This window comes from Sphingomonas sp. (genome assembly GCF_042096255.1).
GTDB lineage: Bacteria > Pseudomonadota > Alphaproteobacteria > Sphingomonadales > Sphingomonadaceae > Sphingomonas.
Genome location: NZ_JBELLZ010000006.1, coordinates 1 through 56,159 on the forward strand (window position 1 = coordinate 1; position 56,159 = coordinate 56,159).

Below are 56,159 nucleotides of genomic sequence, written 5' to 3' on the forward strand. Positions count from 1 at the left end.
GATGTCGTCCCCGTCGGGCGCCGCCTCGCAGCGGCCGAGATGATCCCAATGCGCGGTGTAGAGGACGTACTCGTCCGGCCGTACCTTGCCGGGCAGCAGCGCGACGACGTTCTTGGACTGGTGGCGGCGGACGTTCTGGTCGAACGACACCGACGCCCTCACGTCCAGCGGCACCGCCTTGAAGCCGGGCTTCTTCGCCGCGGCGGTCAACCTGGCAAGGTCGTGCCCGCCCAGCGCGAACAGCGCCTGCGCCTTGGCGTTGCTGATCCAGCCGATCGCGGGCGACTGCTTCGCCCCGCCGTCCCCGTTGTCCGCCACCTGCTGCGCCCCGGTCCAGCTCGACTGGACGACGTTCCAGCCGTAAGCGGCCGGCGCGGTATCGTGGACGATGATCGCCGCGGTGGCGCCCTGCCTCGCGGCCTCCTCGAACTTGTAGGTCCAGCGGCCGTAATAGGTCATCGCCCGGCCGTTGAACGGGCCGGTCAGGTCGGTACGCTCGTAATCGGGGTCGTTGACCAGGATGACGACGGTCTTCCCCTTCACCTCGAGCCCGGCATAGTCGTTCCAGTTCTTCTCCGGCGCGACGATGCCATAGCCGACGAAGACCACCGGCGAGTCCTTCACCTCGATCCGCGGCTGCGACCGATAGCTGCCCACCACCATCTCGGGGCCATAGGCCGCCGACAAGCTGCCCTTGGCGCCGGTGAAGACCAGCGGCGACACGTTCTTCGCGGTCAGCTCGATCAGCGGCACGGTCTGTGTCCAGCTGCCGTTGTTGCCAGGCTTGAGGCCGAGCTTCGTGAACTCGTCGACCAGCAGCTTGACCGTCTTCTCCTCGCCCACGGTGCCGGGCGCGCGCCCCTCGAACGCGTCGGTGGAGAGCGCCTGGGTGACGCGCTTCTCGGTCTCGATATTCACCTGCGCGGCGGCGGGGGTGGCGGTAAGAAGCAGGAGGGCAGCTAGACGCATGGGGAACTCACTTTCGACAAGGTGAACCCCACCCACCGTTCGTCCTGAGTAGGGACTGAGCGTCAGCGAAGGCCCGTATCGAAGGACCGCGCCAGGTGCTTCGATACGCCACTTCGCATTCGCTCAGGGGCTACTCAGCACGAACGGGTTGAGGAGAACAAGCTTCACGGAACAACAGATTACCGTGCCAACGCCGCCACCCCCGGCAACTCGCGCCCTTCCATCCACTCGAGGAACGCGCCGCCAGCGGTGGAGACGAAGGTGAAGTCCCCCGCCACGCCCGCCTGGTTGAGCGCGGCGACCGTGTCGCCGCCGCCCGCCACCGAGACCAGCCCACCCTCCTTGGTCAGCGCCGCGGCGGTCTTCGCCAGCGCCACCGTCGCCGCATCGAACGGCGGCGTCTCGAACGCGCCCAGCGGCCCGTTCCACACCAGGGTGCGGCAATTCTTGAGCACGTCGCCCAGCGCCTCCGTCGCAGCCGGGCCGATGTCGAGGATCATCTCGTCCGCCGCGACCTCGTGGACGTTGACGGTGCGCGTCTGTGGGTTCGCACGGAATTCCTTCGCCACCACCACGTCATAGGGGAGGTGCACCGTACAGCCGGCCTTGTCGGCGGCGTCGAGGATCTCCTCGGCGGTGCCGGTCAGGTCGTGCTCGCACAGCGACTTGCCCACATTCACCCCGCGCGCGGCGAGGAAGGTGTTCGCCATGCCGCCGCCGATGATCAGGTGATCCACCTTGCCGACGAGGTGCTTGAGGACGTCCAGCTTGGTCGAAACCTTGGCGCCGCCGACCACCGCGGCGACCGGATGCTCGGGATTGCCCAGCGCCTTCTCCAGCGCGTCGAGCTCCGCCTCCATCGCCCGGCCCGCGAACGCCGGCAGCGCATGCGCCAGCCCTTCGGTCGAAGCGTGCGCGCGGTGCGCGGCGGAGAAGGCGTCGTTGACGTAGAGGTCACCCAGCGCCGCGAAGCGCGCCACGGTGGCGGGATCGTTCTTTTCCTCGCCGCCGAAGAAGCGCGTGTTCTCCAGCACCGCGATGTCGCCGGGCTGGAGCGTCGCGACATTGGCCGCATCGCCCTCCCAGTCGACGTAGCGCACCGGCCGCCCCAGAACCGCCTCGTAGGGCTTGACGATCTGCGCCAGGCTGAGGTCCGGCGATGGCACCTTGGGCCGGCCGAAATGCGCCAGCACCAGCACGATCGCGCCCTTGTCGGCCAGCTCGGCGACGGTGGCGACGGTGGCGCGCAGCCGCGTGTCGTCGGTGACCGCGCCGTCACTGAGCGGAACGTTTAGATCCTCGCGGACGAGGACGCGCTTGCCGCGAATGTCGCCGATATCGTCGAGCGTTCGGAATTGCCGGTCCATGTTGCCTCGATCTCCACCCTGTCGCCGACGGCGATCTCGCCGCCCGTAATCACCCGCGCGCAGGCACCGCCGCGCCAGTCGGGCAGCAGCGCCGCCTTGAGGCCGGGTGCCAGCGCCTCCATCCGCTCGCACGGATCGCACTCGCGGGTGATCTCCAGCACCACGTCGCCGATCCGCACCCGCGCGCCCGCCGCCTGCGGCAGGTCCACGTCGACCAGCAGGTTCGCCCGCCGGTCCGACCAGGGCAGCACGTGGCCCACCTCGGCCAGCGCCGCCTGCCAGTCCGCCGCCTCGATCAGCGTCACCTGCCTTTTGTACGGCCCGCGCCGCATCGCGCCGCGAAAGTCGCCGGCGATGCCGCCCTCGCACGTCACCGCCACCCGCTCCACCGTTTCCATCGGCGCCTTCGAGAACGGATGGCGCGCGATGCCGAGCAGGGTGCCGACCCCACTCACCGCCGTTCGCCCTGAGCGCAGTCGAAGGGCACGCGCAGCGCTTGTGCTTCGACTGCGCTCAGCATGAACGGCTGTGGCGCCATCGACTTAGCCGAGCTTCGCCATCACCGTGGCGGTATCCACCATGCGGTTGGAGAAGCCCCATTCATTGTCGTACCAGCTGACCACGCGCACCAATTTGCCGTCGATCACCGCGGTCTCCAGCCCGTCCACCGTCGAGGAGAACGGCGTGTGGACGATGTCGATCGAGACGAGCGGTTCCTCCGAATATTCCAGCACGCCCTTGAGCGGGCCGGACTCCGACGCCGCCTTGAGCAGCGCGTTCACCTCGTCGCGGGTCACGTCGCGGCCGGGCATGAAGGTCAGGTCGACCAGCGACCCGTCCGGCACCGGCACGCGCACGGCGGAACCGTCCAGCTTGCCCTTCAGCTCGGGCAGCACCTCGCCCACCGCGCGCGCGGCGCCGGTGGTGGTGGGGATCATGCTCATCGCCGCGGCGCGGGCGCGGCGCAGGTCCGGGTGGATCTGGTCGAGGATCTTCTGGTCGTTGGTATAGGCGTGGATGGTGGTCATCAGCCCGCGCTCGATGCCGATCGCGTCGTTGAGCACCTTGGCCACCGGCGCCAGGCAGTTGGTGGTGCAGCTGGCGTTGGAAACGATCGTGTGGCCCGCCTCCAATATGTCGTGGTTGACGCCATAGACGACGGTGAGGTCGACGTTCTTGCCCGGCGCGGAGATCAGCACCTTCTTCGCGCCCGCGTCGAGATGCTTCTGGCACGAGGCGCGATCGGTGAAGAAGCCGGTGCATTCCAGCACGATGTCGACGCCCAGTTCCTTGTGCGGCAGGTTGGCGGGATCGCGCTCGGCGGTGACGCGGATGCGCTTGCCGTCGATCACCAGGTCGCTGCCCTCGGCCTCGACCGTGCCGGCATATTTGCCGTGGACGCTGTCGCGGCTGAACAGCCAGGCGTTGCTCTTGGCATCCGCCAGGTCGTTGATCGTCACCAGCTCCAGCTCGCTGCCGCGCTCGATCAGCGCGCGTGCCACCAGCCGCCCGATGCGGCCGAAGCCGTTGATCGCCACCTTCGTCATCGCTGTCTCCTGTCCCACCCGTTTCCGCGTTGCGGCACGCTTTGCGAGCCGAACGCGCGCCCGTCAACCGCGCGAACCCGCTTGCCGCGCGGGTGCGGAATGCTATCGCTGGCGGAATGGCCGAGCCCGAGACCCCGCCCGCCGTGATGGCCCGCATCGATGCCGCGCTGGAGCGGATCGAGGCCGCCGCCGCGCGCAAGGCGGAGGCGGCGGCGGCGATCACCCGCCGCCATGGTGCGCTGCGCACGCGCATGGCGGAGGCGGTCGCCGCACTCGACGAGCTGATCGCGAAAGGCGACTGATGGCGCAGGTGACGCTCACCATCGGCGACCGCAGCCACCTGGTCGCCTGTGCCGATGGCGACGAGCCGCGGCTGGAGCGGCTGGGCGCGATGCTGGACGAACGCTGGCCTGCCGCGCGCCGCGCCGCGGGCGCCGGGGCGAGCGAGCGCGCGATGCTGCTGATCGCGCTGATGCTCGCCGATTCGCTCGACGAAGCGCAGAACGCGCCGCCGCCCGCGCCGGACGGCAACGATCCCACCCTGCTCGCGCTCGCCGAACGGCTCGAAGCGCTTGCGGAAACCCTTGAGCAGGACGCGCCGGGCGCCTAGATTGCACGGCGGCGGGTACTGCCCGGTACGAGCTACGAGACATCCCTGAGGCTATTCATCATCCAAGGGGGCTGTCCCTGCGCAGATCCTGGTCTGACGTACATGGTCCCCATCTGACGTATTGGGCGTCAGTGGATAATCCGGCAAACGGCCAAGGCGGTCCCGCCACCGCGCAGCGCGAGGGAGAAGCAGCAGAGCTGCTTCCACTGCGCGCAAGCGCGGCCGGCGTGCCGGCGCAGCCGGACACGTCCGACGTCCCGACGCGGCTCCGCCGCGGCGCCGCCCGCTAAAATGACCGACAAACGCACGCTCCGCACCGCCGCCCGCACCGCCCGCGCCGCCTTCGTTGCGCGCGGCAAGCCCGAGATCGCGGCCCCCGCGGAGTTCCTCACCCTCCTCTCCGCAACACCGGCAAAGGGCACCCTCGCCACCTACGCCCCCCTCGGCGACGAGGCCGACCCCGCCCCCCTCGCCCGCGCCGCAATCGCCGCCGGCTGGACCCTCGCCCTTCCCCACGTCATCGACCGTGCCACCCCGCTGCGCTTCCTCGCCTGGCACCCGGAGGACGCGCTCGCCGCCGGCCCCTTCGGCCTCAGCCAGCCGGAGCCCCACGCAGCGGAGGTGGAGCCCGCCATCATCCTCACCCCCCTCGTCGCCTTCGACGCGGCGCTCAACCGCATCGGCCAGGGCGCCGGCCACTACGACCGCGCCTTCGCCGCCCGCCCCCGCGCGCGCCGCATCGGAATCGCCTTCTCGGTCCAGCAGGCGCCCGCGATCGCCGCGGACCCGTGGGACATGCCGCTCGACGCGATCGTCACCGAAACAGGATGGATTTCCCGATGACGCCCAGCTGGCGCAAACCCGCAGGCATGCTGATGATCCTGGCGCTGATCGCCTTGTGGTGCGTGCTGATCGCCAGCTTCTCCGCGCAGCTGGCGCGGCTGCCCGGCTGGGCGCAGCTGCTGGTGTACCTCGTCACCGGCATAGTCTGGATCACCCCGATGAAGCCGCTGCTGCGCTGGATGGAGACGGGCCGCTGGCGGGCGTAGGCCGAGCCGCCCCGCCGTCACCCCGGGCTTGACCCGGGGCCCCGCTGCCTTGCTCCGCCAAGAACAGCAACATCACGCCTGATGGCTCGCTTCGAAGCACCGCTCCTATCCCGTCCTTCGACACGCCCCCGGCGGGGCTGCTTAGTCACCCCTCAGGACGACCGGGAGGAGGTTGCGAGTGTTCGCTAGCGGGGGAGCTGCCGTTCACCCGAACCGTCATCCCGGCCCCTTCGGCGAAGCTCAGGACAGGTCATGTGCCGGGATCCACCGCGCACGGAGAGCAACCGTCCGAACCGCTTGCCCTCCGCCGCCTCCCAGTGGACCCCGGCACGGGGCCGGGGTGACGGGATGGCCGGAACTGGGGGATTGCTGTCAGGCAGCTTTTCGCGGAGGCTTTGCGCCGAGCAGGCATAGTCGACTGACGAAGGAGCGTTATGACCAGGGCAAGACTCACCCGCGCGTTCCTTTGGCTCGCAGTGCTGGCTGGAGGACCACTCCTCGGCGCGAAGCTCTTCGATCTTCTCGTCCTGGCCGGAGCCTGGAGCGCCCATCCGCCCGCGTCTTTGGCGATGATGCCATATGGCAAAGCCTGGCCGGTCGACACTGGCATGTTCTTCATTCCGTTCTCGGCGCTGATGCTCGTCGCGGGTTTTGGCGCCCTCATCGCCGGATGGCGCACTCCTTGGCGCTATCGCTGGCTACTGTGTCTTCCCTCCGTCGGCATTCTCCTCCTACTTATTCTGACGGTCGGCGCGTTCTGGCCGATGAACGCCGCGCTCTATTATCACGGGGTCGCATCGCCGAAGGACACGATCACGGACGCCCAATCGATCGCGATGGCGCGAACGTGGGTGACGCTGGATTGGATCCGAGTTGCCGGAGCGACCGCGGCCTTTGTCGCCCCATTGCGGGCGCTCACCACACCATGGCCGAGCGAAGTCGCTCCACGAGACCCGATCGCTGTCCGCTTGGTGCTCGCAATCGCGCTCGCCGGAGTGACGGTCTTCTTGATTTGGTTCGTGGCAAACCTTTGACCGCTTATGAGCAAAGCCGGTCATCAGGCGAAGTCGCCGCAGAAACCCAGCCAAATCCTGCCGCCCCCGCTTTCCTACACGGCCCGAGTCAATTATACGCTATGTCGCTCTTTCCACCGCCGAATCATGTCGCCGCGCCCGCTCCGGTCAGGCAAGGTGCGCCTGTGGCTGTTCCGCGTCCAGGGTCCGGCTCGGCGGGCCGAGACACACGCCGATGGTGTCAACTTAGTGTCAACTTCCGCGCCGCGGCATACGCCCGCCGTGGGCGAAGCCCACGTCGTCGGACGGGTTCGGCCCTGCCGACCCGCCGGCCGGGCTGGGGCGTTTCGCCCTGAGCTTCGCTCAGGCGTGCGCCCCGGCGCCCTACTTCTTCCGCTTGAAGTCCACGCTCACCACGTTCGAGCCATCCTCCGCGGGCTGCGCGACCGGCTCGTCATTCTCCGCCGGGTCATGCCCGCCCGGGCCATCCCCCGGCCCTTCCTGCGCCTGGAAGCGCAGCTCGAAGTTCACCGCGGGATCGTGGAAGCCGGTGATCGCCGAATAGGGGATCACCAGCTTGGAGGGCACCTGGTTGAAGCTCAGCCCCACCGAGAAGCGCTGCTCGTCCACCGCCAGATCCCAGAAGCGGTTCTGGAGAACGATCGTCATCTCGTCCGGGAACCGCTCGATCAGGCGGCGCGGGATGTCCACGCCGGGCGCCTGGGTCTTGAAGGTGATGTAGAAATGGTGCTCGCCGGGCAGCGCGCCGCCGCCCTCCGCCACCGAGCCGAGCACGCGGCCCACCACGGCGCGCAGCGCCTCCTGCACGATCTCGTCGTATGGAATCAGGCTGTCGGGCAGCGCGTCGTTCATGTGCCTTGGGTAGCGCACGCCCGCCCCCCGTCAAGATTGCATGGCGGCCGCAACCCGCTAAGGCCGCTTGCAATGCGCACCGCCACCGTCACCCGAAACACCTCCGAGACCCGGGTCGCCGTCACCCTCGATCTCGACGGCACCGGCACGTTCGACGTCCGGACCGGCGTCGGCTTCTTCGATCACATGCTGGAGCAGCTCTCGCGCCACTCGCTGATCGACCTCAACGTCCGCACCGAGGGCGACCTGCATATCGACCAGCATCATACGGTGGAGGACACCGGCCTCGCCATCGGCCAGGCGCTGGCGCAGGCGCTGGGCGACAAGCGCGGCATCCGCCGCTACGGCCACGCGCTCTCGCCGATGGACGAGACGCTGACCCGCGTGTCGCTCGACATCTCCGGCCGCCCCTGGCTGGTGTGGAAGACCGCGTTCAGCCAGAAGCGGCTGGGCGAAATGGATACCGAGCTGTTCCAGCACTGGTTCCACAGCTTCGCCCAGACCGCCGGCATCACCCTCCACGTCGAGACGCTGCACGGCGAGAACAACCACCATATTGCCGAGAGCGCGTTCAAGGGGCTGGCGCGCGCGCTGCGCGAGGCGGTGGAGATCGATCCGCGCCGCGCCGATGCGATCCCCTCCACCAAGGGCACTCTGGGAGGTGCGGGATGATCGTGATGCTGCTGAGTTACGTCGTCCCGCCCGAGACGATCACCGCCCACCGGGCGGCGCACCTCGACTGGCTGCGCGACGGGCTGGAGAGCGGCCGGCTGCTGTTCGCCGGGCGCAAGGTGCCGGTCACCGGCGGGATGATCGTGGTGCGTGGCACGCAAGCGGAGGCGGAGGCGTGGGCGGCAACCGACCCGTTCGCGGTCCACGGCCTCGCCGAATACCAGTTCATCGAGATCGAACCCTCGGTGGTCGCGCCGGGGCTCGAAGCACTCAAGGGATGACGCTGGCGCTGATCGACTTCGGCGCGGGCAACCTCCATTCGGTCGCCAACGCGCTCGCCGCGGCGGGGTGCGCGGACCTGGCGGTGACCGCCGACCCGGACGTTGTCGCGCGCGCGGACCGGATCGTGCTGCCCGGCGTCGGCGCATTCGGCGCGTGTGCGGCGGCACTGCGCGGGATCGACGGCATGGTCGCGGCGCTGGAGCGGCGCGTGCTGGAGCAGGCGCGGCCCTTCCTGGGCATCTGCGTCGGCATGCAGCTGATGGCCGAAGCAGGCGAGGAACTGGGCACCTACCGCGGGCTCGGCTGGCTCGCCGGCACCGTCCGCCGGCTGGAGCCCGCCGACTTCGCCGCCAAGGTGCCGCACATGGGCTGGAACGATGTCGTCCCCACCATGGATCACCCGCTGATCGTACCCGGCGAGGCCTATTTCCTCCACAGCTTCGCCTTCGAGGGCGCGGGCGTGCTGGCGACCACCGACCATGGCGGCGCGGTGACCGCCGCGATCGGCCGCGACAATCTAGCCGGGGTTCAGTTCCACCCGGAGAAGAGCCAGCGCTACGGGCTGGACCTGCTGGCACGTTTCCTGGAGTGGCGGCCGTGAGCCTGATCGTCTTCCCCGCCATCGACCTCAAGGCCGGCCAGGTCGTCCGCCTGTCCGAAGGCGACATGGATCGCGCCACCGTCTACGGCGAAGACCCCGCCGCCCAGGCGCGGCTGTTCGCCGATCAGGGCGCGGGATTCCTCCACGTCGTCGACCTCGACGGCGCCTTCGCGGGCGAGAGCCGTAACGGCGAGGCGGTGCGCGCGATCCTCGAGGCATTCGACGGGCACGTCCAGCTCGGCGGCGGCATCCGCACCCGCGAGAGTGTCGAGCGCTGGTTCGATCTCGGCGTCAGCCGCGTTGTGATCGGCACCGCCGCGCTGGAGGACCCGCAGTTCGTCCGCGACATGGCCCGCGCCTTCCCCGGCGGCATCGTCGTCGCGGTGGACGCACGCGATGGCTTTGTCGCCACCAAGGGCTGGGCCGACGTGTCCGATGTCGAGGTGGTGGACCTCGCCCGCCGCTTCGAGGATGCGGGCGTCGCGGCGCTGCTGTTCACCGATGTCGGCCGCGACGGCCTGCTCAAGGGCTGCAACGTCCCCGCCACCGTCGATCTTGCCCGCGCGGTGGACGTACCGGTGATCGCCAGCGGCGGCGTCGCCGGCATCGCCGACATCCACATGCTCGCGCTCCACGCGCGGGACGGGATCGAGGGGGTGATTACCGGCCGCGCGCTCTACGACGGCCGTCTCGATCTCGGCGCGGCGCTCAGCGTGGCGGCGGCCGCGTGACCGTCCGCGCTCGCGTCATCCCCTGCCTCGACGTGGCGAACGGCCGCGTGGTCAAGGGCGTCAACTTCGTCGACCTGATCGACGCCGGCGATCCGGTCGAGCAGGCCCGTGCCTATGACGCCGCGGGTGCGGACGAGCTCTGTTTCCTCGACATCGGCGCCAGCCATGAGGAGCGCGACACGATCCTCGACGTGGTCCGCCGCACCGCCGCGGTGTGCTTCATGCCGCTCACCGTCGGCGGCGGGGTGCGCAGCGCGGAGGATGCGCGCGCGCTGCTGTTGGCGGGCGCCGACAAGGTCGCGGTCAACTCCGCCGCAGTCGCCCGGCCGGAGGTGGTGGCGGAGATCGCCGAGCGGTTCGGCGCGCAATGCTGCGTCGCCAGCATCGACGCGCGGCGGGTCGGAAACCTCTGGGAGGTGTTCACCCACGGCGGCCGCCGCGCCACCGGGATCGACGCGGTCGAGCATGCGCTGCGCCTCGCCGATCTCGGCGCGGGCGAGCTGCTGGTCACTTCGATGGATCGCGACGGCACCCGCGACGGCTACGACCTCGACCTGATCCGCACCATCGCCGACCGCACCAGCGTGCCGGTGGTGGCGAGCGGCGGAGTCGGCACGCTCGACCATCTGGTCGAGGGAGTCACTCGCGGCCATGCCAGCGCGGTGCTCGCCGCCTCGATCTTCCACTTCGGCGAAGCCTCGATCGACGACGCCCACGCCGCGCTGGCGGCGGCCGGCGTGCCGGTGCGGCGGCCGGCCTGACCGCTCAGCTCGCCAGCGCTTCAGCTTCCAGCGCATAGAGCTGGCTCGCCGGCGCCTCGGCGGCGGCGCGCAGGCCCAGCGCCTCGGGCACGATCTGGTCGAGATAGAAGGCGACCACCGCGCGCTTGTGCCGGCCGAAGGCGTCGTCCTCCACCGCCGCCGCCTCGCGCTCCAGCAGCCAGCCGCACGTGGCGACCGACAGCATGGTCAGGAACGGGTAGCTCGCCGCCAGACGGTCGTCCGCATCGGCAGCCTGGAGCCGCCGCCCCACCGCCTCGCACGCCTCGACCAGTTCACCCAGCCGCGGATGCGCTGCGCCGCGCAGGTCGGCGATCAGCGCGCCGAACACTGCGCCATTCTCCAGCGTCAGCTTGCGCCCCACCAGGTCCGCCGCCTGGATGCCGTTGGTGCCCTCGTAGATTGGCGTGATCCGCGCATCGCGGAAGAACTGCGCCGCGCCGGTCTCCTCGATGAAGCCCATGCCGCCATGTACCTGCACGCCCAGGCTGGCGACCTCGTTGCCGAGATCGGTGGCATGCGCCTTGGCGAGCGGCGTCACCAGCTCCAGCCGCGCCTTGGCGGCGGCGTCCCCCATCCCGGCACGATCGACCTGCCCGGCGGCATAATAGATCAGCGCCCGCGCGCCTTGCGTCTGCGCCTTCATCCGCATCAGCATGCGGCGCACGTCCGGATGCTCGACGATCGCCGCCGGCGAACCCGCCCGTACGCCCTGCACCCGCTCGCGCGCGAAGGCGACGGCCTTCTGCGTCGCGGCCTCGGCAACCTGCACGCCCTGGAGGCCGACGTTAAGGCGGGCATTGTTCATCATAGTGAACATCGCGCGCATGCCGCCGAACTCGGCGCCGATCAGCTCGCCGACGCAGTCATCGTCCTCACCGAAGGCCAGCACGCACGTCGGAGAGGCGTGCAAGCCCATCTTGTGCTCGATGGAGACGACACGCACGTCGTTCGGCGCCCCGTCCAGCCGCACCTTGGGCACCAGGAACAGCGAGATGCCCCGCGTCCCCACGGGCGCGTCGGGGGTGCGGGCAAGCACGAGGTGGACGATGTTCTCCGCCATGTCGTGGTCGCCGAACGAGATGAAGATCTTGGTGCCCTTCACCAGAAAGGTGCCATCTCCGCGCGGCGTGGCGGTGGCGCGCAGCGCGCCGACGTCGCTGCCCGCCTGCGGCTCGGTGAGGTTCATCGTGCCGGTCCACTCGCCGGTGGCGAGCTTCGGAAGGTAGATCGCCTGCTGCTCGGGCGTGCCGTGATGCGCCAGCGCCTCGATCGCGCCCACCGTCAGGATCGGGCAGAGCGCGAAGCCCATGTTGGCGGTGCCGAGCGTCTCCAGTACCGCGCATTGCACCGCGAACGGCAAGCCCTGCCCGCCATGCGCCTCGGGCACGCCGATCGTGCCCCAGCCGTTCTCCACGAAGGCCCGATAGGCCTGCGCGTAGCCCTCCGGCATCACCACGCCCTCGGCCGTCCATTTCGCACCGACGGTGTCGCCGGCGCGGGCGAGCGGCGCCCATTCGCCGTCCGCGAACTGCGCCACGCCCTCCAGCACCGCCTCGATTACGTCGGGAGTGGCGGCGGCGAACCGCTCGGTGTTCGCCAGCTCCGGCAGGCCGGCGATGGTATCCAGAACGAAGCGCTGCTCGGCGACGGGGGCCATTGTTCTCTCTCCTGCTCCGCGCCGCTATAGCCCTGCGCGATGGCGCCTCAACCTCCGCTAGTCCGACGCTACGGCACCGCGGCGATCGCCGAAGCCGCGGCGCTGATCGCCGCCGGGCGAATCGTCGCGGTGCCCACCGAAACGGTGTACGGCCTCGCCGCCGACGCGCGACGCGCCGAGGCGGTGGCGGCGATCTACGCGGCCAAGGGACGGCCCAGCTTCAACCCACTGATCGTGCACGTGCCCGATCTCGCCGCGGCAGAAGCGCTGGCGACCTTCGACGTCCGCGCCCGCGATCTGGCAACGCGTTTCTGGCCCGGCCCGCTCACCCTGGTGCTGCCGCTCCGTGCCGACGCGGGCATCGCCCCCGCGGTCACCGCGGGCCTGGAGACGATCGCGATCCGCATCCCCGCGCACCGCGCGATTCAGGCGCTGCTCGCGGCAACCGGCGCACCGCTTGCCGCTCCTTCCGCCAACGCCAGCAACGCGATCAGCCCCACCACTGCCTCGCATGTCGTCACCAGCCTGGGGGACCGCGTGCCGCTGGTGATCGACGACGGCGCCTGCCCCGCCGGCGTCGAATCCACCATCGTCGCGGACGAGACGATCCTGCGCCCTGGCCCGATCCCGCCCGAGGTGTTTGGTCTGCCGGTCCGGTCCTCGGGTGGCGAAACACCCGCCGCTCCCGGCCAGCTCGCCAGCCACTATGCCCCGCGCAAGCCGCTCCGCCTCGATGCGATCGACTCAGCCGAAGACGAGTGGCTGATCGGCTTCGGCCCGGTCCTCGGAGACGACACGCTGTCGGCCACGGGCGACCTGGCCGAGGCGGCGGCCAACCTTTTCGCCGCGCTCCACCGCGCCGACGCCTCGCCTGCCGCCCGGATCGCGGTCGCGCCAGTACCTGCCGCGGGCATCGGCGCCGCCATCGTCGATCGGCTTCGCCGCGCCGCGCATCGCTGACTGGTCCGGTTCCGCCGCATACGCCGCTTAACCTTCTGACCGGCACTGATGCTGGCGGGGAGAAGGGCGATGTTCACGGCGACATGGTGGGGGATCGGCTACAATTACGGCTCGCTTAACATTGCGGGGGACAGCACGAAGTACGTCGTCAACTGGGGTGACGGCAGCAGAGACGTGATCCGCACCGATCAGGATGACGATGGCGATCCGTTCGCCACCACCGAATATGGGCATGGCTATGTCAGCGACGGCACCTACGACGTCTCGATCCTCCAGAGCCAGGCCGGCCTGCCGCCGATACGGCTCAAGGCGTTCATGTATGCGCGGGAGACCGATGACATTACGATAGGCGGCTCGCAACTCGACGACATGATCTACGCCGGTTCCGGGAACGACACGCTGTCGGGTGCGCGGGGACGCGACACGATCAACGGGGGCGAGGGGAATGACATGGTCCGCGGCAACGAGGGTGACGACTTCCTGCTCGGCAATCTCGGCCAAGACTTCATCCGCGGCGATGCGGGCGACGACCTGATCGGCGGGGAGGAAGGCGACGACCGCATCCTCGGTGGGGACGGCAACGACTCGCTCTACGGTGACGAGGGCGCGGACGAGGTGCAGGGCGGCGACGGCAACGATTACGTCAGCGGCGGTGCGGGCGTCGACCGGCTCTGGGGCAATGCCGGCAGCGATGTCTTCATATTCGCGCCCATCGACGGCGGGCGCCGCGACACAGACCGTGACCAAGTCATGGACTTCGTCCGCGGCCAGGATCACATCGCGATCTGGGACTGGATCGACGATCCCGCCGCCGTCCAGTTCATCGGCGACGCCGCCTTCAGCGGCGGCGGCGCGCCCGAGATCCGCATCGCCGCGGGCAACGGCGGGATGCTGGTCCAGGGTGACGCCGACGGCAATGGCGTGTTCGATTTCACGCTCAAGGTGAACGGCGTCGCCGCGTTGGACGGAACGGACTTCTACTTCTAGCGCCCGGGGGGGCCTGGCGTGCGGTGCCGGGTCAGGCCGGCGCCGCCGCCTTGCTGCGCGCCGCGAAGCTCTTCCGCAACTTCTGGAGCTTGGGTGGGATCACCGCCAGGCAATAGGGGTTCCGCTGCCCCTCGCCTTCCCAATATTCCTGGTGATAGTCCTCCGCCGGATACCAGTCGTCGGCATATTCGATCGTCGTGACGATCGGCTTGGCCTGATCGGCCTGCGCGCGCGCGATCGCCTGGTTCGCCTGCTCCTCCTGCATGTTGCTCGCCGGGAAGATCGCCGAGCGATATTGCGTGCCGACGTCATTGCCCTGGCGGTTGAGCTGCGTCGGATCATGCGTCGCGAAGAAGATGTCGAGCAGGTCGGCAAAGCTGATCTGTTCGGGATCGAAGCCGACGCGGATCGCCTCGGCATGGCCGGTATCGCCGCCGCACACCTGCTTGTAGTTCGGGTTGGGCACGCTGCCACCGATATAGCCGCTCTCGACGCTCTCGACGCCGATCACGTCCTTGAACACCGCCTCCGTGCACCAGAAGCAGCCGCCGGCCAGCGTCGCATATTCGGTCATCGAATGTCTCCTTTGCGGCCCATGTAGGAACCCGCTAACGCGCCCGCAAAGGAGACAAGGCATGGCGCTCGACGGAAGCGTGATGGTGACGGGCGGGGCCGGCTATATCGGCAGCCATGCGGTGCTGGCGCTGCTCGATGCGGGCCATGACGTGGTGGTGGTCGACAATCTGGTCACCGGCTTCGACTGGGCGGTCGATCCGCGCGCCCGGCTGCACACGATGGCGGTCGAGGATCCGGCGGTCCGCCAGGTGATCCGCGACCACAGCGTCCGCGCGATCATGCATTTCGCCGGATCGGTGGTGGTGCCCGAATCGGTCAGCGACCCGCTCAAATATTATCGCAACAACACCGCCGCCTCGCGCAGCCTGATCGAGACCGCGGTGGCCGAAGGCGTGCCGCACTTCATCTTCTCCTCCACCGCCGCCACCTACGGCACGCCGCAGCGCATCCCGGTGGCGGAGGGCGATCCGACGGTGCCGATCAATCCCTACGGCACCTCCAAGCTGATGACCGAGGCGATGCTGCGCGACGTGTCCGCGGCGCATCCGCTCAACTACGCCTGCCTGCGCTATTTCAACGTCGCCGGGGCGGACCCGCAGGGTCGATCGGGCCAGTCGACCGCGGGCGCGACCCACCTGATCAAGGTCGGCGTCGAGGCGGCGACCGGCAAGCGCAACGGCGTCGCGGTGTTCGGCACCGATTTCGACACGCCCGACGGCACCGGCGTGCGCGACTATATCCATGTGTCCGACCTCGCCGACGCGCATGTCGCCGCTCTCGACCTGCTGGTCGCCGAGCCCGGGCGCAGCCACACCCTCAACTGCGGCTATGGCCGCGGTTTCTCGGTGCTGGAGGTGCTCGACGCGGTCGACCGAGTGACCAACGTCGCCATCCCGCGCCGTCTGGAAGGCCGCCGCGCGGGCGATCCCGCTGCTTTGGTCGCCGACAATGCCGCGATCCTCGCCGCGCTGCCCTGGCGGCCAAAGCGCGACGACCTCGACGGCATCGTCCGCGACGCGCTCGCCTGGGAGCGCAAGCTCGCCGAGATGAACCGGTGAGGCTGCGCTCGCTGCTGTTCGTGCCGGGCGACCGGCCGGAGCGGATGGCGAAGGCGCTCGGCCTTGGCGCCGACGCGCTGATCCTCGACCTGGAGGACTCGGTCGCGCCCGAGCGCAAGGGCGAGGCGCGGCGCGCGGTCGCCGAGTTCCTGGCGGCTCCGCGCGAGGAGGATCTTCCCGCAGTGTTCGTGCGGGTCAACCCGATCGATACCGACGATGCCGCCGCCGATCTCGCCGCGCTCGCCGGCCTGTCGCCCGATGGCATCGTGCTGCCCAAGGCGGAAGGTGCGGAATCGGTCCGCCACCTGCTCGATCGCCATGCCGGCGACTATCGCGTGCTCCCCGTCGCCAGCGAGACGCCCGCGGCGGTGTTCAGGTTGGGAACGTTCGCGCCGGTCGCGACCCGGCTGGCGGGCGTGACCTGGGGCGCCGAGGACCTGCCTGCCGCGATCGGCGCCACGACTTCTCGCGAGGCGGACGGCAGCTATACTGATCCCTACAAGGTGGTGCGCGCGCTCACCTTGTTCGGCGCGCATGCCGCAGGGGTGCCCGCGATCGAGACGGTCTATCCCGACTTCCGCGACCTCGACGGCCTTTCCGCCTATGCCGCCCGCGGCCGCCGCGACGGCTTCTCCGGCATGATGGCGATCCATCCCAGCCAGGTGCCGGTGATCAACGCCGCCTTCTCGCCCAGCGACGCCGAGCTGGAGCATGCCCGCCGCGTGGTGGCGCTGTTCGAGGCCAACCCGGGCGTCGGCGCGCTCCAGCTCGACGGCAGGATGGTGGACGCGCCGCATCTGATGGCGGCGCGGCGATTGCTGGGAGCAGAGAGCGGGGCCTCGTAGGTGCGCCGTCTTCCTAACCCTCTCCCCTCTGGGGAGAGGGAGAGGGGAAGGGGCGCCTTCAAGCGCTACTCTTCCACCCCGCATATCTCCGCGATCGCCAGCGTCCGCTCCGCCTCGGCAAGGTGCAGCCGCTCGACCATCTTGCCCTCGACCCGGATCGCGCCACGACCCTGGTGCTCGGGCTGCCCGAAGGCCCCCACCACCGTGCGTGCCCAGGCGATCTCCGCTTCCGAAGGGGTGAACACGCGGTTGGCGGCAGCGATCTGCGCGGGGTGGATCAACGTCTTGCCGTCGAAGCCCCAGGCTAGCCCCTGTTCGCACTCCGTCACCAGCCGCGCCTCTTCCTCGATCGCGTTGCACACGCCATCGAGCACTGCGAGGCCAGAAGCGCGGGCGGCGACGACCATGGAGGTGAGGATCGGCAGCAGCGGTGCGCGGCTCTCGCCCGGCCGGCAGCGCAGGTCCTTGACGAGATCGTTGGTGCCCGCGACCAGCAGCTCGAGCCCGGTCGCTTCCGCCGCGCCGACGATCGCGGCAAGGTCGAGGATCGCGCGCGGCGTCTCGATCATCGCCCAGAGCGGCACGCCGGGCAGGCGCGCATGCACCTCGACCAGCGTCTCGGGGGCGGAGACCTTCGGCAGCAGCACCGCGTCGGGCCGCACCTGCACCAGCGCGGCGAGATCATCGTCTGCCCATTCGGTGCCCGGCGCGTTGACCCGCACCACCAGCTCGCGCCGCCCGAACCCGCCCTCGCGCACCGCGGCGCAGGCGGCGTCGCGCGCCTCCGCCTTCTTCTCGGGCGCGACCGCATCCTCCAGGTCGAGGATCACCACATCGCAGTCGAGCGATCGCGCCTTGGCGATCGCGCGCGGGTTGGACGCCGGCATGTAGAGCGCGCTGCGGCGCGGGCGGATCGTCATCGGCTCACCTCAGGCGTGCGAGCAGGGCCATGATCTCGGACTCGCGCGTGCAGCCGGTCTTGGCATAGATCGCGCGGAACTGCGACTTGAGCGTCTCGTCGGAAACACTGCGCGCGACCGCGATCTCCCGCCGCGAGCGACCCTGCGCGATGAGTGCGACCACCGAAGCCTCGGCGGGTGACAGCTCGAACTGATCGGTGACGCGCGCGGCAGCGGCGCGAAGGTCCGCATCGGGGTCGCGGAACACCGCAACGGCTGCGGGCGCGAAGCCCAGCGCCCATTCGCGGCGCGCCAGCGGGAAGAGGTCGAGCCGCCGGCCGTGGTGCAGCATCAGGCGCTCCGCGCGCCGGTCGAGGAGCACGGCGCGCAGCGCCAACGCCAGCGTCCGCCCGAGCACCGGATCGTCGCTGAGCAACTGCCCCTCAACCAGCCGCAGCTCCGGCGCAGCGCCAAGGACGGCCTCGGCGCTCGGCGTGGTGGCGCTCACCCGGCCATTGCCGTCGAGCAGCATGCAGGGCGCCGACATCGCCTCCAGCGCACCGGTCAGCAGCGCATGGCCCTGCTCCTCCACCGCGCGCTGGAGGCGTACCGCCATGCGCGCTGCCTCCGCCGCGCGGCCGAACTCGGCGCGCTGTGCGGCATTGGTCGGTCGGTCGCTTTCGCGGCGCAGCAGCGCCAGCCCGACCAGCGCCTCGCCTTCCTGGATCAGGTTGGTCTGGCACCCCCAGGGAATGTCATTGTCCTGGCAGAAGTCGAGATAGGCGTCCGAGGCAAGGCGCAGGCTCGCGGCGCGATAGTCAGTTTCGTACAGGATGGTGCCGGGGACAGCGTGCAGGTTCGCGTTGATGCGATAGTTCTGCTGCGGCGTGTTGAGTTCCGACCGGGCATAGTCCGCCAGCGCCTTCTCGCTGAATTCGTTTACCCAGTTGAACGCGACCGCGTCGGCGCTGCCGATCCCGATCAGTTGCGCGCGCGCCGATCCTGTCGTCTCAGCCAGCACCCGCAACGCCCTCAGCCAGCGCTCTGGCTCCAGCGCGGCCTCCTGAAACACCGCACCCCAGGAGACCTGCCCACGCGACCGTGCCAACCGACCCACCCTCACTTTATCCGCGTGACCCGATGAAAGGTTTGCCGAATTTCCCGCCCGTCTTCCCCCTTTCGGGGGAAGACCTCAAGCTTCCAGAGCCTTAGTGGCTGCCCGAGGGGGAGCATATGGCCAAGTTGGCGCTCCTGGGCAACGAAGGTTCTGGAGCGGGACGGATGGCGACGTTCAATGGCGATGAGACGAATCCGGACATCTATCTCGGGACGTCCGACGCGGACACGATCAACGGCAACGGCGGCGACGACCAGCTCTCCGGCGGCGCGGCAAACGACATCATCAACGGGGGCATCGGCGACGACATCCTTCGGGGCGAGGATGGCGACGACACGATCGACGGCGGCGAAGGCGCGGACATCATCGAAGGCGGCGCCGGCAAGGACGAACTGACCGGCGGAACGGGTGACGACAGGATCGACACCGGATCGGGCGACGACATCGTGAGCGCCGGCGAAGGCTTCGACCTGATCAGCGTCGGCGCCTATCTGACCGCGGCGGACCGGATCGACGGTGGCCTGAGCGGTCCTGGCGAGGTGGACACGCTGGTCCTTTCGGGAATCTATGCCAACTTGGTGACGCTGACCGACGCGACGGTCACCAACGTCGAGCGGTTCCAGATCAGCGCGGGGCAGATCCGTCTCAAGGTGGCATCGGCGACCAACGTCCGCACCGTGGACGCGAGCGGCCAGCTCCAGACGGACCTGCTCTACTTCGACGGCTCACTCGCCACCACGCGCATGGAGATCACCGCCGGCGCGGGCGCGGACACGCTGATCGGGGGAGCGGGTGACGACGTGCTGAGCGGCGGGGTCGGCATCGACATGCTGCACGGCGGCGCGGGTGCGGACCTGCTGATCGGCGGACTGGACGGCGACACGCTGACGGGCGGCGCGGGGCTCGACACCTTCTCCTTCACCTACAACCAGCCGCGCTCCGACTCCTCTCCCTCCACCATCGACGTCATCACCGACTTCGAGGGCGCCGGCACCCTCGGCGGCGACCGGATCGTGCTGCCGCCCTACACGCCCAGCTATGCGGCGAACCGCGCGGTGGCGTTCAACACGATCGCGGTCGACTTCATCTTCGTTCCCGGCGGATCCTCCGGCATCCAGCTTCCCGATGCGCTGGTCGGCGACGGCTTCGCCGACGTGGTGTGGAAGCGCGACGCGGCGAACAACCGGGTCGAGGTCTGGGTGGACGTGGACGACAACGGCCAATTCTCCGAGCTCGACCTGTTCTTCTACCTCAATGGCGCGACCAGCCTCATCGAGGAGGATTTCACCGAAAGCTTCCTGGTGTGGCGCGGCACCGCCGCCGCCGACCTGCTGATGGCAAATAGTCGCTCGCTCCTGGCATATGGCCTGGGCGGCAGCGACGATCTGCGCGGCGGCTATGGCGATGACACCTTGTGGGGCGGCAATGCCGACGACATCCTCCGCGGCGGCACCGAGAACGATACGCTTCACGGCGAGGCGGGCAACGACACGATCTTCGGCGATGCCGGCGACGACTATCTCTACGGCGAGGACGGGGACGACATCCTCTCCGCAGGCACCGGCAATGGCGGCGCTTACGGCGGGGCCGGGAACGACCAGATCAGCGTCGAAGGCGGATCGGTCAACGTAGACGGCGAAGGTGGCGACGATATCATCAGCCTCGCCGGGTCCTCTTACGGGCGAGGCGGCGAGGGCAACGATACGATCACTTCGATCGGCAGCGGATCAATCAGCGGCGACGGCGGCAACGACGTCATTACCGGCTCTTCGTTCGGCACCGAGATCCGCGGCGGAGCCGGCAACGACACGATCACCGGCAACGCGGGTGACGACGCGCTCTACGGCGAAGAAGGAGACGACGCGCTGGATGGCGGAGCCAACAGCGACTCGCTGTGGAGCGGCAGCGGCATCAACATGCTGAACGGCGGCGACCAGAACGATGCGCTCTACGGCAACGGCGGCACCAACACGCTGAACGGCGGCGCGGGTAGCGACAGCATCTGGCTGAACTACTCCGATTACTACAGTGGCCTGCTCACCTCGCAATCCATTGCGACCGGCGGCAGCGAGGCGGACTATTTCCGCTTCGGCTGGAGTGGCGTAGCGGGCAGCTTCGCCGCGGCGCACGTGATCAGGGACTTCAGCCGCACCGAAGGCGACAAGCTGGTGCTTGATTTCGTCAGCGCGGCGGGCAACTACGCGACTCGCGGCCGCTATGGCGAGGTTTATGACAGCGGCATTCCCGTCGTGTTCCGCGGACAGATGGATGCGGCGCTCTACATCGCGGGTGGCATCCTGCCAGGCGCGGACCTCGGCACCGACTTCATCCAGGCGTTCTGGGCGCGCGTCGGGTCGGGCAGCACCGCGAAGACCGTGCTGGTCTTCGATCTCGACCGCGACCTGGTGCTCACCGCCGCCGATCTGGCCATCGAATTCACGCCCGGCACGATCGCCAACGTCCGTCTCGACGATTTCGTCGCGGGCACCTTCGTAACCAAGATCGGCAGCGCGGCGGCGGACACGATCACCGGCACTGCCATTGCGGACACGATCTTCGGTCTGGGCGGCGATGACCGGATCACCGACGACGTCGGCAACGATCGCCTCGAGGGCGGGGCCGGAAACGACACGCTGATCGGCGGTGCGAGCGAGGACCTGCTGGTTGGCGGCGATGGCGACGACCTCCTGCGCGGTGGAACCGAAAACGACACGCTGCGCGGCGGGGCAGGTACCGACCGGATGTTCGGCGACGCCGGTTATGATCTGATCTACGGCGACGACGGCGACGACGTCCTGGCCGGCGGAGACGGCGGCGGCTCCATCTACGGTGGAGAGGGCAACGACGAGATCAGCGCGGGCGCCGGCGACGCCTATGTGCAGGGCGAGAACGGCGACGACACGATCACCTTCATCGGCACCAACCGCGTCGATGGCGGCGCCGGCAACGATACCATAACCGGCTCTTCCTTCGGGACCGAGATCATCGGCGGGAGCGGCAACGACACCATCTCCGGCAATGCCGGCGACGACACGCTGCGTGGCGACGACGGAGACGACACGCTCGACGGCGGCAGCGGCGGCGACGTGCTGGTTGGAGGAACCGGCACCAACACGCTGAACGGCGGCGACAACAACGACGTGCTCTACGCTAACGGCGGCACCAACACGCTGAACGGCGGCGCGGGCATCGACAGCCTCTGGCTGAACTATTCGACCTATTACACCGGGCTTGTCCCGTCGCGCTCCACCGCGACCGGCGGAACGGCTGCCGACTGGTTCCGGTTCGGCTGGAGCGGCGTCGCCGGCAGCTTCGGCGCGGCGCACCTGATCACTGACTTCAACCGCGCCGAGGGCGACAAGCTGATCCTCGATTTCGTTTACGGCGGCAACTACATCACGCGTGGACGTTACGATGAGCCGTATGACAGCGGCATTCCTGTGGTGTTCCGCGGCGAGATGAGCGCCGCCGCCTATGTCGACGGCGGCGCGCTGCCCGGCGAAGACCTGGGCAACGGCTTCATCCAAGCGTTCTGGACTCGCGCGGGCACCGGCGCCACCGCGCGCACCGTATTGGTGTTCGATCTCGACCGCGATCTGACGCTGACCGGCAACGACCTCGCCATCGAGTTCGCCGCGGGAACGATCGATTCGGTCGATATCTCCGACTTCTACGAGGGCACCTTCGTCACCATCGTCGGCACCGCCGCGGCGGAAGCGCTGGTCGGCGGGCTGATCGCTGACACGATCTTCGGTTTGGATGGCGACGACACGATCACCGACGACGCCGGCAACGACCGGCTTGAAGGCGGGTTCGGCAACGACACATTGAGCGGCGGGGCCGACAATGACCGACTGTTCGGCGGCGATGGCGATGACACGCTGCGCGGCGGCACCGAGGACGACGAACTGCGCGGCGGGGCGGGTATCGACCGCATCTTCGGCGAGGCCGGCTACGACCAGATCTACGGCGACGATGGCAACGACCTCCTGTCCGGCGGCGATGGCGGAGGCAGCATCTACGGCGGCGAGGGCAACGACGAGATCAGCGCGGGCGCCGGCAACGCCTATGTCGTAGGCGAGAACGGCGACGACACGATCAGCTTTGTCGGCACCAGCCGGGTCGAGGGCGGCGCCGGCAACGACACGATCACCGGGTCGTCGTTCGGCACGGAAATCAGTGGCGGCGCCGGCAACGACACCATCGCGGCCAACGCCGGCAACGACACGGTCTATGGCGAGAATGGCGACGACACGCTCAACGGCGGCTCGGGGGACGACTGGCTGTGGAGCGGCAGCGGCGTCAATACGCTGCGCGGCGGCAACAACAGCGATGCCGTAGTCGGCAATGGCGGTGTGAACACGCTGCTGGGCGAGGCCGGCGACGACAGCATCTGGCTGAACTATTCGACCTATTACAGCGGCCTGGTGCCCTCGCGTTCGACCGCCACCGGCGGTGCCGGCGCGGACTATTTCCGGTTCGGCTGGAGCGGGGTCGCCGGCAGCTTCGGCGCGGCGCACCTGATCACCGACTTCACCCGCGCCGACGGCGACAAGCTGGTGCTCGATTTCGTGTACGGCGGCAACTATATCACCCGGGGCCGCTACGACGAGCCGCAGGACAGCGGCATCCCGGTGATCTTCCGCGGCGAGATGAGCGCCGCCTCTTACGCGGACGGCGGCGCGCTGCCCGGCACGGACCTCGGCACCAGCTTCATTCAGGCGTTCTGGACCCGTGCTGTCGTCGAGGGCCAGACCCGCACGGTTCTGGTCTTCGACCTTGACCGTGACCTCACGCTGACCGGCAATGACCTCGCGATCGAGTTCGCACGCGGCACGATCGCCGACGTGCGCTTGTCCGACTTCGTGGAGGGCACCTTCCAGGCGATCGCCGGCACCGCGCGGACCGATCGGCTGAACGGCACCGACGCCGCGGACCGGATGTATGGCGTCGATGGCGACGACCGCATGAACGGCAACGGCGGCGACGACTACATGCAGGCCGGTGCGGGCGTGGACACCGTCTCGGGTGGGCAGGGCAATGATATCGCCTATGGCGAGGCGGGCGCGGACAGACTTTTCGGCGACGCGGGCACCGATCGGCTGTTCGGTGATGTCGGGAACGACACGGTCGATGGCGGCGATGACGCCGACGAACTCCACGGCGGCGACGGTGACGACCGGCTGCTCGGCCGCTTCGGCAACGATCGGCTCTACGGCGAATTCGGCAGCGATCGCCTGCAGGGCGGCGCCGACAATGACGAGCTCTACGGCCAGGAGGACGACGACACGCTGCTGGGCGAGGACGGCAACGACCGGCTGGAGGGCGGCGCGGGCAACGACACGTTGCTGGGCGGCGTGGGCAGCGATGCCATCTACGGTCAGGAGGGTGACGACACGATCACCGCCGACTCTGGCGACGACTATATCGACGGGGGTGCGGGGCGCGACACCCTGTCCTATGCGGCGGTCTCCGGCAGCGTGCTGATCGATCTGCGCATCCCGACACAGGCCACCGGCACCGCGGCAGGCACCGACACGCTGGTCGGCATCGAGGGCATCATCGGCTCCGCCTTTGACGACACGCTGGTCGGCGACGACGGCGAGACGTGGTTCGAAGGGGGGATGGGCAACGACGTGCTCCAGGGCAACCTGGGGACGGACACGGTCAGCTATGCCAGCGCGAAAGCGGCGGTCACGGTGAACCTGGCGACCAGCGCCCAGCAGGACACCGGCGGAGCGGGGCTGGACACGATCACCGGCTTCGAGAACATCGTCGGTTCCGCCTTCAACGACACGCTGACCGGCGCCGCCACCGCGAACTTCATCGTCGCCGGTGCCGGCGTGGACACCGTCCGGGGCGGCGACGCCGAGGACACGCTGTACGGCGAGGCCGGAAACGACGTGCTCTACGGCGATGCGGGCGAAGACCTGATCGAGGGCGGCGAAGGCAACGACCGCGGCTATGGCGGCGCCGGCGCGGACCTGCTGTTCGGCGACATCGGCGACGATCGGCTCTACGGCGAGGCGGAGGACGACCGACTATACGGCGAGGACGGCGACGACCGGCTCGACGGCGGCACGGGCGACGACGCGCTGCAGGGCGGCAACGGCATCGACACGATTGCCGGTGGTGAGGACGCGGACACGATCCAGGGCGATGCGGGCGACGACATCGTTTCCGGGGACGATGGCGACGACGTGCTATCGGGCGACGATGGCAATGACATGCTGGACGGCGGGATCGGGCTGGACCTGCTCCAGGGCGGAATCGGCAACGACAGCCTGGTGGGCGGTGACGGCAACGACATCATCGACGGCGGCGAGGGCGACGATCGGGTGACCGGCGGTGCCGGGCAGGACCTGCTGGCCGGCGGGCTCGGCGCCGACACCTTCGTCTTCACCGTCATCCGCGAAAGCCTTCGCAGCGCGCCGGACACCATCACCGATCTCGCGGGCGAAGACTGGATCGATCTCTCGGCGATCGACGCCAACAGCAAGGCCGCCGGCAATCAGGCGTTCAAGCTGGTGAACACCTTCACCGGTGCCGGCCAGATCCGGCTGGTCTACGACTCCGCTCTGGATGTGACGCGGGTGTTCGGTGAGGTCACCGGCGACAAGGCGCCCGACTTCACGATCGAGCTCAGCGGCCACCATCTCGATTTCACCAACTTCGTCTTCTGAGCTCCGGGGGGAGCCGTCTGCCCGCCGCCCTCCCCACGGGCGGCGGGCAGGCGTTGCGATCGACGCCGCTGCCGGGAGCGGCATGCCCCGAACATTAAACGCCTAGCTCCTCACGAAATCCCAGACCTTGGAGATCACCACCGAGCCCTCCCCCACCGCGGAGGCGACGCGCTTGACCGAGCCGGCGCGCACGTCGCCCACCGCGAAGATGCCGGGGTGCGAGGTTGCATAGGGAGAGTCGGCGCCCGCGGCGTCGCCGGTCCTGACGAAGCCTTTGTCATCGAGCGCCACAAGGCCGGAGAGCCAGCCGGTGTTGGGCGCCGCGCCGACCATGACGAACAGCGCGCAGGTGTCGATCCGCCGCTCGCCATCGGGGCCGCACAGCGTCACCGCCTCCAGTCCCTCGCCGCCATGCAGTGCGGTGACCTGGGTGCCATAGTCGATGCTGACTGCGGGATCGGCCTCCAGCCGGCTGGACAGATAGTGCGACATCGAGGTCGCCAGCGTGTCGCCGCGCACCACCAGGCGGACGTGGCGGGCGGCGCGGCTGAGGTACATCGCGGCCTGGCCAGCGGAATTCCCCCCGCCGATCACCACCGCCTCCGCCTCGCGGCAATAGCGCGCCTCGGTCTCGGTGGCGGCATAATAGACGCCGGCGCCCTCGAAGTCGGCCAGCCGCTCGATCGGCAGCCGGCGATACTGGACGCCGGTCGCCACCACCACCGCGCGGGCGCGGACGCGCTGCCCGTTGTCGAAGGTGGCGCAGAAGCTGGCGTCCTCCAGCTCGTCCAGCCGGGCAACGCGGCGCGGCATGGCGAAACGGGTGCCGAACTTCATCGCCTGCACCTCACCGCGCCAGACGAGGTCCGCGCCCGAGATGCCGGTGGGAAAGCCCATGTAATTCTCGATCCGGCTGGACGTGCCCGCCTGGCCGCCGATCGCGCAATCCTCCACCACAAGGGCGGAGAGCCCCTCGGCGCCGGCATAGACCGCGGCGGCGACGCCGGCGGGCCCGCCGCCGACGATCAGCACGTCCACGGTCTCGTCGTCGAGGAAGTCGCGGTTGAGGCCGAACAGGCGCGCGATCGTGTCGCTGGTCGGATCGGTGATCGCCTCGCGTCCGAACACCACCGCTGGCGTGCCGGCCGGCACCGCGCAGCTCGCCGCCACCGCTTCGGCCTCGGCGCTGCCGAGCGGATAGGAACTGAACGGCAACCGGTTGCGCCCGGCGAAATCGGCGATGCGGCGGACGCCCCGGTCCACCTCTTCGCCCAGCAGCACCAGCACGCCGTCGCCCGAGTCGATCTGGCGGCGGCGGCGGGCGGCGAGCACGGTGATGATGATGTCCGACATCTCGGGCACCCGCGCCATCAGCGCCAGCATCTCGGCGCGCGGCACCTCGATCACCCGCGTGTCGCGCGCGGCCCGCATCGGCATCGACCAGCTGCCGCCGCTAAGAAACGAGATCTCCGCCATGAACTGGGTCGGCCCCAGTGTCGAGGGCACGCGCCGCGCATCGGTAAGCGGGTCGACGACCTCGATCTCGCCTTCTTCGACATAGACGAAGCGGTCGACCCGATCGCCGAGGCGGACCAGCAAGGTCCCCGCGGGATAGTTCACGACCGTGCCGGCGTCGCGGATCGCCGCCACATGTGCGGGTGCGAGAGGCACGCGCTGCATCTCGCGCAGATCCCGGCCGATCGATTCTATGCAGGCGATTCCCTTTCCCCGGTCGCCCCGGTTTGCCCGGCATGATGCGCCGCGGCAATGCCGTGACACGGGCGATCGGCGCGCCTATGCGGCGGGTGTGACGCCGCTCCGCTCCGTGATCCGGCAGCATTCCTGGCTCGCCGCGCTGCTGCTCTGCGCGGCGCTGGTGCTGCGCGTCGCGGTGCCGGCGGGCTTCATGCCGATGCAGACGAACGGCGGCGTGCGACTGATGCTGTGCGGCGGCGCAGCGCCGCTGCCTCCGGCGGTTCGGGCGCATGGCGGCCATGCAGCGATGCACCACGCCGCCTCCGCGCCCGACCATGGCGACCATGGCACCGATGCGCCCAAAGGCTGCGCCTTCGCCGACCTGGCGGTGCCGCTGCTGGGCGCAGCCGATCCGGTGCTGCTGGCGAGCGCGATCGCGTTCCTCGTCGCCGCTGCCTTCTTCTTTCGCCCGTTCCTCCGCCTCCAGGCCGCGGCGCACCTGCGGCCGCCGCTACGCGCGCCCCCTGCCCTGATCTGACCCCGCCGGCGGGCGCTGCCCGCCCCAGGCAAACGGAATGATCGCCGGCGCGGACCCCTCGCGTCGGCCGAAGGGGCTATCATGAAAATATATCTTGCGGCCGCGGCATGCGCGGCCGTCACGACGCCGTGCCTCGCCCAAGAGGTGACGGTGATCGGTCAGCGCGACCCGCTACGCCTCGATACGGCAACGGACGCGGGCAGCCGCCTGCCGGTCACCGTGCGCGAGACGCCCGCCAGCGTCGAGGTGCTGACCCAGACCGAGCTGCAACTCCGCGGCCTGCGCACCGCGCGCGAGGCGTTCAACGACGTGGTCGGCGCGATCGCGGGCAATGTGCCGGGCAATCCCGCGGTGGTGTCGCTGCGCGGTTTTTCCGGCAACACCGTGTCGATCCTGCAGGACGGCGTCCGCATCTCCACCTCCACGGTGGTACAGCGCGACACCAACAGCTGGCATTATGACCGGATCGAGGTGCTGAAGGGCCCCGCCTCGGTGATGTACGGCGAGGGCGCGCTGGCGGGCGTGATCAACAAGGTGACGCGCAAACCGGTGCTGGGCGAGCGGCACCTCGACGGGCTGGTCTCCGCCGGCAGCTTCGACACGGTGTTCGCGGGCGCGGGGGTGAACCTGCCGGTGTCCGCAACGATCGCGGTGCGCGCGGACGCGAGCTACCAGCGATCCGACAGCCTGTACGATGTCGAGAACAACGCCACCTTTTCCGCCGGACTGACCGCGAGCGCGCTGTTCCGGCCGAGCGCGGATCTGTCGCTGCTGTTGGCGGTGGAGCATTTCGAGGACCGTTACGAGGCAACCTACCAGGGCCTGCCGCTGATTCCCGCCGCCTTCGCGCGCGACCCCAGCGATGCGGTGGAAAGCGCCGCGGGGCTGGTCGCCGACAAGGCGCTGCGGCGGAAGAACTACAATCCGCAAGGCGGCTACTCGGGTGCCGACGAGACAACGCTCCGCTCGCGGCTGGACTGGCGGATGGGCGGCGGCTGGACCTTCGCGCTCGACCTGACCGGCTATACCGCCGACCGCGCCTTTGTGCTCACCGACGGGCAGACCTTCGTCGCGCCCGACGCGACCTTCCCGAACGGCAGCTTCCGCCAGAGCTTCCAGGACTTCCGCCACGACCACCGCTTCTGGAACGCGCGCGGCACGATCGGCAGCGACACACGGATCGGCGGGCTGCGCAACCGCTTCAGCCTGGGCGTGGAGCACAACCATACCCAATTCGAGACGCTGCGCCAGCAGACCGGCACGCTGCCGCCGGTCGACGCGCTCGATCCGGCGCCCTTCCCGGTGCCAGACGGGCCGTTCACCGCACTAGACGTGACCTTCCGCTCCAAGCTGAACCAGACCTCGGTCTTCGCGGAGGACGCGCTCAACCTGACACCGAAATGGCTGCTGGTCGCCGGCGCGCGCTGGGATCACATAGACCTCGACCGGGCGACGGTGAGCAACGCGACCGGCGCGGTGGACCGCAATGCGCCGACCTCTGATCCGGTGTCGTGGCGGGCGGGCACCACCTTCGATGTCTCGCCGGGGCTGACGCTCTACGCGCAATATACCACTGCGGTGTCGCCGGTGTCGTCGATCCTCCTCGCCTCGATCGCCAACACCCGCTTCCGGCTGACCAGCGGCCGCGCGTATGAGGCGGGGTTCAAGGCGAGCGGCGCGGGCGGGCGGTTCAGCATCACCGGCGCACTCTACCGGATCGAGCAGAAGGACATATTGACGCGCGATCCCGCCAATCCGTCGCTGTCGGTGCAGGGGGGGCGGCAATCCTCGCAGGGGGCAGAGCTGTCCGCGGTGGTGGCGCCGGTGCGCGCGCTGCGGCTGTCGGGCGGCGTCTCCTATACCGACGCACGTTACGACGAGCTTGGCGAGAATATCGGCGGGGTGCGGGTGGACCGGGCGGGCAACCGGCCGATCAACGTGCCGTCGACCACAGTCAACGCCTCCGCGCTTTATGCAATCGGCGAGGCGGTGACTTTGGGCGGCTTCCTCCGCCATGCCAGCAGCTTCTACACCGATACCGCCAACACCATCCGCGTCGCCGGGCATACGGTGCTCGATGCGAGCTTAGGCTGGCGGTTCGTGCCGGAAGCGACGCTCACCTTGCGCGGGCGCAACCTGACCGATGCCTTCTACGGCGAATATTCGGGCTACCCCTCCACAAACATCTATATCGGCGCGCCGCGATCCTTCGAGATTTCGCTGGCGACGCGGTTCTGAGGGGCGACGCATGGACATCGCCTTTCACCGCACAATCTGGCGCTGGCACTTCTGGGCCGGACTGATCGTCGCGCCGGTGCTGCTGGTCCTCAGCCTCACCGGCGCGATCTACCTGTTCAATACCGAGATCAACGACGCGCTCTACGCCGAGCTGCGCTTCGTACCGCCACATCGCGACACGGTGCCGGTTTCGGCAATGGTGCGATCGGCTCTGGCCGCGCAGCCCGGTGCGGTGTCGCGGGTGGACCTGCCTGCCGAGCGCAACCGGGCCGCGGTGGTGTTCGTCGCGCCGAGGGCCGGTCCCATGCGGCAGGTACATGTCGATCCGGGCAGCGGGCGCGTGCTCGGCAGCCTGGTCGCGGGGGATACTTTGGTCGGCTGGGCGGAGGCGCTGCACGCCTCGCTCGCCATCGGCACGGTCGGCGACCGGATCGTCGAACTGGCGGCATGCTGGACGCTAGTGCTGCTCGCCACCGGGCTGATCCTGTGGTGGCCGCGCGGGCGATGGCGCGCGGCGGGTGTGCTGTGGCCGGACCTGTCGCTTGAGGGACGCCGGTTCTGGCGCGCCCTGCACGGTCCGGTCGGCGTATGGACGGCAGCGCTTATCGCCTTCCTGGTCGTCACCGGCCTGCCCTGGGCGGGGATGCAGGGCGACGTGCTCCAGCGCGTCACCGCCGCAGCAGGTGTAGGCTATCCGGCTTCCTATCGCACGCACGGGGCGCCCGACAGCGTGCCGATGAAGGCGGCTACGGGCGAGGCGCCGTGGACGCTGGAGGCCGCGCCGATGCCGCGTTCCGCGCACGCCGGCCACGCCGGCCATGCCGGGCATGAAGCGCCGCCCACCACCGACGATGCCACCGCGATTGCCGGGATCGACCGGGTCACCGCACTACTCGCCCGTCGCGGCATGGCGAACGGATATCGCCTGTTCCTGCCCGGCACGCCCGACGGCGTGTACACCGCCTTCACCTATCCCGATCGGCCCGAGGGGCAGCGCACGATCTACGTCGATCGCTACCGCTTCCGGATGATCGGCCCGGAGGTGCGCTTCGCCGATTATGGCGTGGCGGGCCGGGCGATCGAACTGGGCGTGGCGATCCACATGGGCAATTATTTCGGCCGCGCGAACCAGCTGCTGATGCTGCTGCCGTGCATCGCCATCTGGGTGCTGGTGATCAGCGGCGCGGCGATGTGGTGGAAGCGGCGGCCGGCCGGCACGATCGGCGCGCCGCGCGCGATTCCCGGCGCGCGGCTGCGCGGCGTGGCGGCGGTGCTGATCGTGGCGGCGCTGGCGATGCCGCTGTTCGGCCTGTCGCTGGTCGCCGTGCTGCTGGCCGATCAGGGGGTGCGGCGCCTGACGCCCACCCCCGCCTGACCGGTCACTCCAGCCCGCCGCCCAGCGAGCGGTACAGTTCGACGAGGTTGCTCGCCTGGGTGAGCCGCGTCGTCACCAGCTGCTGCTCGGCAGCATAGGCCGTGCGCTGCGCGTCGAGCGTGGTCAGGAACGAATCGACGCCGGCGCGGAAGCGGGCTTCGGAGAGGCGCGCGGCGACCCGTGCGGCGTTGGCGCGGGAGCCTTGCGCCTCGATCTGCTCGCCGATCTTGCCGCGCTGCGCCAGCGCATCGGCGACCTCGCGGAACGCAGTCTGGATCGCCTGCTCATAGGTCGCCACCGCCACCTTCTGCGAGGCGCGGGCATATTCCAGGTTGCCGCGGTTCCGCCCGCCGTCGAACAAAGGCAGCGAGACGCCCGGCGCACCATTGTAGGTGAAGCTGCCGCCGGCGAAGAGGTTGGACAGTGCGGTGCCGATCGTGCCGATCGTCGCTGTCAGCGAGATGGTTGGGAAGAACGCCGCGCGCGCCGCGCCGATGTTGGCATTCTCCGCGATCAGCAGATGCTCGGCGCGCAGCACGTCCGGGCGACGCAGCAGCACCTCGGACGAAAGGTCGCCGGGCAGCGCATCGCGCGTCTTGGCATCGGTGCCAAGCTCGGCGGGAAGCTGGTCCTGCGGAACGGTGGTGCCGACCAGCAGGTTGAGCGCGTTCTGGTCGCGCGCGATCTGGGTTTCCAGCGCGGCGATATCGTTGCGCGCCGCCTGGTAGCTGGTCTCCGCTTGGCGCACCTCCAGCTCGGAGCCGACGCCGATGCGGAACTGCGCGGTGGTGAGGTCCAAAGTCTGCTTGAACGTGTCGAGCGTCTGGCGCGCGACGCGGAGCTGCTCCTGGTCGGACGCCATCGTCAGCCAGGCGGTGGCGATCTCTGCGATCAGGCTGATCCGGGCGGAGCGCTGCGCCTCCTCGCTAGCGAACACCTGCTCCTGCGCGGCGCGGGTGAGATTGCGGACGCGGCCGAACAGGTCGAGCTCGAAGGCGGAGAAGCCGGCGTTGACCGAGTAGAATTCGAGGTTGGAGCTGCTGCTGCCGCCGACACCCGCGCCGGTGCCCACGCCGGTTCCGCCACCCGTGCCGGTGCCGCCGCCGGTGCCCGTCCCCGTTCCACCCGCAGCCCCGCCGGCAGCGCCGAACAGGTTGTTGGTGTAGGTGGCGGAGCCGGTGATCGCGGTGGTCGGCACCAGGTCCGCACGCTGGGCGCGCAGCTGCGCACGCGCCTGGAGGACGTTGCCCGCGGCGATGCGCAGGTCGCGATTGTTGGCGAGCCCGGTCTCGATCACCTGCCGCAGCCGGGAATCGAGGAAGAAGTCTCGCCAGCCGATCTTGCTCACGTCGGGCGCATCGGTGGGGGCGGATGGATAGATCCCGCCCTGCGGCAGGGTCGCGGGTGCGGCACCGGCGGGGCGCACGTACTTGGGCGCCAGGTTGCAGCCGGCGAGCATGGTCGCGCCGGCCAGAACGGCGATCATCGCCTTGGTCATCTTATGCTCCCTGCGGCTTGGCGCCGCCATCGGAGAAGGTGCGGTCGTCGCCGGCGCGCGGCGCGACATCCTCGTTGGCGCTGGGATGATCATCCTGGCCGTGGCCGAACAGCCGCGCGACCACCACGAAGAACATCGGGACGAAGAAGATCGCCAGCACGGTCGCGGAAAGCATGCCGCCCACCACCGCGCGCCCGATCGCATTCTGTCCGCCCGCGCCCGCGCCGGTCGAGATCGCCAGCGGCAACACGCCGAAAACGAAGGCGAGACTGGTCATCAGGATCGGGCGGAGGCGCAGACGCGCCGCTTCCACCGCCGCATCAAAGGCGTTCATGCCGCTGCGCACCCGTTCCTCGGCGAACTCCACGATAAGGATGGCGTTCTTCGCGGACACGCCGATCGTGGTGATCAGGCCGACCTGGAGGTAGATGTCGTTGTTGAGCCCGGTCAGCCACGCGGCAAGCACCGCGCCCAGCACGCCCAACGGCACCACCAGCATCACCGCGATCGGCACCGACCAGCTTTCATACAGCGCGGCGAGACACAGGAAGACGATCAGCAGCGACAAGGCGTAGAGCGCCGGCGCCTGGCCACCGGAAAGCTGCTCCTCATAGGAGAGGCCCGTCCATTCGAGCGCAGTGCCGGGCGGCAGCTTGCCGTGCATCTCCGTCATCGCTTCCATTGCGGTACCGGTGCTGACGCCCGGTCCCGGCGCGCCCTGGATCTGCATCGCGGGCTGGCCATTGTAGCGGCCCAGCGCCACCGGCGCGTTGAGCCAGCGCTGGGTGGAGAAGGCGTCGAACGGCGCCATCGCCCCTGTGCTGCCGCGCACATAGAGGTCCCCGATCGAGTCCGGCGACATGCGGTATGGCGTGTCGGCCTGGACATAGACGCGCTTGACGCGACCGCGATCGATGAAATCGTTGACGTAGCTTCCACCCCAGGCGGTGGCGATGGTGTTGTTCACCTCGGCCAGGTCCATGCCGAGCGCGCGCGCCTTGTCCTGATCGATATCGACCTTGAGCTGCGGCGCATCGGAAAGGCTGAGCGGACGCACGCCCGCAACCCGCTTCTCCTGCATGGACATGCCCAGCAGCATGTTCTGGCGCTGGACTAGCCCGTCATGGCCGACGCCGCCGGTATCGACCAGTTGCAGGTCGAAGCCGGTGGCGTTGCCCAGTTCCTGCACCGCCGGCGGCGACAGCGCGAAGATCATGCCGTCCTTGAAGGCGCCGAACGCTCCCATGGCGCGGCCCAGGATGGCGGGCGCGCGGTTCTCCGCACCCTCGCGATTCTCCCAGTCGTTGAGGAGGACGAAGGCGATGCCCGCGTTCTGCCCCTGCCCGGCGAAGGAGAAGCCGCTGACCGTGTACACGCCTTTGACGTTGGCGCCTTCCTTCTTGAGGAAGTGATCGCGCACCTGGGCGAGCGCCTGATCGGTGCGCGTGGTGCTGGCGCCCGGCGGAGTCTGCACCAGCGTGAACAGCACGCCCTGATCCTCGTCCGGCAGGAAGCCCGAGGGCAGGCGCAGGAAGGTGAAGCCCATCACGCCGGCGATCAGCACATAGACCAGCGCCGAACGCTTCCAGCTGCGCGCCGTCGTCTTGACCGCGCCCTCGTACCGGTTGGTGCCGCGTTCGAACCGGTCGTTGAACCAGGCGAAGAAGCGGTCGGACAGGCGCAGAACGGGTGCGAAGAAGCCGCGGCGCTCGTGCTTGTCGGGATCATGCGGCTTGAGGATGGTAGCGCACAGGGCCGGCGTGAGGATCAGCGCGACCATGATCGACAGGACCATCGCGGAGACGATGGTGATCGAGAACTGGCGATAGATCACGCCTGTCGAGCCGCCGAAGAACGCCATCGGCAGGAACACCGCCGAGAGCACCAGCGCGATGCCGACCAGCGCGCCGGTGATCTCGTCCATCGACTTGCGCGCCGCCTCCTTGGGAGAAAGATGCTCGGTCTGGATCAGGCGCTCGACGTTCTCGACCACGACGATCGCGTCATCGACCAGCAGGCCGATCGCCAGCACCATGCCGAACAGGGTCAGCGTGTTGATCGAATAGCCGGCAAGGGCGAGGATCGCGAAGGTGCCGAGCAGCACGACCGGGACCGCGAGCGTGGGGATGATGGTGGCACGCCAGTTCTGCAGGAACAGGAACATCACCAGGAAAACGAGGATCACCGCCTCGACCAGCGTGTGCACCACCTGCTCGACCGACAAGCGGACGAACGGCGAGGTATCGTACGGGTAGATCACCTTCACATCGGCGGGCAGACCCTTGCCGATCTCATCGGCGGCGGCCTTGACCTCCGTCACCGTGTCGAGCGCATTGGCGCCCGGCGCGAGACGGATGGCGATGCCGGACGCGGGCTTACCGTTATACTCGCTGGTGAACGCGTAGTTCTCGGCACCGAGCCGGACGCGCGCCACGTCGCGCAGCCGGACCACGGCGCCGGACGCATCGGTCTTGAGCCGGATGTTGCCGAACTCCTCCGGCGTCTGGAGGCGCGACTGGACCGAAACGGTGGCGTTGAGCATCTGCTCGCGCGGCGCGGGCTGCGCACCGACCTGGCCGGCCGAGACCTGGACGTTCTGCGCCTGCACCGCGGCGGTCACGTCGGACACGGTGAGCTGGTAGCTGTTGAGCTTGAGCGGATCGATCCAGATGCGCATCGCATATTGCGAGCCGAACACCTGGGTCTCGCCGACCCCGTTCACGCGACTGATCGGGTCCTGGAAGCGCGAGGCGACGATGTCGGACAAGTCGATCGAGTCGTGCGACGCATCGGTCGAATACACGCCGACGAACATCAGGAACGCGGCCGACGACTTGTTGACCACCAGGCCCTGGCGCTGGACTTCCTGCGGCAGCAGCGGGGTGGCCGCCTGCAGCTTGTTCTGCACCTGCACCTGCGCGATGTCAGGGTCGGTGCCCTGCTCGAAGGTGAGGGTGATCGTCACCACGCCCGCGGAGGACGAGGTGGACGAGAAGTAGCGCAGGTTGTCGATGCCCTTCAGCTGCTGCTCGATCACCTGAGTCGTGGTGCGCTCCAGCGTTTCCGCATCGGCGCCCGGATAGGTGGCGGAGATCGCCACGGCGGGCGGCGCAATCTCGGGGAACTGCGCGATCGGCAGGCTGCGGATCGCGATGAGGCCCGCAAGCATCAGCACGATGGCGATGACCCATGCGAAGATGGGCCGGTCGATGAAATAGCGGGACATGGGTTACTTCGCCTGCGCCTGGGCCTGACCGGTCGGCTGTGCCTGCGCCTGGCCCTGCGGCCGGTTCGGATTGTAGGGCACGGCCTTCACCGGGGTGCCCGGCTGGAGCATCATCGCGCCCTCGACCACGACCTTGTCGCCGGGCTTGAGCCCCGCGGTGACCAGCCAGTTCTGGCCGATCGTGCGCGGCGCGGTGAGCTGGCGCGGCTGGAGCTTGCCGTCCTGGCCCACCACCAGCACGCTGGGATTGCCCTTCTCGTCGCGCGTCACCGCGCGCTGCGGCACCAGCAGGCCGTTGGACTTGGTGCCTTCGATCATCTCGGCGCGGGCATACATGCCGGGCAGCAGCAGGCCCTGCTTGTTCGGGAAGACCGCGCGGATCACCTGGCTGCCCGTCGCCGGGTCCACCGTCACGTCGGTGAAGCGCAGGGTGCCCTCGGCGGGATAGGTACTGCCGTTCTCCAGCTTCAGCCGCACCCGCGCCGCGCCGCTGCCGCGCGACAGGTCGCCCGCCATGATCTGCTGGCGCAGGTTGAGCACGTCCGCGCTCGACTGCTGGATGTCGACGAAGATCGGGTCGAGCCGCTGGATGGTGGTCAGCGGATCGGCCTGCGCGGCGCTGACGAGGGCACCGGTCGTGAAAGCTGAGCGGCCGATCCGCCCGCTGATCGGCGCGCGGATGGTGGTGCGGGCAAGGTCGATCTGCGCGTTGCGCAGCGCCGCCTGCTGCGCGGCAACATCCGCCTGCGCCTGCTGCGCGCCGGTGACGGCATTCTCCGCCTCCTGACGCGAGATCGCGTTGATCCGGACCAGCTCGCCATACCGGCGGGCGAGCGCGGCGGTGGAGGCGATCGCCGCGCGAGCGCGGGTCACCGCGGCACGCGCGCTCGCCACCTGTGCCTGGTAGGGCGCGGGATCGATGCGATAGAGCGGCTGGCCGGCGCGCACATAGTCGCCCTCCTGGAACAGCCGCGCCAGGATCAGCCCGTTGACCTGCGGGCGCACGTCGGACGTTTCATAGGCGCTGGTGCGACCGGGCAGCTCGGTACTCAGCGTGACGGGCTGCTCGCGCACCGTCACCACCGAAACTTGCGGCGGCCCCTGCGGCGCCTGCTGCTGCTGCGACTCGCCGCATCCGGCGAGGAGGAGCGCGAGGGCCAGTCCCGGCGTTATCGTCTTGCTGCTCACATCGGGTCCGTTCGTCGTTCGAAATTGCGCCTTCGCGGGCACCCATCCGAGTCGCGCGCGTTGATCAGACACCCTCGTCCCAGGTTTGCGTCGCGGACTTGCCTAGGTCGCCCACTGACTTTAGGAGTGATCGCTCACTCACATTTTGCCGCTCGGTAGACAGGTGGGGATCGGTTGGCAAGCGGAAAGCGGGAAACGAGGTGACAACAGTGGGGCCTGTACCAGCATCCCGCGGCGCGCGCGCGGACACGCGCCGGCGTCACCTGCTGGATGTGGCGCGCGTGCTGTTCGTCGATCAGGGCTTCCACCAGACCGGGATCGCCCAGATCGCCGCGCGCTCGGGCATCCGGGTTGGGCAGATCTATCGCGACTTCGAGAGCAAGGAGGCGATCATCGCGGCCATCTGCGAGGAGGACATGAGCGGCTGGCTGGAGGAGGATGCGCTTGCCGCCGCGGTGGACGCGCGGGACCTGCCGGCGATCCGGCGCTGGATCGCGCGGTTCGGCGAACAGGACGGTTCAGTCGAGGAATGCCGGATGATGACGGAGATCATGGCGGAGGCGGGTCGCAACCCGCGCGTCGCGGAAATCTACCGGAATCTCCATGCCCGCGTGCGGACCTGCCTCAGCCGGGCGCTGACCGCGCTCGCCCCCGGGATGCGCGCGGCCGAGGTCGCCGCGCTGACCGAGCTGATCCTGGTGATGGGGTCGGGCACGATGAGCCTGCGGGTCCTCGATCCCGAAGGCGCCGACCTTGCAGGACGGATCATTCCCAAGCTGCTCGACCGCGAGCTGGATGTGCTGGCCCGCACGCACGCCGCGCCTTGAGGCGGCTCATGGCAGGCTCCAGGACGATCATCGGCTGACGGAAAAATGGTGGGCGTGGCAAGGATTGAACTTGCGACCCCTGCGATGTCAACACAGTGCTCTACCACTGAGCTACACGCCCACACTGGGGAGCGCGGGCCTTAGCGGCGGTCGCGCGGTCGTGCAAGCCCGTCAGTGCTGGCCGGTGGCGCTTTCCATCTCGAACATGCGATCGACCTCCATCACCAGGTCGCGCAGATGGAACGGCTTCGACAGCACACGCGCCTGCGGCATTGCCTTGCCCGCCTTGAGCGTGACCGCGGCGAAGCCGGTGATGAACATAACCCGCATCTCGGGCCGGATCTCGCCGGCGCGCTGCGCCAGCTCGATCCCGTCCATCTCGGGCATCACGATGTCGGTCAGCAGCAGGTCGAACGATTCGGCCTCAACCAACGGCAGCGCCGCGGTGCCCCGGTCCACCGCCACCACCGCATAGCCGGACCGTTCGAGCGCGCGCGCGAGATACTCGCGCATCACCTGATCGTCCTCGGCCAGCAAAATCCGGATCATCGACACTCCCCGTATGCGAGCCTCACCCCCTATGCGCGGTCCCGTTAACATTTTCCAGTCGCCTGCCGGCTTGCCGCACCGTTGGTGGCGTCATAGGTTTGGCACGGATGCCCGCCTTCGACCGCATCGGCCCGGCGGTGCCGGAGAGCCCCGTCATCCTCTCGGTGCCGCATGCCGGGCGTGACTATCCGCCCGAGATCGCCGCGCTGCTGCGCGCGCCGGCCGAGGCGCTGGTCGCGCTGGAGGACAGGTTCGTGGATGCGGTGGCGCTGGCCGCGCGCGCCGGCGAGGTGGCGCTGATCCAGCGGCGCGCGCGCGCGTGGATCGATCTCAACCGCGACGAACAGGAGCGCGACCCTCACGTGGACGAGGGCGCGCGCCGCCGCGGCATGGGCGAGAGCGCCAAGGTACGCAGCGGGCTGGGACTGGTCCCCCGCCGCACGGGTGCGGCGGGCGACCTATGGCGCCGCCGCCTGACCTCCGCCGAGGTGAACCGGCGCATCACCGACGACCACCGGCCCTATCACGCGGCGCTGGCCGATGCCGTAGCGGCGGCACGGGCGCGGTTCGGCACCGCGGTGCTGCTCGACCTGCATTCGATGCCATCGCTGGGCCGCGGCGAGGCGCAGGTGGTGATCGGCGACCGCTTCGGCCGCAGCGCCGCCGGACGGTTCGTCGCCCGCGCGGAAGGCGTGGCGCGCGGGCGCGGCTTCGCCGTTGCGATCAACACGCCCTATGCCGGCGGTCACATCCTGGATCGTCACGGCCGCCCGGCAGGCGACGTCCATGCCCTTCAGCTGGAAGTGGACCGGCTGTGCTACCTTGATGCGCAGGCGCGCGCGCCGGGTCCGGGCCTCGCAACGGTGGCGACGCTGGTCCGCGAGATGATCGCCGCGCTCGCAGACGAGGCGCTGTCCCGCCCGCTGGCGGCCGCGGCCGAGTGATTCCGCATAAAAAACCACCCCGGGCGAGACGCCCGAGGTGGCCAAGGTTCAGGGAGGAGACACGCCGGAGCGTGTCATACGGCACTGCGAAAGGGGGGACACAGCGCCGTACTACAACAACGTAGGAAGGCCGATCGCGTTCCGCAAGACCGTCGATGATCGACAATCGACGGAGACTTTCCGCGGCGACCCTCCGATGGCTGGCGATCACGGGAAACCGCGCCGCGGTACCCCGCGCTCGCCGCCGCGTCAGTTCACCAGCTGCGGCTGCGGCTGCTTGCCCTGCTTGACCTGGCGCGCGAAGATCTCGCGCATCAGCGACAGCGAGAACAGGTGTCCATAGAGGAGCGGCAGCATGCCGTTCTGCGAGATCTTGCGCAGCTGGTCCCCGCGCAGGTCCTGCAACTTCTTCTCGTTGACCATCTGAAAGCCGCGATAGACGAACGGCTGGGCGATGCCGTCCTGCTGGATCGAGACCTCGCCGTCCTCCAGCAGGTCCAGCTCCTTGAGCTCGCTCATGAACGCCTGGGTCTTCTGGCCCGCCTGCTCGAACGACTCATTGAACTGGAGAATGTTCTTGGTCACGTCGCTGGGCTGGTTGCCGTCGAACAGCGCATCGCCGTCCTCGAAGGCGCCGACCATCGGCGAGGTCGGGTCGAAGCACAGCGACAGCTCGGTCGCATCAGGACGCAGCCGGGCGAGCATGAACGGATAGCGACGGACATAGGCGGGGACGTAGAAATTCTCCTCCGTCAGCGCGCCGGTCTCGTCGATGAAGACGTTGACGCCCTCGTTCAGGCCCATCAGCGCGATCGGGATCGCCTGTTCGCCGACGGTGAAGACGATCGGCATGAAGCGCTGGACCAGCGGGAATTCCTCCACCGTCAGCGGGATCGCGTGCTGGCCGACCAGGAAGGGCGCGGTCTGCTGCGGGCGGATGCGGTGGTTCGGATGCAGCTCGCTCGAAAGCGGCTCCAGGCCGTTGTAGAAAAGCGGAAGCTGCGGCGCGCTGGCCATCGTCACTCTCCGGAAAAATGGTCGCGGCGCCCCCCGGCGCCGGATCGGGCGGCCCTATTCGGATGCGTCGACAGGCGCAAGCGGGACGAGCTTGCCGGGGTTCATCAGCCCGGCGGGATCGAGCGCCGCCTTGATCGCGCGCAACGCGTGGAGCCGCGCGGGCGAGGAGAGCCGCGCCAGTTCGCCAAGCTTCATCTGGCCGATGCCGTGCTCGGCGGAGATCGAGCCGCCCGCCGCCACCACCAGGTCATGGACGAACCGGGTGATCCCCGGCGCCTCCTCGGCATACCAGCGGGTCCGATCGACACCCGCGGGCGCGCGGACGTGGAAGTGGACATTGCCGTCGCCAAGGTGACCAAAGCCGCTGGCGCGCGTGCCGGGGAAGCGCGCGTCGCACGCCGCGGCCGCCTCCACCATGAAGCGTGGCATCGCCGCGACCGGCACGGAGATGTCGTGCTGCACCGCCGGCCCGGTGGCGCGCTCGGCATCCGAGATCGAGTCGCGGATGCGCCAGAACGTCTCGGCCTGCGCCTCGCTCGCGGCCAACGTCGCGTCGTGGACGAGACCCGCGGCGAGCGCGTCGCCGATGATCGCCTCCAGCAGCGGCGCGGGCGGCAGCGCATCGCCATCGGCCTGCACCGTCTCGACCAGCACGTGCCAGGGCGCGGGCGTGTCGATCGGCGCGCGCGTGCCGGGGATGTGCGCGAGCACCGCCGCGAGCGACTCGGCGGGCAGGATCTCGAAGCTTTCCAGCGCCGGCCCCATCCGCGCCTGGAGCCGAGCCAGCAGCGCGGCGGCAGAATCGGGGCTCTCCACCCCGGCCCAGGCGACCGCGCGGCCGACGATCGCCGGCGCCAGCCGCAGCGTCGCGGCGGTGACCACGCCCAGCGTCCCCTCTGCGCCGACCAGCAGCTGCGTCAGGTCGTAACCGCGATTGTCCTTCTTCAACGGCGCCAGCCCGTCATGGACCGATCCATCGGGCAGCACCGCCTCCAGCCCCGTGACCAGCCCGCGCATCGTGCCCCAGCGCAGCACCTGCGTGCCGCCGGCATTGGTGGAGACCAGCCCGCCCACCGTCGCCACGCCGCGCGCGCCCAGGGTCAGCGGGAAGCGGCGGCCGTGCCGGGCCGCTTCCTCGTGCAGGTGCTGGAGGATCACCCCCGCTTCCGCGACCACCAGCCCCGCGTCCGCATCGACATGGCGCACCCGGTTCATCCGACGCAGCGACAGGATTGCCGCCGATCCGTCCGCGGGCGGGGTGGCGCCGCCGACCATCGAGCTGTTGCCGCCCTGCGGCACCAGCGGCACGCCTGCCTCTCCCGCCGCCTTCACCGCGACCGCGACCTCCGCGGTCGAAGCGGGTTCGATCAGCAGCGGCGCGGCGCCGTGGAAGCGCTTGCGCCAGTCGGTCAGCCAGGGCCCGATATCGACGGGATCGGTGACCAGCGCACGCGGGGGAAGCTGCGCGGAAAGGCTATCGAGCAGGCGGGACTGGGCGGGGGTCATGGCACCACGGGTACGGCACAGCGGGCGAAAGCGGAACGCTTAGATCGCTGTTAACCATTCCCGCGCAAACGAGGCCGCGGGCGGCGTTCTGCTGCTTGACGGGGGGCAGTGGTGACTCAAGACATGACGATCGACACGGCGACGGCCGCGTCGCAGGGCGGCCGCGCCGTCATCTTCCGGCTGCTGCTGGCCAGCGCGCTGATGCTGTTCCTGGAGCTGGCGCTGATTCGCTGGCTGGGCGCCAATGTCGTCCATCTGTCCTATTTCTCGAATTTCGTCCTGCTCGGCTCGTTCCTGGGCATCGGCGCGGGCTTCCTCGTCAGCCGCAAGAGCTGGTCGGTGCTGCCGATCTCGCTGCCGCTGCTCACCATCCTGGCGATCGGCGTGCTGGTGTTCCCGATCAGCATCGAGCGCAGCGGATCGGAGGTGATCTATTTCACCGCGCTGGAGGTGAGCGGCCCGCCCGCCTGGCTGGCGCTGCCGCTGGTCTTCGCGCTGGTGGCGGTGATCCTGGCCGGACCGGCGGAGATCGTCGGCCGCTGCTTCGGCCAGCTGCCGCCCCTCTGGGCCTATCGCTACGACCTCATCGGCTCGCTGATCGGCATCATCACCTTTTCCGTGCTCAGCCTGATGCACGCCCCGTCGATCTTCTGGGGCGTGATCGCGGTCGCCGTCTATCTGCTGCTCGCCGATCCGAAACGGCGGCTGGTGGCGGCGGCCTGGGCGATCCCGCTGGTGGTGGTGCTGACCATCGAATCGACGAAGCCGGGGATCAGCTGGTCACCCTATTACAAGATCGCCACCACCGCAGAGCCCAAGTTCGGCACCCCGGAGGAAGGCTTTCTGCTGATCACCGCCAATGGCGTGCCCCACCAGATGATGGCGCCGGCGCGCTGGAAGATGGAGCAGGGCGAGCGCATCTATCAAACGCCCTATCTGCGGCTGCCTGCCAACACACTTCAGGACGTATTGATTATCGGTGCGGGCTCCGGTTCGGATGTGGCTATCGCGTTGCGCAAAGGTGCGCGCCGGGTAGACGCGGTGGATATCGACCCGCGCATCCTGCAGATCGGCGCGGAGCGCAACGTGGACCGGCCGTATGCCGATCCGCGCGTCACCCGTCATGCCGACGACGGCCGCGCCTTTCTGGAAGGCACAAGCCGCAAATACGACCTGATCCTGTTCGCATTGCCCGATTCGCTCACCCTGATCAGCGGCGCCTCGCAGATCCGGCTCGAATCCTTCCTGTTCACCCGCGAGGCGATGGCGTCGGTTCGCCGGCACCTGAAGCCGAACGGCGCCTTCGCGATGTACAATTATTATCGCGAGCCCTGGCTGATCGACCGGCTGGCCGGCACCGCCGCCGCCGCCTTCGGCCATGCGCCCTGCGTGGACACCTTCGCCGGGGCGCAGGCGGTGATCAGCGTCGCGGTGGATCCCGCCGGGCAGCGCTGCGCCACGCCCTGGACGCCGGCGGGCGAGATGATCGCGCCCGCGGCGGACAATGCGCCATTTCTCTATTTCCGCGGCGATTCCTTCCCGCCTTTCTACGCCATCACGCTGCTGGCGATCATCCTCACCTCGGTGGTGGTGGCGCGGCGGCTGGGCGGGCCGTTTGTCCAGATGCGACCCTATGCCGACCTGTTCTTCATGGGCGCCGCCTTTCTGCTGCTGGAGACCAAGAACGTCGCCACCTTCGCTTTGCTGTTCGGCACCACCTGGTTCGTCAACGCCCTGGTCTTCGCTGGCATCCTGGTGGTGGTGATCGCGGCGGTGGAGACCACGCGCAAGCTCCGGACGCCGCCACTGCCGATCGTCTTCGCCGGGATCGCCGCCTCACTGGCGCTGGCCTGGTTCATTCGCCCGGAATGGCTGCTGCCCCTGTCCTTCTGGCCGCGCCTGATCGCCGCAACGATCATCGCCTTCCTGCCAATCTTCCTGGCCAACGTGGCGTTCGCCAAGCGCTTCCAGGACTCGTCGGACTCGCAATCGGCTTTTGCGATCAACCTCCTGGGAGCGATCGTGGGCGGGTGCCTCGAATATGCGGCGCTGTTCACCGGCTATGCCAACCTGCTGATCGTCACCGGTCTGCTTTACCTGATTGCCTTCCTGCTGGTGCCGCGCGGCGCGGTGCGGGCGGCCTGAGCCAAGGGGCGCCTCCGCTCGCGATGTCGTCCCAACCGAGCACGACGATGCAGGCGCCCCGGTCACCGGACAGCAGGCCATCCACCAGGCTGAAGCTGCGCCGCCCGTCACCCGCGGCGCGGCGCTCCCTCCATCGGCGTCAGCGCGTGGCGACCACCTGCGTGGCGATGCGCCGCAGCCCCTCGCTCGCCAGCGCATGCGCGGGGGCGGAGCGTCCGTCCACCAGCACCAGGTCCTCGTCAGGCCGGTCGAGCACGACACGGTACAGCCGGCGCGCCTCGGCGAGGCGATCGGTCCTGGAGTAGACGTGCGCAAGGTTGATCAGCAGGTCGGGATCGTTCGGAAAGACGCGCCGCTGCTCCGCGATCTCGCGTTCGGCGGCGGCAAGGTCACCCCCGGCGATCTGTTCGGCGCCGCTATAGCTCTGGGCGTAACCGGGCACGGGAAGGCCAAGCCCGAGCCCCGCTGCGACAAGAATGGCGAATGCTCGCATGATCCATCTCCTTTGCTGCATCTCACCGCGAGGTTGCAGTTTGATGACATCATCATGACACTTCTGTGACAGCGCGCAAGGGCTTTGGCATCCCGGCCTCGCGAATTCATCGAAGGTTCAACCCCTTCGGCTAGGCGCATGGCCTTTATGCCCGTCCACCGGACTTTCGCGCTTCTTGCCGCCGCGCCCGCGCTCGTCGCCGCGCAGCAAAGCCCTGCGCCCGACGGACCCATGCTAGACGGGATCGAACTGGCGCAGGTCACCGTGCGTGAGCGGATGATCATCCGCGTGCGCCCGGCGCGGCGCGTGCGCGGGGGCCCCGCATCGGCGCCGCCGCCGGTGTGGAGCGAGCGGCGCGCACGGCGCTGCGTGCCCGTGGAGGCGCTCGCCGGAGTGGGCGTGTCGCGCGGGGGCGACGTCGACCTGATGCTGGTTGACGGCAGACGCCTGCGGGCGAAGCTCGGCGAGGACTGCCCCACCCTGTCCTTCTACGGCGGCTTCTACCTGCGGCCGGGGCGCGACGGGCAGCTGTGCGGCGGGCGTGACGTGCTGCGCGCGCGATCGGGCGCCGCTTGCCCGATCCTGCGCTTCCGCATGCTGGAAGCCCGGCGCTGAGCCGCATTCCGGCGCAGACGGGCGCCATCATCCTTGACTTTTCCGCAGCTTTCGGGCTTGCGGGCGGCGATCGGGCCGCTCGTGATCCCGGCGCTTTCGGACATCGCGAATGAGCTTCGCCGATCTCGGCCTTTCTGACGAACTTCTCCGCGCGGTTGGCGACACCGGCTATGACCAGCCGACGCCGATCCAGGCCTCCGCCATCCCCAGCGTGCTGATGATGCGCGACATCATCGGCATCGCGCAGACGGGCACGGGCAAGACCGCATCGTTCGTGCTGCCGATGATCGACATTCTGGCGCACGGCCGCAGCCGCGCGCGTATGCCGCGCAGCCTGATCCTGGAGCCGACGCGCGAACTCGCCGCGCAGGTCGCCGAGAATTTCGAGAAGTACGGCAAGTATCACAAGCTCTCGATGGCGCTGCTGATCGGCGGCGTGCAGATGGGCGACCAGGTTGCCGCGCTCGAAAAGGGCGTGGACGTGCTGATCGCCACGCCCGGCCGGCTCAAGGACCTGTTCGAGCGCGGCAAGATCCTGCTCACCGGCTGCAACCTCCTCGTCATCGACGAGGCGGACCGGATGCTCGACATGGGGTTCATCCCCGACATCGAGGAGATCTGCACCAAGCTGCCGGGCAACCGGCAGACCCTGCTCTTCTCCGCGACCATGCCGGCGCCGATCAAGAAGCTGGCCGACCGCTTCCTGACCAATCCCAAGACGATCGAGGTTGCGCGCCCCGCCACCACCAACACCAACATTCAGCAATGGCTGGTGCCAGTGCAGGGCAGCGCCTTCGACAAGCGCGAGGTGCTGCGCGGGCTGCTCCAGGCCGAGGACGTCCGCACCGCGATCATCTTCTGCAACCGCAAGACCACGGTGCGTGAGCTCAACAAGAGCCTCCAGCGCCACGGCTTCCGCTCGGGCGAAATTCATGGCGACATGGAACAGCCGCAGCGCATCGCCGAGCTCGACCGGTTCAAGGCCGGCGATGTCAACATCCTGGTCGCCAGCGACGTCGCGGCGCGCGGGCTGGACATCAAGGGCGTGTCCCACGTCTTCAACTTCGATGCGCCCTGGCATCCCGACGATTACGTCCACCGCATCGGCCGCACCGGCCGCGCGGGCGCAACCGGCGTCGCCTACACTTTGGTGGCGGGCGACGATGCCGAGAACGTGGCCAATATCGAGAAGCTGACCGGCCAGACGATCGCGCGGCTGGAGGTGGCCAAGCCCGCCAAGGCTGAGAAGCCGCGCCGGCCCGAGCGCACCGAGCCGGTTCGCGAGGAGCGGGTCAAGCCGCCGCGCGCCGACACGCGCGCGCCCCGATCGCGCACGCCCGAGCCCGAGCCTGCCGACGACGGCTGGAACGGCCCGGTGCCCGACTTCCTGAGCGTCGCCATCCCGGTGTGAGCGATGGCGGTACGCGACAATCCTTCCGAGAATCGGTTCGAACTCACCGTCGAGGGACAGACCGCGATCGCCGCCTACCGCCGCGAGGGCGATCGGATCGTCTTCACCCACACGATCGTGCCGCGCGAGCTCGAAGGCCAAGGCATCGGCACGCGGCTGATCGAGGGCGCGCTGGCACAGGTCCGCGGTGAGGGGCTGACGGTGGTGCCGCAATGCGCGTTCGTCGCGGCGTACCTGCGGAAGCATCCGGAGGCGGCGGAGATTGCGGCGGCTTAACTGTTCAATCCCCGTTCGTGCTGAGCGTAGTCGAAGCACAAGCGCGAACGTCGCCACATGCCCTTCGACTTCGCTCAGGGCGAACGAATGTTGGTGATCCGCTCTCCCCAGCCCTACTCCGCCGCCAGCGCCTCGTCCCGCTCCTGCGCCTGCCGCGCCCACATCTCCGCATAGAGCCCACCGCGCCGGAGCAGTTCGCCATGCGTGCCGCTCTCGCGCACCTGTCCCGCCTCCAGGACCACGATCCGGTCCGCATCCACCACTGTCGACAGGCGGTGCGCGATGACGATGGTGGTGCGCCCGCGCCCCACGTCGCGCAAAGTATCGAGGATCTCTCCCTCCGTCCGACTGTCGAGCGCGCTGGTCGCCTCGTCCAGGATCAGGAGCGGCGGGTCCTTGAGCAGGGTGCGCGCGATCGCCACGCGCTGCTTCTCCCCGCCCGACAGCTTCAGGCCCCGCTCGCCGACGCGCGTCGCATAGCCGTCCGGCTGCCGCTCGATGAACTCCGCGATCGCCGCGCCCTCGGCGGCGCGGACGATCTCGGCGTCGCTCGCACCCTCTCGGCCATAGCCGATATTGTAGCCGATCGTGTCGTTGAACAGCACCGTGTCCTGCGGGACGATGCCGATAGCGGCGCGCAGCGAATCCTGCGTCACCCGCGCGATGTCCTGCCCGTCGATGGTGATCCGGCCCTCGTTCAGATCGTAGAAGCGATAGAGCAGCCGCGCGATCGTCGACTTGCCCGCGCCTGACGGCCCGACGATCGCCAGCGTCGATCCCGCCGGCACGTCGAGGTCGATGCCGCGCAGGATCTCGCGCTCGGGATCGTAACCGAAACGCACGCCCTCGAACCGCAGGTGCGCCGCGCCGACGCTCAGCGGCCGCGCGCCCGGCGCATCCACCACCTCGCTCGGCGTATCGACCAGGTCGAACATCGCGCCCATGTCGAGCACGCCCTGGCGGATGGTGCGATAGACCATGCCGAGCAGGTCGAGCGGGCGGAACAGCTGCGACAGCAAGGTCGAGACCAGCACCACGTCACCCGCCGAGAAGCGGCCTTGCGACCAGCCCCAGGCGACCCAGGCCATGCCGGCGCCCATCATCAGGTTGGTGATCAGCGCCTGGCCGATGTTGAGCCACGCGAGGCTGTTCTCGCTCTTGGTCGCCGCCTGCGCATAGGCCGCCATCGCCGCCTCGTAGCGGCGGCCCTCGCGCTCCTCCGCGCCGAAATACTTCACCGTCTCGAAGTTGAGCAGCGAATCGACCGCATGCGCCACCGCGCCGGTGTCGAGGTCGTTCATCCGCTCGCGCAGCGCGTTGCGCCAGTCGGTCACCGTGCGTGTGAACCAGATGTAGACCGTCACCATCGCCAGCGTCGCCGCGACCAGCGGCCAGCCGAACCGCGTCCAGAAGATGCCGATCACCAGCGCCAGTTCCAGGATGGTCGGCGCGATGTTGAACAGGATGAAATAGAGCATCGTGTCGATGCTCTTGGTACCCCGCTCCACCACCTTGGTGACCGCACCGGTGCGCCGTTCAAGGTGGAAGCGCAGCGACAGGCGGTGAAGGTGGCGGAACACCTGGCTCGCCAGCCGCCGCGTCGCCTCCTGCCCCACGCTCTCGAACACGGTGTTGCGCAGGTTGTCGAACAAAGTGGTGCCGAAGCGCGCGGCGGCATAGCCGAGCACCAGCAGGATCGCGAGCGTCGCCAGCGAGCGGTCGCCACCCGCCCCTGCCGGAGTCATCGCATCCACCGCGCCCTGCAACGCGAACGGCGTGGCGAACACCTGCACCAGCTTCGACGACACCACCAGCGCCATCGCCAGCACCACACGCGCGCGGGTGCCCGGCGCGTCGGCGGGCCAGAGATAGGGCAGGAAGCGGCGCAGCGTCGGCAGCAGGGGCCGCTCGACGCTCCGCACGGTCGGATCGGCAGGAGACATTGCGTCTTATGTCGAGACGCGGGCGGCGCGAATCAATGGCAGCTCACGCGGCCTTGACCAGCCACCCCTCGCCCCGCAGCCGCTCCAGATCGGGATGCGTGTGGTATCGCTCCAGCCGCTCGGGCAGGATGCCGCCGATCACGCCGAACCATTGCCCCGCCGGCGGCTCGGGCAGCGCGAGCCGCGCGGGATCGTCCATGTTGGCGTAATAGCCGAACCATTCCTCCTCCAGGAAGAACACCTGCGGCGGCAGGTTCGGGAACAGCCGGTCGCCCAGCCCGATCAGGCTGGGGCGGCAGCGCGCGAACTTGGTGCGGTCGCGCGGGTCGAGGTCCATGCCCCAGAAGATGCCGGGATTGGCGCGGATCAGCACGTCGCCGGTCAGCATCGCGAGATCGGCCATGAAGCTCAGCACGATCACGTCACCGCTGCGGGGCGAAAGCTCCCAGGCATCGCGCTTGGCCAGGTCGGCGCGGTAGAGCGGCGGCAGTTCGGCGAGCAGCACCGGGTGCAGGCAACGCACGAACGCCGCGGCATCGGCATAGGCTTGGTCAACGTCGCAGCCGAGCGCCGCCAGCACCGGCCGCAGCGCCGCGATCCGCACCGGCACCGCATCCCGATACGCCTCGAAATTCGCGCGCGCCTGCTCGGGCGACAGCACCGGACCGGGGCTGTCGGGCAGCTTGAGGACATGCCCCAGGTGCGGCGGCGCCCAGGCGGGATAATCCGCCAACAACGCCGTCAGCCGCCCTTCCGCCTTCTTCCTGCCGAAGCCGAACATGGCCTAGGGCTTAGAACCAGCTGCGCACCCAGTCGACCGCCTTCTCGCCGACGCCGCTGCCGACGATGCCACCCACCGCCGCACCGACCACGCCGCCCACGACCGTGCCGACCGGCCCGCCCAGCGAGCCGATCGCGGCGCCGGCCTGCGCGCCGCCCCAGGCGCCCGCGGCACCGCCGACCAGGCTCCCGGTCGCGCGCTGCGTGTTCTCACCGAAGGTGCCGCCGTCCTTCTGCACCGCCTGGCCGATCTGCACCGCATCGACCACCACGCCGACCGGGCGGGCGACCTTGCCGACGCCCTCGGCAACCGCGCCGATGTTGCGGATGCTGACGTTCTCGGCGATCCGCTCGCCATCCTTGGCGACCTGCGCGAGATTGCCCTTGGGCCCGCGGCTCGCCGCTGCCGGGCCGGACTTCGATTCGATCTCGACGCGGACATTGTCCTCCGGCCGCGCGCCAGCCCGCGTGGCGGTGATGTCGACATGCCGCTCGCCCAGCGAGGTCTGGCGGACGATGGTGCCGTCCTTCTCGTTGAGCACGTTGGAATAGCGCGGGTCCTGGCGCAGCTGATCGGCGATCTGGTCGCGCGCGGCATGGCCGTTGTGCGTCTTGGAGGCGGAGGTGTTGACCGGATTGCCGTTCGCCGGCGGCGGGTTGACCGCGAAATCGTGGCGGATGCCGGCCTGGTCCATCGCCCGTTCCAGCGGGCCGGAGAAGCCGGACTTGCCGTTCACCGGGCTCTGGGTGGAGCGCCACTGCACCTCCAGGATCGGATTGTCGCGCAGCACGCGGCGCCCGCCGACATCGGCGCCAATGCCCGGCGTGGTCGCCGAATAGGTGGTGCCCTGGTCCTCCGCGGCCTGCATCGCCTTGGTGGTGTCCTGGTGGAAGCGCGACAGGTCGCCCGCGCTTAGCTGGCCTTCGATCGCGGCATACGCGTCCGACGCCTTTTCGGGCGAGACGCGCGCGGCATCGGCGACCTGCTGGCCCAGCGCCTCGGTATCAACCCGCCCGGTCTTGGGGTCGGTCGCGGCGGCAACGATGTCGCGCGCGGGCTCGACGGGCGGGTTGGACTGAAGCGAGGAGACCCTGCTGGTCTGCGTTCCGCTGTCGACGGCCAGGCTCATGCATCACCTTTTGGGTTGTTGCGATGCTTTGCTTGTACCGGACCCGCGCCGGGGAGGCGCTAATCGGAACGACTACGATCAGGGGCCGCGCCCGACCGATCTGCGACAAAAGTAAAGCTCGCTCCGGCGCTCGGCCGGAACATCCCGGCGCAGACCCGCGTTCAAAACCCCGACCGGAGCGGAGTTGAGTTATGGGTCCCGTCTTCTACGTCCTCGCGATCATGGGCTGCGGCGACGGCCAGACGCAGTGCGAACCCGCGCGCGTCGAGGCGCAGCGTTTCTCCACTGCGGCGCAATGCCAGGCGGCGCTGCCGAGCGTGCTCGCCCGGCATACCGATATCGACTATCCGGTGGTCACCGGCGCCTGCCGCGCCTCGGGGCTCCAGATGGCGGCCGAGAAGCGGAGCGGCTCGCGGGGCTGATTTTAGCGCGGCCGGACCCACAGCTCCGGATCGCGCGGCGCCTCCGGATACAGCCGCTCCCGCCCCCCCGCCTGCCATCCCGCCCACGCGATGTGGCGCAGCTTATGCGCGGCGCTCACCGTGACGCGATGATCCCAGGCGTGGTCGCCCCGCGCCGCCACCTCGCGCCCGATCTCGCCATAGATGCCCGCGGCGGACAGCACCGCCCAGGCGGATCGGAACGGCAGCGCCGGCGTGCCGGCCCTTGCGCTCGCCTCGAATGCCGCCGCCTGCGTCGCCAGTCGCCGCGCCAGCACGGTCAGCCGCGACCGGAACGGCGGCTTCATGTGCTGGCCCGGCGGCATGTCCATCTCCACCAGCCACTCGACCGGCAGGTAGCAGCGGCCCACCCGGTCATCCTCCTCGACGTCGCGGGCGATATTGGAAAGCTGGAAGGCGAGGCCCAGGTCGCACGCCCGGTCCAGCGTCGCCTCATCGTCAGGCGCCACGCCCATCGCGATCGCCATCATGCAGCCGACGCTGCCCGCGACATGGTAGCAGTAACGGTACAGGTCCGCCTCGCTGCGCGGTCGCCACTCCTCCGCATCGAGCGCGAAGCCCGCGATCAGGTCGCGCGGGTAGCGCGCCGGCATGCCGGTCTCGACGACGAACCGGCGCAGCGCCTCGAACGGCATCTCGCCGGTCGGCTCGCCCGCCAGCGCACGCTCGGTCAGCTCGGCGGCGCGTGCCACCCGTGCCTCCGCATCCGCGACCGCCGTCATGCCGTGGCCATGGTCCTGCCCGTCGACGATGTCGTCGCACGCCCGGCACCAAGCATAGAGCAGCCACGCCCGCTCGCGCGTTTCGCGGTCGAACAGGCGCGAAGCGGCGGCGAAGCTCTTCGATCCGCGCGCGATCGAGCGGCGTGCGGCCTCCACGAGAGCGGCGCGATCCGCATCATGGGCGGGCTTTGAAGCGGAGGGCATGCCTCCGCCCTAACGCGCCGTCACGGCCGCGTCACCTCACCGGTCGGGATAGCCTAGGTCGAGCTTGAACGTGCCGTCGGGCGACAGGATGAAGGTGCAGCGCGACCAGGGCGCCTGCCCCGCCGCGGCGCTCTTCTCGCGCAGGTCGCGCAGCGCGCGGCCGATCGTGGCGGCCTTGGGCGCGGCGGGTGTGAACCAATGCTCGGCCCCGTCCGCATCGACATAGTCATATTCGCTGGTGCTCAGCGAATCCGCTTCGATCTCGGTAGTCACCTTGGCCTGGGTCCAGCCGGCGGGGGCGCTTTCCGCCAATGCCTCGGCGACCGTGCGATAGTGCGTGTCCGCCCCGTCGATCACTTCTTGCCTCCGGCGACATTGTCGAATTCCGCCACCGTCGGGCGCCCGCCATCGATCCGATAGGTGATGACGAACTGGTCCGGCCGCTGGCTATCGCCATCGCCATAGACCACCTCCACCTTGGCCTCCACCGATTTGCCGTCCTTCAGCGCGTCGGCCATGCGGTTTTCCACCGTCTTCCAGGCGCCGGTGTTGAGGTTGCCGTTCATCGGCACCAGATTCAGCCGGTCGCCCGGTCCGTTGAAGATCGAGGCGATCAGGTGCCCGCCCTGGTCATCGGGCAGGCGATCCTCGCGTCCGGAGACCTGCTGCTGATAGCCGTTGCGCTCGGCGGTCTGGAGGTCGAGCGTGCCCTCGACACTGGTGACGCGGCCCTGCCCGTCGGTGGCATAGTGATAGCCGTTGACGATGTAATCGGCGTCCGGCTTCAACTCGCGCGCGTTGAGTTCCTCGGGCCAGTCACCCTTGCTGCCCGCGTCCATCACGATCCGCTCGCGCCCGCCGCTATCGAGCTGCCGCTCGATCTCCGCCGCGACCTCGCCCGGCGCATCGGTGCCGATCCGCGCCGCCACCGCCTCAAACGTCTGGCGGTGGACCGAGCCCGCCGGCTGGTCGCCCCAGCGGGCGATTGCGGGCGCACCGGCGGGTTCGCCAGCGGCGGTCACGTCGAACACCCGCCCCTCGATCACCTTGGCGCGACCGGCGGCGACATCGCCCTGCTGGACGCTCGACAGAGCGGGTGGCGGCGGTGGCCCGCCGGCACGGCCGGCGGCGGAAACGGACTGGACGGCGGCAACGGTCATGACGGCAACTCCCGTGCGGGTCGCCAGCCTTATGCCGGATCGGAATACGTCGGGTCGTTAGTCGGAGTGACTAGGCCCAGCCTCAGCCTACACCATCCTCCGTTCGCCCTGAGCGAAGTCGAAGCCTGTCCTGAGCGCCTGCCCTGGCAGGCAGTCGAAGGGAGCAAGCGATTCGTTCGCCAAAGTGCTTCGACTTCGCCCAGCACGAACGGACAGTAGTGACTCTAGAGATCCCCCGCCGCCATCCGCACGATCGGCACCGCCGGGCGATGCGCCGCCATCGCGTCGAGCAGCCCCGGCAACGTGTCCGCGACGATCAGCAGCTCGCGATGCTGCGGCCGGACGAAGCCCACCGCCGCCATCCGGTCCCACATCGCCACCAGCGGATCATAAAAGCCGCGATCGTTGAGCAGCCCCACCGGATCGGCGTGATAGCCCAGCTGCGCCCAGCTCAGTGCTTCCCACAATTCGTCCATCGTCCCGGTGCCGCCCGGCAGCGTCACGAACCCGTCGGCAAGGTCGGTGAACAGCCGCTTGCGCGCGTGCATGCCGTCGACGACGTGCAGCTCGGTCAACCCGCGATGCGCCACCTCTGCATCGACCAGCGCCTGCGGGATCACGCCGATCACCTCCCCGCCCGCCGCCAGCGCGCCGTTCGCGATCGCGCCCATCAGCCCCAGCCGCCCGCCGCCATAAACAACGCCGATCCCGCGCTCGGCCAGCGTCCGCCCGGTCTCCCGCGCCAGCTCCAGATAGCGCGGGTCCGCCGGCGTCGCCGACCCGCAATAAACCGCCAGCCGGTTCACGCGCGCTCCAGCATCAGCCGCGCGGTCGCCTTGGCGCTGCCGACGACGCCGGGGATGCCCGCGCCCGGATGCGTGCCCGCGCCGACGAAATACAGGTTGGGAATCGCGTCGTCGCGGTTGTGGACGCGGAAATAGGCGCTCTGGGTGAGCACCGGCTCCAGGCTGAAGGCACTGCCGAGATGCGCGTTGAGGTCCCGGCCGAAATCGGCGGGGGTGTAGCTGAACTTGGTCACGATCCGCTCGTGGATGTCGGGGATCAGCCGCCGGCCGACCTCGTCGAGGATGCGCTTCTCCAGGATCGGTGCCACCCGCCCCCAATCCTCCGGGAACTTGCCCATGTGCGGCACCGGGGCGAGCGCGTAGAAGGTGCTCATCCCTTCGGGCGCCAGGCTCGGGTCGGTGACGGTCGGATGATGGAGGTAGAGCGAGAAGTCCTCGCTCAGCACGCCATGCGAATAGATGTCGTCCAGCAGGCCTTTGTAGCGCGGGCCGAACAGGATCATGTGGTGCGGGATGCCCGGCCAGGTGCCCCTGATCCCGAAATGGACCACGAACAGCGACGGCGAGAAGCGCTTGCGCTCCAGCTTGTCGGCGGTGCGCTGCGCCGCGCGCGAGCCGGAGAGGAGGTCGCGATAGGTGTGGACGATGTCGCCATTGGCGGCGAGCATGTCGCACGCGCCCTGCCAGCCGCTCTGCGTCACCACCCCGGTCACCCGGTCGCCCACGGTGGTGATCTCCGCCACCGGGTCGCCCAGCCGGATCGTGCCGCCCAGCCGCTCGAACAGCGCCACCAGCCCCGCGATCAGCCGGTTGGTGCCGCCGCGCGCGAACCACACGCCGCCGTCGCGCTCGAGTTTGTGGATTAGCGCGTATATCGCGCTGGTGGTCATCGGGTTGCCGCCGACCAGCAGGGTGTGAAAGCTCAGCGCCTCACGCAATTTCTCGTTGCGCACGAAGCTCGACACGATCGAATAGACCGAGCGCCACGCCTGGTATTTGGCGAGTGCCGGCGCCGCCTTCACCATCGACGCGAAGTCGAGGAAGGCGACATGGCCCAATTTCTCATAGCCTTCGTGGAACACGCCGGCCGAATATTCGAGGAACTTGCCGTAGCCCGCTACATCGGCGGGATCGAGCCTGGCGATCTGCTCGCGCAGCACCTTGTCGTCGTTGGTATAGTCGAAATTGGTGCCATCGGCCCAGTTGAGCCGATAGAAGGGCTGCACCGGCTCCAGCTGCACGTCCGCCGCCATGGGCGAGTTGGACAGCGCCCACAATTCCTCCAGACACGCCGGATCGGTGATCACCGTCGGCCCGGCATCGAAGGTGAAACCGTCCCGCTCCCAATAATAGGCGCGCCCGCCCGGCTTGTCGCGCGCCTCGACGATCGTCGTCGTCACCCCCGCCGATTGCAGCCGGATCGCGAGCGCCAGCCCGCCGAACCCGGCCCCCACCACGATCGCGCGGCTCATTTCACATTCCTCAGGGCACGGAACGCCCGCCCGATCGGCACCGGCGGCCGGCCCGCCAGTACCCGGATCTTGTCCGCCCGCGTCGACCGCGCGGCATAGAAGCGCCCGATCAGCCCAGGCCGCAGCCGGTAGAAGCGCTCCAGCACCTTGTAGCGCGCCTCGGGCGCGGCGGCGCGGAACAGCATCGCGTCGAGCATGCGGTAGAATTTGCGGTCGTCCCACGCCGCCCGCGCGTGATCGTGGGTCAAATCGTGCAGCGCCGCGCCGGACAGGTCGGGTGCCTCGGCGATCTTCACCGCCAGCCGCACCGCATCGGGCAGCGAATAGCCGGTGGTCGGGTGGAACAACCCCGCCCGCGCGCCCGCCTTGGCGACCCGCGCACCGCCCGCGCGCCAATAGCCCTCGAAATCACCGCCGATCACCACCGGCAGCGCGCCGCGTTCGCTGCGCAGGTCGTTCGCGCCCGCCGGCACGTGCCAGCCGCGCGCCTCGGCATAGACGTCGATCCGCCGGTTGAGCGCGCCGATGTTGAGGTCCGGCTTGTCCGAATAATAAGTGTCCTCCACGAACACCCGCGTCGGCGAGAAGGGCAGACAATAGACGAAGCGATAGCCGTCATGCTGCGCCACCGTCGCGTCCATCACCAGCGGCCGCTCCAGCCG

Annotated in this window: 51 protein-coding genes and 1 tRNA gene (1 of these 52 running past the window's edge); 25 read left to right on the plus strand and 27 right to left on the minus strand. The window is 69.2% G+C overall.

The features are described from left to right. The 4 genes from ACFDTH_RS02080 to gap all read right to left on the minus strand — a co-directional run. Positions 1 to 969: M28 family metallopeptidase (locus tag ACFDTH_RS02080; protein WP_375285845.1), on the minus strand; the 969-nt coding region annotated here is incomplete at its 3' end. A 179-nt stretch (positions 970 to 1,148) separates the two neighbouring features. Then, positions 1,149 to 2,336: a phosphoglycerate kinase gene (locus tag ACFDTH_RS02085; protein ID WP_375285846.1), complete on the minus strand. Its 1,188-nt coding sequence runs from the start codon at positions 2,334 to 2,336 to the stop codon at positions 1,149 to 1,151. Then, positions 2,261 to 2,791, minus strand: a complete 531-nt coding sequence (locus ACFDTH_RS02090) for an MOSC domain-containing protein (protein WP_375285847.1) — start codon at positions 2,789 to 2,791, stop codon at positions 2,261 to 2,263. Before ACFDTH_RS02090 ends, ACFDTH_RS02085 begins: the two co-directional genes overlap by 76 nt. Positions 2,792 to 2,878: 87 nt before the next feature. Then, positions 2,879 to 3,883, minus strand: coding sequence for a type I glyceraldehyde-3-phosphate dehydrogenase (gene gap, locus ACFDTH_RS02095; protein WP_375285848.1), 1,005 nt, complete (start codon positions 3,881 to 3,883; stop codon positions 2,879 to 2,881). Positions 3,884 to 3,999: 116 nt separating this feature from the next. On the opposite strand from gap, the gene ACFDTH_RS02100 reads away from it, so the two are divergent. The 5 genes from ACFDTH_RS02100 (at position 4,000) to ACFDTH_RS02120 (ending at position 6,576) form a co-directional block, all read left to right on the plus strand. Further along, positions 4,000 to 4,185 carry a hypothetical protein gene (locus ACFDTH_RS02100; protein ID WP_375285849.1) on the plus strand — a complete coding sequence of 62 codons (186 nt, stop codon included), beginning with the start codon at positions 4,000 to 4,002 and terminating at the stop codon, positions 4,183 to 4,185. After that, positions 4,185 to 4,493 carry a cell division protein ZapA gene (locus ACFDTH_RS02105; RefSeq protein WP_375285850.1) on the plus strand — a complete coding sequence of 103 codons (309 nt, stop codon included), beginning with the start codon at positions 4,185 to 4,187 and terminating at the stop codon, positions 4,491 to 4,493. The genes ACFDTH_RS02100 and ACFDTH_RS02105 overlap by 1 nt, the downstream gene beginning before the upstream one ends. 291 nt (positions 4,494 to 4,784) lie before the next feature. Next, positions 4,785 to 5,336, plus strand: coding sequence for a 5-formyltetrahydrofolate cyclo-ligase (locus tag ACFDTH_RS02110; RefSeq protein ID WP_375285851.1), 552 nt, complete (start codon positions 4,785 to 4,787; stop codon positions 5,334 to 5,336). Further along, positions 5,333 to 5,542 carry a DUF2842 domain-containing protein gene (locus tag ACFDTH_RS02115; RefSeq protein ID WP_375285852.1) on the plus strand — a complete coding sequence of 70 codons (210 nt, stop codon included), beginning with the start codon at positions 5,333 to 5,335 and terminating at the stop codon, positions 5,540 to 5,542. The genes ACFDTH_RS02110 and ACFDTH_RS02115 overlap by 4 nt, the downstream gene beginning before the upstream one ends. Before the next feature lie 434 nt (positions 5,543 to 5,976). Continuing rightward, on the plus strand, positions 5,977 to 6,576 hold the full coding sequence (locus ACFDTH_RS02120) for an anthrone oxygenase family protein (RefSeq protein WP_375285853.1): 600 nt from the start codon (positions 5,977 to 5,979) through the stop codon (positions 6,574 to 6,576). A 363-nt stretch (positions 6,577 to 6,939) separates the two neighbouring features. Here ACFDTH_RS02120 and ACFDTH_RS02125 read toward each other — a convergent pair whose 3' ends face one another. Continuing rightward, a complete protein-coding gene (locus ACFDTH_RS02125; protein WP_375285911.1) occupies positions 6,940 to 7,428 on the minus strand; it encodes an SspB family protein in 489 nt (162 codons plus the stop codon). Positions 7,429 to 7,500: 72 nt separating this feature from the next. On the opposite strand from ACFDTH_RS02125, the gene hisB reads away from it, so the two are divergent. From hisB to hisF, 5 genes are read left to right on the plus strand one after another with little or no spacing between them, the layout of a single operon-like run. Then, positions 7,501 to 8,100 carry an imidazoleglycerol-phosphate dehydratase HisB gene (hisB, locus tag ACFDTH_RS02130; RefSeq protein ID WP_375285854.1) on the plus strand — a complete coding sequence of 200 codons (600 nt, stop codon included), beginning with the start codon at positions 7,501 to 7,503 and terminating at the stop codon, positions 8,098 to 8,100. After that, on the plus strand, positions 8,097 to 8,381 hold the full coding sequence (locus ACFDTH_RS02135) for a YciI family protein (protein ID WP_375285855.1): 285 nt from the start codon (positions 8,097 to 8,099) through the stop codon (positions 8,379 to 8,381). Before hisB ends, ACFDTH_RS02135 begins: the two co-directional genes overlap by 4 nt. Next, positions 8,378 to 8,983, plus strand: coding sequence for an imidazole glycerol phosphate synthase subunit HisH (gene hisH / locus ACFDTH_RS02140; RefSeq protein ID WP_375285856.1), 606 nt, complete (start codon positions 8,378 to 8,380; stop codon positions 8,981 to 8,983). Before ACFDTH_RS02135 ends, hisH begins: the two co-directional genes overlap by 4 nt. Continuing rightward, positions 8,980 to 9,714 carry a 1-(5-phosphoribosyl)-5-[(5-phosphoribosylamino)methylideneamino]imidazole-4-carboxamide isomerase gene (gene hisA / locus ACFDTH_RS02145; RefSeq protein WP_375285857.1) on the plus strand — a complete coding sequence of 245 codons (735 nt, stop codon included), beginning with the start codon at positions 8,980 to 8,982 and terminating at the stop codon, positions 9,712 to 9,714. The genes hisH and hisA overlap by 4 nt, the downstream gene beginning before the upstream one ends. Beyond that, positions 9,711 to 10,475 carry an imidazole glycerol phosphate synthase subunit HisF gene (hisF, locus tag ACFDTH_RS02150; RefSeq protein WP_375285858.1) on the plus strand — a complete coding sequence of 255 codons (765 nt, stop codon included), beginning with the start codon at positions 9,711 to 9,713 and terminating at the stop codon, positions 10,473 to 10,475. The genes hisA and hisF overlap by 4 nt, the downstream gene beginning before the upstream one ends. Before the next feature lie 4 nt (positions 10,476 to 10,479). Here the strand turns inward: hisF and ACFDTH_RS02155 are convergent, their stop codons facing one another. After that, positions 10,480 to 12,153: an acyl-CoA dehydrogenase gene (locus ACFDTH_RS02155; protein ID WP_375285859.1), complete on the minus strand. Its 1,674-nt coding sequence runs from the start codon at positions 12,151 to 12,153 to the stop codon at positions 10,480 to 10,482. 39 nt (positions 12,154 to 12,192) lie between these two features. Between ACFDTH_RS02155 and ACFDTH_RS02160 the strand changes: the two genes are divergently transcribed. Together ACFDTH_RS02160 and ACFDTH_RS02165 are read left to right on the plus strand one after the other, a co-directional pair. Then, entirely contained in the window at positions 12,193 to 13,113 is a 921-nt protein-coding gene (locus ACFDTH_RS02160) for an L-threonylcarbamoyladenylate synthase (RefSeq protein WP_375285860.1), read from the plus strand. Between the two features lie 69 nt (positions 13,114 to 13,182). Beyond that, positions 13,183 to 14,100: a calcium-binding protein gene (locus ACFDTH_RS02165; RefSeq protein ID WP_375285861.1), complete on the plus strand. Its 918-nt coding sequence runs from the start codon at positions 13,183 to 13,185 to the stop codon at positions 14,098 to 14,100. 31 nt (positions 14,101 to 14,131) lie between these two features. Here ACFDTH_RS02165 and msrA read toward each other — a convergent pair whose 3' ends face one another. Then, positions 14,132 to 14,674 (minus strand): peptide-methionine (S)-S-oxide reductase MsrA, encoded by a 543-nt coding sequence (gene msrA / locus ACFDTH_RS02170; RefSeq protein ID WP_375285862.1) that lies wholly within the window; start codon positions 14,672 to 14,674, stop codon positions 14,132 to 14,134. A 61-nt stretch (positions 14,675 to 14,735) separates the two neighbouring features. Between msrA and galE the strand changes: the two genes are divergently transcribed. Continuing rightward, on the plus strand, positions 14,736 to 15,734 hold the full coding sequence (gene galE, locus ACFDTH_RS02175) for a UDP-glucose 4-epimerase GalE (protein WP_375285863.1): 999 nt from the start codon (positions 14,736 to 14,738) through the stop codon (positions 15,732 to 15,734). After that, entirely contained in the window at positions 15,731 to 16,579 is an 849-nt protein-coding gene (locus tag ACFDTH_RS02180; RefSeq protein WP_375285864.1) for an HpcH/HpaI aldolase/citrate lyase family protein, read from the plus strand. Before galE ends, ACFDTH_RS02180 begins: the two co-directional genes overlap by 4 nt. Before the next feature lie 65 nt (positions 16,580 to 16,644). Here ACFDTH_RS02180 and ACFDTH_RS02185 read toward each other — a convergent pair whose 3' ends face one another. Beyond that, positions 16,645 to 17,499, minus strand: coding sequence for an HpcH/HpaI aldolase/citrate lyase family protein (locus ACFDTH_RS02185; RefSeq protein ID WP_375285865.1), 855 nt, complete (start codon positions 17,497 to 17,499; stop codon positions 16,645 to 16,647). Between the two features lie 4 nt (positions 17,500 to 17,503). Further along, positions 17,504 to 18,586 carry a helix-turn-helix transcriptional regulator gene (locus ACFDTH_RS02190; RefSeq protein ID WP_375285866.1) on the minus strand — a complete coding sequence of 361 codons (1,083 nt, stop codon included), beginning with the start codon at positions 18,584 to 18,586 and terminating at the stop codon, positions 17,504 to 17,506. 173 nt (positions 18,587 to 18,759) lie between these two features. On the opposite strand from ACFDTH_RS02190, the gene ACFDTH_RS02195 reads away from it, so the two are divergent. Next, complete coding sequence (locus tag ACFDTH_RS02195; RefSeq protein ID WP_375285867.1) at positions 18,760 to 25,278, plus strand: M10 family metallopeptidase C-terminal domain-containing protein; 6,519 nt, start codon at positions 18,760 to 18,762, stop codon at positions 25,276 to 25,278. Between the two features lie 102 nt (positions 25,279 to 25,380). Here ACFDTH_RS02195 and ACFDTH_RS02200 read toward each other — a convergent pair whose 3' ends face one another. Beyond that, on the minus strand, positions 25,381 to 26,988 hold the full coding sequence (locus ACFDTH_RS02200) for an FAD-dependent oxidoreductase (RefSeq protein WP_375285912.1): 1,608 nt from the start codon (positions 26,986 to 26,988) through the stop codon (positions 25,381 to 25,383). A gap of 97 nt (positions 26,989 to 27,085) precedes the next feature. Between ACFDTH_RS02200 and ACFDTH_RS02205 the strand changes: the two genes are divergently transcribed. The 3 genes from ACFDTH_RS02205 (at position 27,086) to ACFDTH_RS02215 (ending at position 31,124) form a co-directional block, all read left to right on the plus strand. Further along, positions 27,086 to 27,511, plus strand: coding sequence for a hypothetical protein (locus ACFDTH_RS02205; protein WP_375285868.1), 426 nt, complete (start codon positions 27,086 to 27,088; stop codon positions 27,509 to 27,511). An 81-nt stretch (positions 27,512 to 27,592) separates the two neighbouring features. Further along, positions 27,593 to 29,749, plus strand: a complete 2,157-nt coding sequence (locus ACFDTH_RS02210; protein ID WP_375285869.1) for a TonB-dependent receptor — start codon at positions 27,593 to 27,595, stop codon at positions 29,747 to 29,749. 10 nt (positions 29,750 to 29,759) lie between these two features. Next, positions 29,760 to 31,124 carry a PepSY-associated TM helix domain-containing protein gene (locus tag ACFDTH_RS02215; protein WP_375285870.1) on the plus strand — a complete coding sequence of 455 codons (1,365 nt, stop codon included), beginning with the start codon at positions 29,760 to 29,762 and terminating at the stop codon, positions 31,122 to 31,124. Between the two features lie 4 nt (positions 31,125 to 31,128). Here ACFDTH_RS02215 and ACFDTH_RS02220 read toward each other — a convergent pair whose 3' ends face one another. From ACFDTH_RS02220 to ACFDTH_RS02230, 3 genes are read right to left on the minus strand one after another with little or no spacing between them, the layout of a single operon-like run. Further along, a complete protein-coding gene (locus tag ACFDTH_RS02220) occupies positions 31,129 to 32,622 on the minus strand; it encodes an efflux transporter outer membrane subunit (protein WP_375285871.1) in 1,494 nt (497 codons plus the stop codon). 1 nt (position 32,623) lies between these two features. Beyond that, positions 32,624 to 35,848, minus strand: coding sequence for an efflux RND transporter permease subunit (locus tag ACFDTH_RS02225; RefSeq protein WP_375285872.1), 3,225 nt, complete (start codon positions 35,846 to 35,848; stop codon positions 32,624 to 32,626). A gap of 3 nt (positions 35,849 to 35,851) precedes the next feature. Beyond that, a complete protein-coding gene (locus ACFDTH_RS02230) occupies positions 35,852 to 37,036 on the minus strand; it encodes an efflux RND transporter periplasmic adaptor subunit (protein WP_375285873.1) in 1,185 nt (394 codons plus the stop codon). Positions 37,037 to 37,245: 209 nt separating this feature from the next. Between ACFDTH_RS02230 and ACFDTH_RS02235 the strand changes: the two genes are divergently transcribed. Continuing rightward, positions 37,246 to 37,863, plus strand: a complete 618-nt coding sequence (locus tag ACFDTH_RS02235) for a TetR/AcrR family transcriptional regulator (RefSeq protein WP_375285874.1) — start codon at positions 37,246 to 37,248, stop codon at positions 37,861 to 37,863. 46 nt (positions 37,864 to 37,909) lie between these two features. On the opposite strand, the gene ACFDTH_RS02240 is transcribed toward ACFDTH_RS02235, so the two are convergent. Both ACFDTH_RS02240 and cpdR read right to left on the minus strand, forming a co-directional pair. Continuing rightward, a tRNA-Val gene (locus ACFDTH_RS02240) sits at positions 37,910 to 37,984 on the minus strand. A gap of 50 nt (positions 37,985 to 38,034) precedes the next feature. After that, positions 38,035 to 38,412 (minus strand): cell cycle two-component system response regulator CpdR, encoded by a 378-nt coding sequence (gene cpdR, locus ACFDTH_RS02245; protein WP_375285875.1) that lies wholly within the window; start codon positions 38,410 to 38,412, stop codon positions 38,035 to 38,037. 107 nt (positions 38,413 to 38,519) lie between these two features. Between cpdR and ACFDTH_RS02250 the strand changes: the two genes are divergently transcribed. After that, positions 38,520 to 39,356 (plus strand): N-formylglutamate amidohydrolase, encoded by an 837-nt coding sequence (locus ACFDTH_RS02250; RefSeq protein WP_375285876.1) that lies wholly within the window; start codon positions 38,520 to 38,522, stop codon positions 39,354 to 39,356. Positions 39,357 to 39,605: 249 nt separating this feature from the next. Here the strand turns inward: ACFDTH_RS02250 and ACFDTH_RS02255 are convergent, their stop codons facing one another. Next, on the minus strand, positions 39,606 to 40,373 hold the full coding sequence (locus tag ACFDTH_RS02255; protein ID WP_375285877.1) for a SapC family protein: 768 nt from the start codon (positions 40,371 to 40,373) through the stop codon (positions 39,606 to 39,608). 54 nt (positions 40,374 to 40,427) lie between these two features. Then, positions 40,428 to 41,879 (minus strand): FAD-binding oxidoreductase, encoded by a 1,452-nt coding sequence (locus ACFDTH_RS02260; RefSeq protein ID WP_375285878.1) that lies wholly within the window; start codon positions 41,877 to 41,879, stop codon positions 40,428 to 40,430. A gap of 123 nt (positions 41,880 to 42,002) precedes the next feature. On the opposite strand from ACFDTH_RS02260, the gene ACFDTH_RS02265 reads away from it, so the two are divergent. Next, positions 42,003 to 44,024 (plus strand): spermidine synthase, encoded by a 2,022-nt coding sequence (locus ACFDTH_RS02265; protein WP_375285879.1) that lies wholly within the window; start codon positions 42,003 to 42,005, stop codon positions 44,022 to 44,024. A 139-nt stretch (positions 44,025 to 44,163) separates the two neighbouring features. Here the strand turns inward: ACFDTH_RS02265 and ACFDTH_RS02270 are convergent, their stop codons facing one another. Then, complete coding sequence (locus ACFDTH_RS02270; RefSeq protein WP_375285880.1) at positions 44,164 to 44,517, minus strand: tetratricopeptide repeat protein; 354 nt, start codon at positions 44,515 to 44,517, stop codon at positions 44,164 to 44,166. A gap of 138 nt (positions 44,518 to 44,655) precedes the next feature. Here ACFDTH_RS02270 and ACFDTH_RS02275 point away from each other — a divergent pair, with 138 nt between their 5' ends. The 3 genes from ACFDTH_RS02275 (at position 44,656) to ACFDTH_RS02285 (ending at position 46,819) form a co-directional block, all read left to right on the plus strand. Next, the gene (locus ACFDTH_RS02275; protein WP_375285881.1) at positions 44,656 to 45,132 is read left to right on the plus strand and encodes a hypothetical protein; all 477 of its coding nucleotides are present in this window, start codon (positions 44,656 to 44,658) and stop codon (positions 45,130 to 45,132) included. Between the two features lie 109 nt (positions 45,133 to 45,241). Next, a complete protein-coding gene (locus ACFDTH_RS02280) occupies positions 45,242 to 46,543 on the plus strand; it encodes a DEAD/DEAH box helicase (protein ID WP_375285882.1) in 1,302 nt (433 codons plus the stop codon). 3 nt (positions 46,544 to 46,546) lie between these two features. Next, a complete protein-coding gene (locus tag ACFDTH_RS02285) occupies positions 46,547 to 46,819 on the plus strand; it encodes a GNAT family N-acetyltransferase (protein WP_375285883.1) in 273 nt (90 codons plus the stop codon). Positions 46,820 to 46,932: 113 nt separating this feature from the next. Here ACFDTH_RS02285 and ACFDTH_RS02290 read toward each other — a convergent pair whose 3' ends face one another. Genes ACFDTH_RS02290 through ACFDTH_RS02300 form a run of 3 tightly spaced genes read right to left on the minus strand, consistent with a single transcriptional unit; the run spans position 46,933 to position 50,672 of the window. After that, entirely contained in the window at positions 46,933 to 48,762 is a 1,830-nt protein-coding gene (locus ACFDTH_RS02290) for an ABCB family ABC transporter ATP-binding protein/permease (protein WP_375285884.1), read from the minus strand. A 43-nt stretch (positions 48,763 to 48,805) separates the two neighbouring features. Beyond that, the gene (locus ACFDTH_RS02295; RefSeq protein WP_375285885.1) at positions 48,806 to 49,543 is read right to left on the minus strand and encodes a hypothetical protein; all 738 of its coding nucleotides are present in this window, start codon (positions 49,541 to 49,543) and stop codon (positions 48,806 to 48,808) included. 10 nt (positions 49,544 to 49,553) lie between these two features. After that, complete coding sequence (locus ACFDTH_RS02300; RefSeq protein ID WP_375285886.1) at positions 49,554 to 50,672, minus strand: hypothetical protein; 1,119 nt, start codon at positions 50,670 to 50,672, stop codon at positions 49,554 to 49,556. Positions 50,673 to 50,863: 191 nt separating this feature from the next. Here ACFDTH_RS02300 and ACFDTH_RS02305 point away from each other — a divergent pair, with 191 nt between their 5' ends. Then, positions 50,864 to 51,094: a hypothetical protein gene (locus tag ACFDTH_RS02305; protein WP_375285887.1), complete on the plus strand. Its 231-nt coding sequence runs from the start codon at positions 50,864 to 50,866 to the stop codon at positions 51,092 to 51,094. Between the two features lie 2 nt (positions 51,095 to 51,096). On the opposite strand, the gene ACFDTH_RS02310 is transcribed toward ACFDTH_RS02305, so the two are convergent. From ACFDTH_RS02310 to crtY, 6 genes are all read right to left on the minus strand, one after another. After that, entirely contained in the window at positions 51,097 to 52,059 is a 963-nt protein-coding gene (locus tag ACFDTH_RS02310; RefSeq protein WP_375285888.1) for a phytoene/squalene synthase family protein, read from the minus strand. 36 nt (positions 52,060 to 52,095) lie between these two features. Beyond that, positions 52,096 to 52,416 carry a hypothetical protein gene (locus tag ACFDTH_RS02315; RefSeq protein ID WP_375285889.1) on the minus strand — a complete coding sequence of 107 codons (321 nt, stop codon included), beginning with the start codon at positions 52,414 to 52,416 and terminating at the stop codon, positions 52,096 to 52,098. Next, entirely contained in the window at positions 52,413 to 53,219 is an 807-nt protein-coding gene (locus tag ACFDTH_RS02320; protein WP_375285890.1) for a DNA/RNA non-specific endonuclease, read from the minus strand. The genes ACFDTH_RS02315 and ACFDTH_RS02320 overlap by 4 nt, the downstream gene beginning before the upstream one ends. A 224-nt stretch (positions 53,220 to 53,443) precedes the next feature. Further along, complete coding sequence (locus tag ACFDTH_RS02325) at positions 53,444 to 54,025, minus strand: TIGR00730 family Rossman fold protein (protein ID WP_375285891.1); 582 nt, start codon at positions 54,023 to 54,025, stop codon at positions 53,444 to 53,446. Continuing rightward, the gene (locus tag ACFDTH_RS02330) at positions 54,022 to 55,497 is read right to left on the minus strand and encodes a phytoene desaturase (RefSeq protein ID WP_375285892.1); all 1,476 of its coding nucleotides are present in this window, start codon (positions 55,495 to 55,497) and stop codon (positions 54,022 to 54,024) included. Before ACFDTH_RS02330 ends, ACFDTH_RS02325 begins: the two co-directional genes overlap by 4 nt. Then, a protein-coding gene (crtY, locus tag ACFDTH_RS02335; protein WP_375285893.1) for a lycopene beta-cyclase CrtY crosses the window boundary here: on the minus strand, positions 55,494 to 56,159 show its 3' portion. 504 nt of this gene lie beyond the right edge of the window; only the last 666 of its 1,170 coding nucleotides appear in the window; its start codon lies off the right edge, out of view — the gene reads right to left on this strand; it ends in the stop codon at positions 55,494 to 55,496. Before crtY ends, ACFDTH_RS02330 begins: the two co-directional genes overlap by 4 nt.

What these genes read in the sequence shown, in the direction of transcription:
- ACFDTH_RS02165 (WP_375285861.1), top strand. Translation starts at nt 13,183, where the DNA reads ATGTTCACGGCGACATGGTGGGGGATCGGCTACAATTACGGCTCGCTT.
- ACFDTH_RS02110 (WP_375285851.1), top strand. Translation starts at nt 4,785, where the DNA reads ATGACCGACAAACGCACGCTCCGCACCGCCGCCCGCACCGCCCGCGCC.
- ACFDTH_RS02160 (WP_375285860.1), top strand. Translation starts at nt 12,193, where the DNA reads ATGGCGCCTCAACCTCCGCTAGTCCGACGCTACGGCACCGCGGCGATC.
- ACFDTH_RS02305 (WP_375285887.1), top strand. Translation starts at nt 50,864, where the DNA reads ATGGGTCCCGTCTTCTACGTCCTCGCGATCATGGGCTGCGGCGACGGC.
- galE (WP_375285863.1), top strand. Translation starts at nt 14,736, where the DNA reads ATGGCGCTCGACGGAAGCGTGATGGTGACGGGCGGGGCCGGCTATATC.
- ACFDTH_RS02275 (WP_375285881.1), top strand. Translation starts at nt 44,656, where the DNA reads ATGGCCTTTATGCCCGTCCACCGGACTTTCGCGCTTCTTGCCGCCGCG.
- ACFDTH_RS02320 (WP_375285890.1), bottom strand. Translation starts at nt 53,219, where the DNA reads ATGACCGTTGCCGCCGTCCAGTCCGTTTCCGCCGCCGGCCGTGCCGGC.
- ACFDTH_RS02105 (WP_375285850.1), top strand. Translation starts at nt 4,185, where the DNA reads ATGGCGCAGGTGACGCTCACCATCGGCGACCGCAGCCACCTGGTCGCC.
- ACFDTH_RS02270 (WP_375285880.1), bottom strand. Translation starts at nt 44,517, where the DNA reads ATGCGAGCATTCGCCATTCTTGTCGCAGCGGGGCTCGGGCTTGGCCTT.
- ACFDTH_RS02300 (WP_375285886.1), bottom strand. Translation starts at nt 50,672, where the DNA reads ATGAGCCTGGCCGTCGACAGCGGAACGCAGACCAGCAGGGTCTCCTCG.
- ACFDTH_RS02085 (WP_375285846.1), bottom strand. Translation starts at nt 2,336, where the DNA reads ATGGACCGGCAATTCCGAACGCTCGACGATATCGGCGACATTCGCGGC.
- ACFDTH_RS02155 (WP_375285859.1), bottom strand. Translation starts at nt 12,153, where the DNA reads ATGGCCCCCGTCGCCGAGCAGCGCTTCGTTCTGGATACCATCGCCGGC.
- ACFDTH_RS02215 (WP_375285870.1), top strand. Translation starts at nt 29,760, where the DNA reads ATGGACATCGCCTTTCACCGCACAATCTGGCGCTGGCACTTCTGGGCC.
- ACFDTH_RS02125 (WP_375285911.1), bottom strand. Translation starts at nt 7,428, where the DNA reads ATGAACGACGCGCTGCCCGACAGCCTGATTCCATACGACGAGATCGTG.
- ACFDTH_RS02250 (WP_375285876.1), top strand. Translation starts at nt 38,520, where the DNA reads ATGCCCGCCTTCGACCGCATCGGCCCGGCGGTGCCGGAGAGCCCCGTC.
- ACFDTH_RS02290 (WP_375285884.1), bottom strand. Translation starts at nt 48,762, where the DNA reads ATGTCTCCTGCCGATCCGACCGTGCGGAGCGTCGAGCGGCCCCTGCTG.
- ACFDTH_RS02115 (WP_375285852.1), top strand. Translation starts at nt 5,333, where the DNA reads ATGACGCCCAGCTGGCGCAAACCCGCAGGCATGCTGATGATCCTGGCG.
- ACFDTH_RS02135 (WP_375285855.1), top strand. Translation starts at nt 8,097, where the DNA reads ATGATCGTGATGCTGCTGAGTTACGTCGTCCCGCCCGAGACGATCACC.
- msrA (WP_375285862.1), bottom strand. Translation starts at nt 14,674, where the DNA reads ATGACCGAATATGCGACGCTGGCCGGCGGCTGCTTCTGGTGCACGGAG.
- ACFDTH_RS02195 (WP_375285867.1), top strand. Translation starts at nt 18,760, where the DNA reads ATGGCGACGTTCAATGGCGATGAGACGAATCCGGACATCTATCTCGGG.
- ACFDTH_RS02295 (WP_375285885.1), bottom strand. Translation starts at nt 49,543, where the DNA reads ATGTTCGGCTTCGGCAGGAAGAAGGCGGAAGGGCGGCTGACGGCGTTG.
- ACFDTH_RS02285 (WP_375285883.1), top strand. Translation starts at nt 46,547, where the DNA reads ATGGCGGTACGCGACAATCCTTCCGAGAATCGGTTCGAACTCACCGTC.
- cpdR (WP_375285875.1), bottom strand. Translation starts at nt 38,412, where the DNA reads ATGATCCGGATTTTGCTGGCCGAGGACGATCAGGTGATGCGCGAGTAT.
- hisH (WP_375285856.1), top strand. Translation starts at nt 8,378, where the DNA reads ATGACGCTGGCGCTGATCGACTTCGGCGCGGGCAACCTCCATTCGGTC.
- ACFDTH_RS02100 (WP_375285849.1), top strand. Translation starts at nt 4,000, where the DNA reads ATGGCCGAGCCCGAGACCCCGCCCGCCGTGATGGCCCGCATCGATGCC.
- hisB (WP_375285854.1), top strand. Translation starts at nt 7,501, where the DNA reads ATGCGCACCGCCACCGTCACCCGAAACACCTCCGAGACCCGGGTCGCC.
- ACFDTH_RS02265 (WP_375285879.1), top strand. Translation starts at nt 42,003, where the DNA reads ATGACGATCGACACGGCGACGGCCGCGTCGCAGGGCGGCCGCGCCGTC.
- ACFDTH_RS02220 (WP_375285871.1), bottom strand. Translation starts at nt 32,622, where the DNA reads ATGACCAAGGCGATGATCGCCGTTCTGGCCGGCGCGACCATGCTCGCC.
- ACFDTH_RS02260 (WP_375285878.1), bottom strand. Translation starts at nt 41,879, where the DNA reads ATGACCCCCGCCCAGTCCCGCCTGCTCGATAGCCTTTCCGCGCAGCTT.
- ACFDTH_RS02255 (WP_375285877.1), bottom strand. Translation starts at nt 40,373, where the DNA reads ATGGCCAGCGCGCCGCAGCTTCCGCTTTTCTACAACGGCCTGGAGCCG.
- gap (WP_375285848.1), bottom strand. Translation starts at nt 3,883, where the DNA reads ATGACGAAGGTGGCGATCAACGGCTTCGGCCGCATCGGGCGGCTGGTG.
- ACFDTH_RS02120 (WP_375285853.1), top strand. Translation starts at nt 5,977, where the DNA reads ATGACCAGGGCAAGACTCACCCGCGCGTTCCTTTGGCTCGCAGTGCTG.
- ACFDTH_RS02185 (WP_375285865.1), bottom strand. Translation starts at nt 17,499, where the DNA reads ATGACGATCCGCCCGCGCCGCAGCGCGCTCTACATGCCGGCGTCCAAC.
- ACFDTH_RS02280 (WP_375285882.1), top strand. Translation starts at nt 45,242, where the DNA reads ATGAGCTTCGCCGATCTCGGCCTTTCTGACGAACTTCTCCGCGCGGTT.
- ACFDTH_RS02225 (WP_375285872.1), bottom strand. Translation starts at nt 35,848, where the DNA reads ATGTCCCGCTATTTCATCGACCGGCCCATCTTCGCATGGGTCATCGCC.
- ACFDTH_RS02210 (WP_375285869.1), top strand. Translation starts at nt 27,593, where the DNA reads ATGAAAATATATCTTGCGGCCGCGGCATGCGCGGCCGTCACGACGCCG.
- ACFDTH_RS02330 (WP_375285892.1), bottom strand. Translation starts at nt 55,497, where the DNA reads ATGAGCCGCGCGATCGTGGTGGGGGCCGGGTTCGGCGGGCTGGCGCTC.
- ACFDTH_RS02310 (WP_375285888.1), bottom strand. Translation starts at nt 52,059, where the DNA reads ATGCCCTCCGCTTCAAAGCCCGCCCATGATGCGGATCGCGCCGCTCTC.